This is a genomic window from Shewanella xiamenensis (genome assembly GCF_014647135.1).
Classification (GTDB): Bacteria; Pseudomonadota; Gammaproteobacteria; order Enterobacterales; family Shewanellaceae; genus Shewanella; species Shewanella xiamenensis.
The window spans coordinates 1-47292 of the sequence record NZ_BMOP01000029.1 but is presented as its reverse complement, the minus strand read 5'-3'; the positions used below and the strand labels follow the sequence as shown (position 1 = coordinate 47292).

Here is a 47292-nt window from a genome sequence, read left to right as displayed (position 1 = left end):
CTTACGCGATGATTAGGGCTTTGAACAAACTTACTGGGCTAGGCATGCCTGTAACTTACCGTGTAGTTTGATATTTAGACGATTATGAGGGGCTTTGTTCGCTGAATCGATTTAGGAAACAAAGCCGTGTTCAGGATGCTTTTACTTGGCTCGATGTTCACAATAGTGCTGATATTGTTATTTGTGATTTGATGATGGCAGGAATAGATGGCTTATCGTTTTTGCGCAAGGCGAAGGCTAAATACAGCATCCACGCAGTAGCTTTGTTTAGCTGTATCGATATGGAATTAAGGCGAGCTGTATCGCAGATGATAAAAATGCTTAATTTTGAGTATCTTGGCGATTTGAGTAAAAGTCCTTCTATTGGAAACTTGCAAAGTATGTTGGATAAGTTTGTCTATTCTCGTACTCAAAAACGTAAAGTGATGTCCTCTTCTCGAATTGAAATTAGACCGAAAGATTTTTCATTAGCTGATTTTCAGTTGGCACTTGAGCAACATCAATTTGTGGGTTTTTATCAGCCTAAATTCGATGTCACAGACTTTAGTCTGGCGGGTGTCGAAGTGTTAGCTAGATGGATTCATCCTGAAGTTGGCACGCTTAGCCCAGCCGTGTTTATTGAGCCACTGATTGGCTATGAGCTACTCGACGAATTGTTTTTACAATTATTTGAGCAAGGCTGTCGGTTACAACAAGAGCTGCATCAAAAAAATCATCATATTTCAATGGCCTATAATCTCGATATCTCCCAGCTCAATTCGACAAAGTTGGTTTATCGTATTGTGGATATCGCCAAGAGATTTAACCTCCATTCAAGGTTCATCACGCTTGAAATTACTGAGACAGGATTGCTTTCTGCTCCAGCGGTGAATATGGAAAACCTGATTAGGTTACGCATGCAGGGCTTCGAGCTAGCAATAGATGATTTTGGCGCGGCTCATTCTTCTCTCGCGAGATTATGTGAATTGCCATTCTCGCAAATTAAGTTAGATAGCTGTTTTGTTAGGGAGTTAGGTGTTGAACCTCGATGTCAGGCTGCGATATCAAGTGTGATTGCGTTATCTCAGGCACTTAATATGGAGTTAGTCATCGAGGGAATCGAAACAAACTCTCAGTTGGCCATATTGCAACAACTGGGTTGTACTGTTGGACAGGGCTTTTGTTTCTCCCGGCCCATTGATGAGCATACGTTTGTTCAGCGATTTTTTCCTATTGATATTGAAAGTGACGATTTTAACAGGTTGTATACCGAGGGCTAATACAAGCAAGATATGCAGTGTTAATGAGATGACTTTTGCTCACTTTAATGTTGCGCAGTGCTCCCGACAAAATAGCTGAGTTTAGTTATGCAGTCAGCTTGATGATAAGTTGTCGATTCACTTTTAGGCCTATTTGCTCGGCATTTTCTGGCCAAGGGTAATAGCGGCGCGGTCGTTTAAAGCGGGCGATTTTGTCAGCGAGAAAGACTTCGAGCTCGGCCTCTATCGCACTCATCTCTTGGCTGGTGTGGCTGCGGCTTATATCGCTGCTGATAGTCTTAGCGTGGAAAATGTCACCGCGGATGATAGCCGCAGGGAGCTGACCGAAGAGGGGATCGGGCAGAGGGAAGACGATTGCCTCATCTATTAGCGGATGAAGTTTGAGTGCAGCTTCAATCTCTTCTGGTTGAATGTTTTCGCCGCCGCTAATAAACATATTATCGACGCGGCCAAGAATGCGGAGATTGCCGTTTTCGTCCCATTCGCCTCTGTCCTTGGTATAAAACCAACCGTCGGCATCAAGTGGCTTTTCTATTCCCTTATCAGTGAGATAGCCCATAAATAAGCAATCTCCCCTTACCCAAATCACCCCATCGACAATGTTAAGCTCACGCCTTGGCAGTAATTTGCCACTCGTACCATCGCTCAGCGCGGGGCCAGTGGTGATTTGCGAGCCCATTTCCGTCATGCCGTAGCTGGTAAAGCTGGCAATATGCCGCTGTTCGAGCTGTTTAAGTAAATCGATAGAAATTGCGCCGCCGCCGAGCAGCAGGGCTTTAATACTCTTGAGTGAAGCCTGTTTGTCGGCGAGCAAATTGACTAACTGTGTTGGCACAAGGGAAACATGGGTTAACGCATCGCGCTCGATTTGTGCCTGTAGCGGGAGCGCGAGATCTGGCAGAACCACAGTCGCCGCGACTAGGGCGCAGCGGTTGAGTATTGCAAGGCCGCCAATATGAAACAGCGGTAATGATAATAACCAAGCATCACCAGCTACCAGCGGGATCAGGCTGCGGGCGCCCTCGGCATTGGCAATGTGATTCGCAAGATTGTGCACGGCCGCCTTGGGAAAACCGCTGGAGCCAGAGGTTAAAATCACATTGCTCGGGCGATAAATATCAAAGGCTGTCGCGGCTAGGTCGGCGCTAGGAGCCGCATCGAGGCTAAAATCCAGCGTGAGTTGATGACTGCCTGACAAGTCCAGCGCCGCTTCGCTCCAATAGAAAGGGATTTGGTGGCTATCGATAAGCCCTTGAACTTGCGCCAGCGGAAAACGCGGCGAGATAGGAAAGAAGATGGCGCCAATATCCACGCAGGCCCAATACAGGCAAATCATCTCTAGATTATTACGGCTGATACATGCCAGTGGTTGCCCTTGGCCAACGCCGATGCGCGTGAGCTGCTCACCTAATCCCAGCACCATTTGGCTTAAGTTCGCGTAGCTGATGTCTTGTCCATTGCACTTAACCGCCGTTTGTGTGGGTGATATGAGTGCGGCGCTATGTAATGGCGAAATACCTTGCTGTGAAACTGATTGGGATGAAGCCAATGTTTGAGATTCGGACATTGTCAATTAATCCTGCTGCGAACTGGCGACAAGTTTAAGGCATTTAAGCGTAAGAGTTTGGGGCTTGCCGCTTGGTACGATTAAGTCTTGGCTAAAGGCGGCTAACGTATCGAGTCCAGGAATTTCATCGGGCGTCAGTATGGCGGCTAAATGGGCCAAATCATTGATACCTAAGCTGGCCTCAAGGCTGGAACTTAAGATACAGCGCACGCCATGGCTGTTCGCCTCGTCGATAAGGCGCTGAAGTTTTTCAATACTGCCCAGTAGCATGGGTTTGATGACTAATGCCGTTAATCCCTCATGCATCACAAATTGATAATCTGGGTCATTGAGGGATTCATCTAGGGCATAGGGCAGGGGAATGGCGCGATACAGAGTGTGATTATCCTGCGGCTGTTGGCAAGGTTCTTCAATATATTCAATGCTATCCAGTGGCAAGCAAGCGGCAAAGTCGAGGGCTTGTTCTAAGCTAAATCCACGGTTGGCATCTAAGCGCAGCTTGAGTTCCGGTCTTTGGCTTAAGATGCCATAAATCAGGCTCAACTCATCTTCCATGGAGGTTTGTGCAACCTTCACTTTAACTGAGCGCACGCTAGTATCGAGATTGGCGATTTTGGCCGCCAACTCGGTTTTGGGCGCATCTGTTGGCTGGTAAATCAACGGTACTGTGGTGGTAACTGGGCGCACCGTATCGAGTTTTCCGCTGAGTTTGGCATGTAGCAGGCTTAAGCCAAAGGCCATGGACGGATAGGAACTCGCTTCGGCCTGCTCGAGCAAGCAATCAATTGATTGGTTTTGCAGCTTGGGTAATAGCGCCACTAAGGCCTGTTGAACCTCATCGAGGCTTTCACGGCTAAAGCCTAATAATGGCTGTTGGTCGATATCGAACCCTGAGAGTGGCGCGATTTCAACATACTGCTCACGCACTTCACCTTCGGCTTGCGCTTTTGCCTGTAGTACCAAGCCTGCTCTGTGGTCAATGCGTTGTTTACCCACGGGCAAAAAGCGGTCTAAGGGCAGGCGATATAAATACAAGCTAAGTGAAGTTAAGATCATATTTTCCTTAACGCTTTATCGATTTAAAGGCGGTCTGTTTGCGTGCATCTCTACGTCAAGTGTTCGACGAACAAACTTCTTATACAGGCCAGTAATCCCGTAGGATTGGCTTGATGTATGTTATGTCCGGCATCGTCAATTTGATGCAAGACGATAGGTTGTTGTGCTTGCCAGTCCTTTGCGATCGCCGTGAATTTAGCATCTTGGCTGCCGGCAAAAAAATGGCACTTGCAGGCAAGGCTTGCAGGTAGATCCCAAAGTGAAGTTTGGCGGGCAAGTGAGGTCGCCAAAAACATTTGCTTGAGTGTGTGTTTGGAATGTTGGTCGAGCTGCATAGCTCGTTTTGCTATCAAGGCATTGCGCACCTTGTCGGGCATATCGGCAAACACGGCTTGTTGATACCAAAGCTGTAAAAAATCCACGCTACTCAAGCTTTGCAGCCGTTTGGCCCACAGGTTGTCGCTCTTGCTGCGCGCGGCTTGTTCTTCGGTATTTGTCAGCCCGGGATGACAGGATTCTAGCCACAAACTCAACACTCGCTGCGGATAAGCTTGGGCAAGGTGTAAGGCAATCCGGCCACCGAGGGAATACCCATAGAGGTAAAACGCTTCAATGCCGAGGCGATCGAGGCGGCTGATAATGTCTTGGACACAAAAGTCGAAGCCATCAGTGAGCGTCGATGCGATTTCTGGTTGATTGTTGCCGTGGCCGGGTAAATCGAGGCAGATACAGTGAAAATGTTGGCTGAGTTTAGGGATCAGCGGTAGCCAATCGGCCTTCGATCCTAAAAAACCATGGATCAGGACCAAGTTTGGCTGTGCTGTCTCTCCATAACGGGCCACGGTCGGCATTAGCTTTGTTTCACCCATAAATTCAGCGTGGCGATCTGCTCGCTGGCTTGGTGTTGGCTAACGGTGACTTCGATGACAGAAGCACCCTGATAATCCAGCGCTTCATTATAGCTATTTTGGAAGTCGGCTAAGTTATCCACTTGGTTATAAGGAAGATTAAACATAGCGGCGGCATAACCAAATTCCAGACCATGGCTTAACCGATAGTAATCACTGCGCAGTTCCTCATTGGGGACAGGCAAAAGATTAAAGATATTACCGCCATCGTTGTTGAGGATAATGATCACCAGAGGACTGGTTAAATTGCGGGCGATGGCAAAGGAGTTGAGATCATGCAACTGGGATAAATCCCCAATAATCAAGCTGGTCGGTTTACCTTGGTGCGCTGCAATACCGCAGGCGGTGGCCAGTAAGCCATCGATCCCCGAGGCGCCGCGATTAGTGTAAGTGGTGGCAGTACAGCAGCTCACTGGCGCGTACATATCGTACAAACGTACCGGCAGGCTATTGCCGATAAACAATTGCTGCTCCAGCGGTCGCGTATTGGCAATCGCGCGGATAACCTGAGCTTCACCAAACTCACCTTGATCAATATTGCGCACGAATAAACTATGCAATTCATCGTTGTAGCTAACTAAGGTATTAGCCCAATTCGCCGATGAAGAGCGATACCAGTTAAGCGATGCAAATTGGGCGGCGTTGGCGTGCCATATGTGTTTAGCGTTATGGCTTGGGTCGAGCCTATCTTGCTGCGGCAGCACTTGCCAGTAACTGTGCCAGTTTTGTTCGGCAAGGTAAGCAATCAAACGCTTAGACAATAAACGTCCACCAAACACCAGCACGCGGTCTGCCTCTTGTAACAGATTGCACGCCTTGGGATGTTGCAGTAGTTGGTCAATATTACCAATCGCCGCCGGATGTTGTCGCAGTTGGGACTGAGCATCGGTTAGTAACGGCCAGCCAATTTTTTGAGATAGCGCAATGAGTTGCTGTGGATCTTGCTCTGGCGTGAGCGTACCCGCGATGATGACGCCCTTACCATGGACGAAACGCATAATGGCATCTTCGCTCGGGCTGCTTAATTGTTCACGCTTACCATAAAGAGTGTAAGGACGTGCTTGTTGCAGCCATGTTTGCAGCGGCTTGAGGTATGGCGATTCGCTATCGAGAATTGTGGCAGTTAATTCACTCGGATATAGCGGCTCACGGTACATACAGTTGATATGCACAGGGCGTGTTTGATTGGCCACGGCCTCATCAAGCGTGGTGAGCAACATCTGCGGTGCAATGTGCACATCCGGCGTGGGGAGATTCACCTGTTGGGCATAATGGGCAAAAATGGCTGGTTGCACTATGGCTTGGTTGGCGCCACAACCGAGTAATTCAGGCGGTCTGTCACCACTGAGGACAATTAAAGGCACATGGGTGAGCCAAGCTTCGACTATTGCAGGGTAAAGATTAGCGACGGCCGTGCCAGAGGTAGTAATAATGGCTACGGGCGCAGAGCTGGCTTTGGCTAATCCAAGCGCCATAAACCCTAAGCCGCGCTCATCGAAATGCAAATGACGTTTCAGCTTGGTTTGCTGGGCTGCTGCAAGAGTTAACGGGGTTGAGCGTGAGCCTGGTGCCATGCAGACATGCTGCACACCAAGACGTGCTAATTCTTCCAGAATCAGTGCGCCCCACATGAGATTAAGTGTGGCTGTGTTTTCGGTTCGCATAGCAAGATCGATCAGGATAAAGATAGGCCTAGTGTAACGTGTTTGACGATTAAGATGTATGCCCGTCTTAACAAAACTTGGGACGACACGGAGGAGCAGTGAGGTGGAGCCTAAGCTAAGGCACGATATGCCTATCACCTCGAATAATAAGATGAAAACGTGTTAAGTATTTATCGCTAAATAATGCTATCAACAATTTTCTTTATTTGTTCACTGAGCCACACCAGCTCTTCGCTAGCGCGATTGGGCTGATTCTTTTGCACCAAGAAGATCGTCGGTGCTTCGGTGTCAGCGTATAAACGTTCTGCCTCAAGTTGTGATAATTGACAGGTATGCAGTTCGGGTATTTCTGCCACCATTTCATAAACCACTCGGTAGGGTAATAAAGAAATAGTTTGGCTCTCTCCTAAATATTCAAACAAACTAGAAATACTGGTAATGGTAATTTCAGTATTGAGTTTTATACCATTTTTTATACAGAATTCTTGATATGGACTAAGGCGAGTACTGGGATTACCGAGATCAGTATTGACATAGGGATACTCTGCAATCGTCTCTAAGGTAATTTCTCGCTTAAAAATGGGATGATTTCGGCTAGCAATAAGATACACCTTACCCATACGTTGTAGTGTTGTGGTTTGTAACTTGTCTCCATAGGCTGCGACATCTGCGGTACTCTTATTGCAACAAATACCGAGGGTGGTATCACCATTGATGATGTCCTGCGTGGTATGCAGTGACCAAGGGGTAATATTGATATGGATAGATTTTTGCTCTTCTTTGATAGCTTGCATTAAGGCTTTAGGGAAGGCATAGGCAATAAGGCCTGGGGCGGCAATCTCAACATGTGTTTTAACATGATTGACATTGGCTGCTCGTACCTTTTGAAACTTCTCAGTACATTCAATGGTTTGTTTCGCTATCGGGTATAAGTGCGTGACAAATTCATTGGGGAATAAGCCATATTTCTTACGGATAAAAAGCTCATCACCAAATACTTCTCGCAGGTTTTTAAGGCTACGACTTATTTTGGGGGCTGGGATATCTAATGCCTTTGATACATAGGTTGCAGACTTGTTCTCATATAATGAAACAAGTATTTTTAAACTCAGAATATCGAGGCCATCCATGTTACTAATATGCATTTTTTATATTCCTTAATATTGAGTAAATACTTTAAAGAACACCTAATTATGGTGTTATTAATTTAATTTAATGTGAAATCCATCCCAAGTTTTGCACCTTAAATTTATCTATATGTAACAATAGGTTTAGAATTTGATTTTTTATATTTCAAAAAATATTATTAAACTAATTTGAAATTTTAATTTTTGATATTCAGTTACGCCAATTTCATTTTTTTAATTAACTATTATCAATATGTGCATTTTAGATTTACGCTATACAGTAATGTGTCCTGTATCCTAACTTGTTGTTTATGTTTAATTTTGAATTTAAACATGTGATTCAGATCAAAAAAATAAATCCCGTCTGCAATAATACTGAAGGTGCTTTAAAGGAGAAAACAAAAATATAATTGTGTTATTGGAGGCGTATATGAATACTTCAGTCATTCTCAGCTATGCGTTTATGTACTTCGTACTATTCGTAGCGGTGCCATTTGTGTTTGTAATGTTTGTCATGACTTGCATTAAGTTTTTTAGGGCGGATCCCGAGGAGGCTGCACATCATGAAATGAAACTCAAACCAGTGTTATTTGATGAAGATAGTTTCAACTTTTTTAAATCACTAAAAACTGTCGTTGAAGGCAAATACGATGTCTGCTGCAATGTTCCACTCGACACTGTATTTGACATGGACCAGCACGATGCTGATTTAAACCATGAATGCCGTCTCGACTATGTGTTGATTGACCATGATTCTTCAGAAGTCAAAATGGTGATCAGCGACGCCGGTAAGCAAATCAATTCACCCATGAAAAAGCTATTCAGCAAATTCAATATTGGTTTTATTGAAATGAATCAGCATAAACAGTGGGATGCAACAAGTCTCAAGCAAGCGCTAGCCGTTTGACCACGCTCGTCGGGTTCGGAGTTCTCCGAACCCTGACTTCCTCTTTATTTCCCAATGAATTGATATGAGGACTCGCTATGTCTACACGACAATGGCTGTGGTCATTACGCTTGGGTGCAATGGCATTGCTGCTCAGTTTTTCCGCAACAAGTGCTGAACCCGCGAAGCAAATTAATAGTGATGCTTGCATGAAGTGTCATAAGCGTAATGGTCAAATGTTAGGGCATCACGGCCAGGATGCCATGAAAATGACCTGTTCAAGCTGTCATGGTGAAAAAGGTGATCATCCCAAAAAACCAAATGATTTAGTGGTTTTTGGATTAAATGAGGCATCCGAAGCTGCTGTGCAATTAAAGGTGTGCCAAAAATGCCATATGCCAGCCAAACTCAGCTCCCAAGAGTGGACGCATAATGTGCATGCCCAAAAAGTGGCCTGTGCCGCTTGCCATAAATTACATAGCCCAACCGATCCTATGGCAGAGATGACGCCTAAGGTTCGCAGTGAGCTGTGCCGTACTTGCCATACAGGCCAGCAGGAGTAAGGTTATGGAAAATTCAAAAAGAAGATTTCTCAAAGGAGCATGCGTCTTATTGGCAGGGGCATCGGGTAGCACATTACTGGCTACTGTGAATGCCTCTAATGAGGCTAAAGCCGAACCTAGTGTGAAATACGCACTGATCCACGATGAAACTAAGTGTATTGGCTGTCGAGCTTGCGAAGTTGCCTGCCGTGAAACCAACCAAGTGCCCGAGGGTGTTGCCCGATTAAAAATAGAGCAAACTGGACCCTATGGGGAATATCCGAACCAGTTTTATCACTTCAGTCGTAAGTCTTGCCAGCATTGTGAAGACGCGCCCTGCGTCAATGTTTGCCCAACGGGTGCCGCCTTTATCGATAAAGAGACTGGCATTGTGGCGGTAGATGCTTGGAAGTGTGTGGGTTGCCAATATTGCATTGCAGCCTGCCCATACAAAATTCGTTTTATTAATCCTGTTACCCACGCTGCGGACAAATGCGATTTTTGCCGTGAAACAAACCTCGCCCAAGGTAAACAACCTGCCTGCGTCGCGGCCTGCCCGACTAAGGCATTGGTCTTTGGCAACTTAAAAGATCCCACTTCTCAGGTGGTACAAGTGCTAAAGGCTAACCCAACCCAAAGGGCTAAGGTCGACCTCGGCACTCGGCCGAAACTGTTCCGCATTGTGGCTAAATCAGGGGAGGTGGCAATATGAGCGCCCTACATTTTGATACGCTAGTGTGGCATTGGCCAATTGCAATTTACCTGTTTTTAGCGGGGGCATCTGCTGGCGCCATGTTCTTTGCGGTGTTACTCAAGCATTTTGTGTTGAAACATAATGCCTACCAGTCTGGCTTTGTGCAGGCAGCCTGTATTGTGGCGCCCGTGGCGGTGATGGCGGGTTTGGGCATCTTGGTATTGGACTTAACTAAGCCCTTCGATTTTTGGAAGATATTAGTCTTCTACAATCCTAAGTCTGTGATGTCGATGGGTGTGTTGATCCTGCTCATCTACCAAGTCTTTATGTTTATGTGGATTGGTTTGTTATTCCGTAAACCCATTGATGCATGGTGTGAGAATCGCTTTCCCATAGTGCTGAAGTTGACAGCTTGGCTTAGCCGCTTCGAGGCGACGATTACCGGTTTATTGGTGATCTTTTCCCTCGCGCTGGGGGCTTATACTGGCTTTTTACTCTCGGCTTTACCCGGCTATCCGATGTTGAAAAACCCCGTATTGCCACTGCTGTTTTTGGCTTCGGGACTCTCATCCGGCGCGGCATTTTCTCTGCTGGGTGGGGTGTTGCTTAATGCTAATCCTAACGCCAAGGAAGTTCACTTTATCCATAAGGTTGAAATCCCATTGATTTTGGTGGAGATAGTGCTGATTTTTACCTTCTTTATGGGCTTAGTGTTGTCAGGCGGTCAAAGCAAATTTGCGGCTTTCAATGCGATAGGTTATGGCTTCTGGGGATGGGTTTTCTGGATTGGCATTGTTGGGATCGGATTATCGGGCCCCTTGGCAATGAACCTGTTTATGACCGCCACGTCAAAGCGTAAGTGGGCCTATGTAGCAGGCACCGCATGCTTAAGTCTGATTGGTGTGCTACTGCTGCGTAACTTTATTCTCTACACGGGGCAAATGACGGTCGTTTGATTGAGCATGGTTGGCTCAATGTTATAGATAAGAAGGAATTACGGTGAATGGCGAAGCGGTGTCTAAGGAAGCACTGTGAGCTAACTCCCTTTAATAACGCTGGCTGAAGTGATTAAAGGTGCGTTGTCTTGTCGCGATTTGCTGTCACAGGGAGGTTATTGGGAAGGGAAGCCATATTTGATATTTAGGTATTGTTTGCCCTGCCTCCACAAGGGCCTCGCCACCTTTATTCCTTAGGGGTGGCGTTTCTTGTTTGGGGCAAGCAAGATTACTCGCCAGTATTATTAATCCACTCGCTCATCACCACATGGGTTTTAATCTTGATGATATCGGTGTGAGTATCGATATATTCGCGGATTTCATGAAGACGGCGCATTGATGGGGCATGGACATACACCAGCAAATCCATATCACCGGAAATACCACGGCAGGTAATTACTTCGGGGATCGCATGGAACACGTGTACCACATCGGCGCAGCGGGGACATTTATGTTGGATTTCGAAGTAGGCCGACACTCCCTCTTTTTGCGATTCGCTCAGCAATACCTGATAGCCACGGATCACGCCACCTAGCTCTAGTTTTTTTATCCGCTCGGCAACCGCGCTACGGGAAAGATTGACCTGCTCTGCAATACTGGAAACACTTTGGCGAGCATCTTGGCGCAAACAATCGATGATGGCGGTATCAAACTTATCCAACGTGGACTCCGAAAAAAAATAGGTATAACAAGTGAGGCGGCCTAAAAGTACAACTCAGTATAAGGCCTTGAGTTACACCGTCATTTTGCCTGAAATAGTGCTTTTTACCGTCATTGTGCTGGCGTTTACCACTAAGAACACCGAAATTGACGGCAGATTGCGGCGTAAAATCTCACTATACTGACGGCTTCAAAACCATTGAATGTTAACAGATGAACTCACATAGCGGAACTATAGGACGTTGGCAAGGTGCAGGCTTGATGGCCACCACTTTGCTGGGCACTGGGGTGTTTATTCTCCCGCAAATGACAATCGACAAGGCCCATGCTGGTGCGCTTATCGCTTGGTCACTCCTCACCTTAGCCATTATTCCGGTGGCGCTGATTTTTGGGCGGCTGGCGAGTGTCTTTCCCCATGCTGCGGGTCCCGCTTATTTTGTGGAAAAGGCTTTTGGGCGTACCGCAGGCCGTACTATCGGACTCATTTTTTTGTTGGTCGTGCCGATGGGCGCGCCCGCCGCGATTTTGATGACTTTCCAGTTTGTTAATGCACTCATTCCCCTCGATGGCTGGCCCAAGGTGGGCGCTGAGGTGTTCGTTATTTTTGGCTTGTTCCTGCTCAATCTTCGTGGCATTCAAGTGTCGGCCAAACTGCAATTCGGCTTAACCCTTTGTATTGTCGCCATTGTGGTGGTGCTCTTTGGTGCAAGCAGTCTTCAGCCTGGGCATTTAACCTCACTTGCCAGCTATGGCTCACCAGAAATCTCTACCATGATGATTGCCGCAGGTATCGCTTTTTGGAGCTTTTTAGGGATAGAAGCCATGACTCATCTTGCCGATGATTTTCGTCGCCCACAGCAGGATATGATCCCGGCAATGATGATGGGTACTGTGCTGGTGGGGATTATTTATGTGGCCTGCACACTGATTTTACTGTTAGTGCCAACTGACAAAAGCGTGGCGATGATTGGTGTATTCGATGCGCTTTTAGGGGGATACGGTGCGCAAGTGATTGGTGTGTTGGGAATTGCCAGTGGCCTTGCCACAGTAAACGTCTATGCCGCCAGCGCCGCGCGTCTTGTATGGAGTTTTAGTTGTGAAGGTATTTTACCGCGCTGCTTTGCGGTTAAGAATCGTCATGGTGTGCCGATCCGTGCCTTGGCGGCCTTACTCGGCGTGATGGCGAGTGTGATAGTGCTGACTCACATCACGGGTCAGGAACTCGAACATCTTATTGCCTGGAGTAACGGGGTGTTCGTGGTGATCTACTTAATGGCGATGTTAGCTGCGGCTAAATTATTGCCCCGTAGCAACTTACCTTTAGTGGTATTAGGTTGTGGCTTCTGCTTAGCGTTAGGTATCGCGCTTGGGGCTAGCATGGCCTATGTATTTGCGTTAATCCTATTTGTCGCCCCATTCTTGTGGTGGCAAAAGAGCCATATTAGTCGTAAGCGGGCCTTGGCGGTTAACAAGGTTGCTTAATCCCTATGTCATTCAAATAATGACAGATCAGCACACAAGGTTTTAAGCGTGCTGATCTGCGAGTCTTAAATCTGTTGATCCAGTTTAAAATCGAGTTGTACTTGTTGATTTAATTGGGGTACGGCCTTGCCCGCATCAAACTTAGGTTTGTATTTCCAGTTTTGCACTGCTGAAAGCGCCGCCTTATCAAACACTCGCTTCGGGTTAGCATCGAGCACGCGCACATTGCTGACCGTACCATCCGCAGTAATATCAAAGCCTACGACCACATAACCTTCCTTACCATTTTGTGCTGCTTCAATCGGATAACGAGGAGACACTTGCACCACGGGTAAGGCCTCAGCGGTGATAGTCGATTGGTTAAAGAATGTCGTTTGGATTGGCATTTCGGGGGTAAAAGTCTGGGGGCTAAATTCGACCACTTCAGCACTTTCGCCCGGCGTTGTGACCCGCTCCCTGGTTGGGATGGGCTTTGGCGGTTCGGGTTGGCGACTTTCCTTCGGAGGAATAGGTGTTCGCTCGCTCATCAAAATATTGATTTGCGGCGCATCTGACGTTTGTCCACTCAATGGCTGTGGATTATGGATAAGTTGTGCCATAAACACGAACAAACCTAAGGTGATCAGTGCGCTAACGATAATAATCCCGGTGCGATTAACCAGTGCATTTTGGCCCATAGTGCTTCCTTACAATTGATGAACAATATTTAATCTATAACATTCATTGCTTATTATTTGAAATATTTATTTACAAATAAGGTTAACTATTGAGCAAGTCTAATCTCTTTACCTATAACGCAAAGCGCGAATTGCTGTGATTTTTGCTGTGTTGCAGAGGCATTCTTATGATTGGCGGGCTGAATTTTCACTAAGATTGCGATTGCTAAATACTGACTGAAAAGCTGCACATTCAACTCATAAGTGTTCATAAGCATAAGAGCGAGGCGAGATTTTGTGTTCTATATTTTGATCATTCATCTAGAAGGAGAATAAATATGGATTCTGCTGCGCTACTGAGTCGAGTTGATGAGTTGCCCCGTTTACCTAAAGCAATCAGTGAACTGCTTGATGTCGTTAACGACGACAACGCTACAGTAAAAAATATTGCGACTAAGGTGTCTCATGATCCCCTGATCAGTGCCAAGGTACTCAGATTAGCTAACTGCGCCTATTACGGCCACAGTCGCGAGGTGGGCAGTATTGATGAAGCCGTAGTACGCCTTGGAATGCAAACCTTGCGAACCTTAGTATTAGCATCTGCCGTGATGGGGGCGGTGCCTAAATGCAATGGTGTTGATTTAGCCCAGTTTTGGGGACAAACCTTCGAAATTGCACTCTACAATCAAGAGATGGCCAAACGGTGCGGCGTTCAGCCCGACGAGGCTTTTACCTGCGGCATCCTTCACCGTATTGGTGATTTACTGATTGCGGCAATTTCCCCTGAAGATGCTGAAAAAATTAACGAAGCTGTCGCACAGGGTAAAGATAAGCATGCTTTTGAGCGAGAACTCCTCGGTTATGATTCCCCCGATATTGGTGCTTTGTTGGCTCAAAATTGGAAATTTACCCCAGCATTGGTGCAAGGCATTCTCTACCAAGATCATCCTAAGGATTCGAATCCATTTTCTAAATTGGCAGCTTTGTTGTGTTTATCCCACAAAGTATTAGCAGACTGGGACACTATTGAGGATGACGATAAAACCAGTTGGCTATCGCAGCTTGCGACTAAGAAAGGCTTAAAAATGGAAATGGGTGGGCTTCGTTCTAAGTTAACGGAGCTAAGAGGCGTCGGTTTTGAGATTGGTAAGGCGCTTGCCTAAGCCAGCTGGAACAGGAAACGGCAATCTACAACCTTGATTCAAAAGCATGAATGGCAGTACTGCGATTCATGCTTTTTTATGGCTTGCTTTTAGCGTGCCACTTGGGCTTCGATGGCCTGATTACGCATCTGAATAAGCTCGCTGTGTTTGAGATACAGCAAATCAGCAGTACGGCGAATGATTTGATCTTCGTACTGGGAGAGTTGTCCATCGGCATAGGCTAATTGCCACATGGCTAGTAATAATTGCTGTTTTTGCTCCAAGCTAAATTCGGCATTAATGGTATTGGTAAACTCAAATAATGAGGTGGCATTACCTTGGGCTTTTTTGGCTTCTTCAATTAAATCATTAGCATCCTGCGCCGACATCGATAGGGTCTCTGTCAGCAGCTTAGGCAATAGTGCTCTTTCTTCTGCGGCGAGGGTTTCATCGGCATATACCACTTCGAGCAACATGCTCGCCGCCGCTAATTTTAGCTGGTGGGCTTTCTCCTCTGGAGAGATGGCGTGGGTGTGGGATTGAAGGAATCGTTTCAGCTTCGCAATCATAAAGTGGCACTGCTCTGGCAAGAAGGAATAACTAGATAGAGTGATTTTTCACGTTAAAGTTCACCCTAAGCATAGGCTTAGGGTGGGACGACATTTATAGCAGAGTATTTAAACCCTTCATCAGCAGATCAGAGCTGCCTTCGGCGCCATTTGTCTCAAGATAAGACTTGGCAATATTGATCATTGGCATGGCTAATTCTTTAGAAATACCTAGTTTTTCAAAGGCATCTAACACCATTGCGCTACCTTGCAGAGAAGAGCCAATATTGCCAGCCTTAGACAACAGGCCAGAAACGCCTGAGTTCGCATCAAGTTTAGGTGCTGCGGCTAATAGGCTGTCGGCATTAGGGATACTGGCAGCTAGTTTGGTGTAATCATTCGAACCTAGACTCGATTGTGCTAGGCCTAACAGACTGCCTAAACCGCCTTCGGCTTGGGTTTGGTTCAGTCCGAGTTGCGACATCACGCTGCCAACTAATGCGTTGGATTGGGTGACGCTACCTGTGGCCACTTTCTCTGTTTTTGCTGGTGTTCCTGCAAGGTTATCTAACCAGCTTGCACTGGCGGGAGTGGCTAAAAGTGTGGCGCTAATCAGAATAGAGAGTGTGAAAGTGTGTTTCATAGAGTGGCATCCTTTGACGGTTTGCGCGCAATAAAGTGGACAGTGTAACGGCTTTGAGACTTTTGTTGCAGCCCTTTTCTGTGATTTACGGTTCACTCAGGTGATTTGTGTTGTGCATTGGGGCGGGATTTTGGGTATCCTTAGCGACAATTCACGGTGTTAATTTACTTCAATTATTTTGGAAAGGCGCATGTCACTATCCGCAATTTTGACCGAAGCTTATAACTTTTTCCGTAATCATCTCACCCAGCTTGCCATGCTGACGGTGCCACTGTTATTAGTGCAGGTTGGTATTCAGCTATGGCTTGGCACAGAGATGAGCAAAGTTGATCTGGAAAACCCGCAGTTTGGCGCATCACACATGATTGCTATGATGCTCCTTCTGCTGCTCTTCTCGGTATTGATTGCGGCGTTAACGCTGTTTTTAGAACTGAGATCCCAAGGGCATAATCCATCAGCTGGTATGGTACTGAAAGCCAGCTTACCCTTTGTGCCACCTTTACTCTTAGCTGGCGTATTCTCTGGACTGGCCATTTTAGCGCCAGTGATGCTATTTGCAGCGTTTGGCCCGATGTGGTTAGTGGGACTCGTTATTAGCTTTTATCTGTTTGCTCGCCTAGCCTATGTGAACTTTATGGTGGTGGTTGAGCGTTTAACACCGCTGGAAGCGATTAAGGCAAGCTTTAGCTTTAGTGGCCCGATTGTGTTAAAAACCATTGCGTTATTGATGCTTTACTTACCGCTTTCTGTGGTTGGTAGCCAGCTTTCAGCAGCGGCATCTTTTGGTGGCTTGCCTGTGCAATTGCTCGCGGATACCTTTATGGCGTTTATTGGGTTATTCGTAAACTTGGCATTGTTCCGTTTGTATATGGTGTCTAAAAAGCCAACTGCGGAATAATATCAACTGAGCAAATTCAATTTGAGGTAAGGATTTATGGGGACTGAGGCTGAGTTACTGGATAGTGAATTTATCCAAGGGTTTTCGGCCTCGCTTCTTGATGATTACCTCAATGCTAAAAATTATGTGCAGGATGTGCCTACTCAGTCATTACTGCATATTCGCAGTTTTACCCATAGGCTGACTGACTTGCTAGGGCAGAGTAAAGCGGTGTCCTTTGCTAGCCCCAATCTCTATGATCGTATTGAGCTGTTAAATCAAAAACGGCTGATCGATGTGAAGACCACCAGAGCGTTGCATCGCCTGCGCGCTGATGGTAACCGTGGCGCTCACCCTGAAAAATATCATCTTACCCAAGAGCAGTTACTCGCCTTGGCCCAAAAAGCCATTAAAGATGTACTCGCTTTAGTTGAGCATCTGTATCCGAAGGTGGTTGGCTGCGAGGCGCCTGCATACCGCTTTCAAGCCAGCGATGCGATTACGGTTAAAGATCTCTGTTACCGCGCGGTGATGGAGGATGATCCCAATGCGCAGTATCTTGTGGGGATCTCTTTTAAAACCAAAGCATTAATGCTTAAGGAGCAGGAGCTTGCCCTCGTCGATCAGTACTATGGTACTGAAGACGATAGCCCAGTAGTAAAAGCTGTCGCACAAAAAGCCAGTGATACTTTTGCTAAGGCCGCCTACTGGTTTGCCCTTGCAGCCCCAACCCATATGCAAGCCCTCTATGAGCATGGAGTGAGTTTAATCCATGGCTATCAGGGAGAGGCCGATGCCATTAAAGGCGAGGCTGCGATAGCTACTGCGGCTGAGGCTGGCGTGGTCAATGCGATGGCGCTGCTTGGCTATTTTTACCTGGTGGGCAGTGAGTCATTTAAGCCGGATTTGGCCCAAGCGAAACACTTTTTACAGCTGGCGGCCGAAGGTGAGCAAACCGAAGCCATGGCGAATTTAGGTGTGCTTTACTATCAAACCAAGGATTTACCGCAAGCCTATCATTTTATAAGTAAAGCGGCGCAGGCGGGTTATCCCCATGCCCAATATCATTTGGCCTTAATGCTCGCCAATGGTGATGGTTGTCAGCGAGATCCTATCGCGAGTGAGTATTGGATGGCCGAAGCGGCAGAGCAAGGTCAGCTCGATGCCATGCTTACCCGTGCGCAACATATGCTAAATGATGAAAGTGGCTTGGGTGGCGATGTGAGCCAAGCTGAGCGCTATCTGCGTGAGGTCATTAAATATGGTCACAGTGTGCCTGCCATGATTGAGCTGAGTATGGCATTGGCCGACGGCATTTTGGGGCGCATTGATGTGGTGGGTTCTGCGGCGCTGCTAAATCTAGCGCGCCGTCATGCCAATAGCAAAGAGGCTGAGATCATCGAGCCTCTTTGGCAATCGCTTGTTTTACAAATCGATACTGTACTGAAGATCACTCAAGATCCCGGTGAAATTCATACCCTTAATCGCGCCAAGGATCTGCTAAGCGCTTAGGGCTACTCTTCCTCTTTTTGATGTTCAAAGATACGACCTCGGTACTGAGTTGCATGGGGTTCACGCACAACATTCGCGGTTTGATTAAACGTTGACGTTTGGCTAGTCGCCTCGCTCGCTTGTGCCTGCGCTCGGCGCGCTTGCTCACGATTAAACTTACTCAATTGGCGCGCTACATAAATACGACTAAATAGCACTAAGCAGCCTAGAGCAATTGCGCCAAATAAAAGCACAAAAGGTAATAAAAACAGAGATAAACAGATTAGACTGACACTGATTGCCATCGCTAACCAAGCCCGTGCTCCTGAAATGCGTGGCTGAAATAGGCTCTGTTGAAATTGTTGATAAATCATAAGAACTCCTAATCAAAATGGGTGAGGCTTAAGGTGAGTCGCCCAGTATTTGATAACGGGCTTGGCCAAATTGCTATGTTAGAGAAGCCTCTTTCCCCAATGTTATGGACGTTCAGTGTGCAATAAATAAACGGATTGGGTCACGTTAATTTGGGTTAATTTACGTTCTTTTACGTCCATGACTTTGGTTTGTTGGTGACTTGTGGTTGATGTGAACTTTGGGTTGTTATTTGGTGTTGCTCAGGTTTTGATTGGTTATCTTTATGTTTTTGCTTAATTATTTATTAATTTGGTGACGAGTGATTCTTTGTTTGCGCTGTAACATGTGCGAAAATTTAGCTGAATTTTTGATTGGTTTTGGCTAACACTGTAAATTTATTACAGTAAGTGCCAGCCAGTCTTACCACTTCTTCCTTCAAAGCTGTAAAACCGTAGATACCAACATGAACTCATACTCGCTTAAACAAAAGATCCTGATTTCGGTCGTGATTGCGCTTTCCCTCGTGATTGGCTTGCTGTCGTGGCAAAGTTATTCCAGTCAAAAGTCATTGTTGTTGCAAAATAGTTTGGAGCAGGTGCAGCGACTGGGTGATCAACAGGCTGAGCGCATTCAAGAGTGGTTAGCTGGGCGTCAGGATATCGTAGGGGCGTTAGCCGTTAAAGTTGAAGGTGACAGTTTAAACGCATTACAGCAAGCGCAAGCTTCGGGGCGATTCCAACTCACTTACTACGGTACACAAACGGGGCAGATGCTGGACTCCGATCCAAGCATAGACCGTACGGGTTACGATCCGAGAGCGCGCCCTTGGTATAAACAAGCGATAAATGAGCGCGGTCTTATTCTCACCAAACCTTATGTTGACGTAGCTTACAATGTGTTAGTGGTCACTATGGCGCAGGCGGTTTCACAAGGTGTGGTTGGGGGCGACCTGTCGATTGCGAGTTTGGTTGAAAGTGTTAATCGCATGACCTTACCAGCCAATGGTCATGCAATCATGCTGCACAAAGACGGTACTGTCATCGCTTACAAAGATGCCTCTAAGGCGATGAAACCCGTTAGCGATATCGACAACGACCTTAATCATAATTTACCCCAGCAGAGCCGTCAGGCCAGCACATGGCTGCCAATGTATTTCGAAAACGAAGGCCGCGATAAGTTAGTTTGGGGTGTCGATATTCCCAATACCGATTGGGAATTAGTGATAGTACTGGACAAAGAGACGCTTGAGGCGCCATTAACTAATTTATTACTGACCCAATTGGGGCTGTCGGCCGTCATGCTATTACTCAGCGTATTGGCCATTTCTTGGTTGGTGAATCTATTGCTAGGTCCGCTTGGACGTGTATCGCAGGCGCTAGCGCGTATTGCCGATGGTAATGGCGATTTAACCCAACGTATTGAGGTTGATACGCAAGATGAAGTGGGCGTACTGGCCGACAGCTTTAATCGATTTGTCGGCAGTCAGCATCAGCTCATCAGCCATATTCGTCAGTTGGCCAGTGAACTGGATGCGGACGCAGAGCGTAGCCTCAAAACTAACCATATTGCCGTGGCCGAATTACAGCGCCAGCAACAAGAAGTTGCCATGGTCGCGACCGCAGTAACCGAAATGGCAAGTGCTACTAATGAAATTGCCGCGAATGCGGAAAATACCGCTACAGCTGCGCAGCAATCAGCAGCGAGCAGCTTCCAAGGGAAAGAGTTAGTTAATAAGACCCGTAGTTCGATTAATTCTTTAGCGGATGAAGTCACTCAAGCAACTGAGGTCATTGAAGATTTAAGTCGTCACGCTCAGTCGATTTCTAGCATTTTAGCGACGATCCAAGGGATTGCTGAGCAGACTAACCTGTTAGCCCTTAATGCGGCGATTGAGGCTGCCCGTGCGGGTGAGCAGGGCCGTGGCTTTGCGGTGGTGGCCGATGAAGTGCGAGTGCTATCGCGCCGTACTCAAGATTCGACCCAAGAAGTACATGCGACCATTGAAACTCTGCAACGTACAACGGCGAAGGCGGTGAGTTTGATGGAAAGCAGCCAAGTGTTAGCGGGTCATAGTGTTGAAGACGCTAATGCCGCAGCGAAGGCACTGGAGGAGATTACTCAAGCCGTACATGTGATTTCGGACATGGCAGGCCAAATTGCGACCGCGGCTGAAGAGCAAACCCAAGTAACGGGTGAAATCACTCAAAATACGGTGGCCATTAAGGATGTGACCGACGAAATTACCGAAGCAGCGAAGTCGGATCTGACCCAAGCTCAGGCATTAAAGGCGCGTGCTAATGATCTCAATGCGCAGGTCGCGACGTTTATTCTGTAAGTTTGCTTGAATAAAACAGCCCAGAATACGTCAGTGTTCTGGGCTGTTTATTACTCACTCAATTAACCCTGCGGCAGCATCAGCTTTTCGACACTTTGGCAGATAGTGTCGCGCATCCATTTATGGCCTTGATCTTCATCATTACGTTGATGCCACAGTAACACATAGGCCATTGGCATAAACTCAAAGGGTAAAGGCAACAGCTTTAATGGATAGAGTTTACAGGCATGTAGGGCAAAGCTAGAAGGTAAGGTAAAAATCAAATCACTGTGGGCGCAAACACTCGCCGCGCCATAAAAATCTGGTACTGTGGTGCTAATTTTGCGCCTGTGCCCTAAGTCTGCCAGAAAATAATCCAGCGCCCACCAATCACTCCCTTCACAGCGCACTTGCACATGCGCCATCTCTAAGTACAAGGATAAATCCCATTGGGGCGAGGTGAGAGCGGCCATCAAGGGATGAGCTTGGCGCACCAAACATACCTGTCTATCGGTAAACAGGGTTTGGCAGGCAATGCCTTCTGGCAGTCGGTCAGTGTGTGAATCTGAGAGTGGGTGTAGATCCCGTCCTGAAATCCCAAAGTCAATTTGCCCTTGCTGCAAGTCATGCATAGATTTTTCGGTCCAGACATAGGAATCGAGCTTGATATTGGGCGCACTATTTAATAGTGGACCTATAAAATAGGGGATCAAGGTTTCGTAGGCACTTTCGACCATGGCAAAGGAAAACTGCCTATTACTGCTGGCTGGAGTAAACGTCGGTGGCTGAGTCAGTTGATATAAGTCCTGCAGAATATTCGGCAGCTTTTGTCCAATATTGAGCGCATGTGCTGTGGGTTTTAGGCCATGGGCAGTACGTTGGAATAGGGGATCATCTAACGTTTCTCGCAGGCGATTCAAGCTCTTGCTCAATGCCGACTGGCTAATGTGTAATCGGCTCGCTGCGCGGGTGACACTTTGCTCTTCGAGCAAAACCTTCAATATCACCAGTAGGTTGAGGTCGATTCTGGCTAAGTTGTCGAGATTCATAGATATTCCTCAAAGGAAATTCACTTTGGAAATTATACCATTTCTGTTCATACCTTGAGTTATTTAAACTACCGCCCACTGAAATACCTTTTACTGTTAAACCGAGATACATGTTATGCGGCGCAATCTGTTACCTATTTTGATGTCTTTGGTGCTACTCAGCCCATTGGCAATTGATATTTACTTACCTTCTATGCCCACCATGGCGGCAGAGTTCGCCGTATCTGCCAGCGAAGTGCAGTCGACACTGGTATTATTTTTATTTGCTATGGGCGTTGGGCAGATATTGATTGGCCCATTAGCAGACCGGTATGGTCGTCGCCCTGTGGCACTCTTTGGCGTGTTGTTATATGGCGCCAGCAGTTTGCTTGCGGCCGCCGCGATTGAATTCCATTGGTTACAAATTGCCCGGGTATTACAAGGTTTGGCTGCCTGTTCGACCTCCATTGTGGTCTTTAGTGCAGTGCGCGATTGTTACTCACCAAAAGAAGGCGCCAAGATTTACAGTTACTTAAATGGGGCTATTTGCGTGATCCCTGCACTGGCGCCAACCTTAGGGGGTCTATTGGCCATGCAGTTTGGCTGGCGATCAACCTTTGTATTTATGACCTTGTACGCGATTTTAATGATGCTCTTGGTCGGCTATCGTCTACCCGAAACTCGTCCAGCCAATACCGTTAGTACTGGCCCTCTTTATCGTTGGAGTCGCTATAAACCTGTGTTAAGTAATACGCATTTCTTGTTTTATGCTTTTGCTTGTATGTCAGCTATGGCGGCGATTTTAAGTTATGTGTCCTACTCACCCGTGTGGCTTATTGGCCATTTAGGGGTATCCGAGCTGGCCTTTAGTGGGTTATTTGGATTGAATGCATTGGTCAATATTGCCGCGTGTTTTGTTGCGCCAGTAGTGATCCGTAAATTAGGTAATCGTCCCACCGCGATCTTCGCATTAGCACTGCTGGTGCTCTCGGCGATATTAATTGTCACAGCGCAAGCCTTTGGCCCGAGTGTAGGAATGGCTGCTGCTTTTGCCTTTATGTTGCCTATGATGTTGTTGTGTATTGGTTTTGCATTCTTGTTAGGCCCCGCAACCAGTATGGCGCTTTCTGCCTTTGGCGAGCGTGCAGGCACCGCAACGGCGATGTTAGGTTTTATTCAGATGAGTGGCGCATCCGTCATCGCAGGCTTAGTGCAGCAAACAAACCTGACTGCACCCTATGCGGTGGCGTTAGTGATGGGATTTTTCTCTATCGGATTACTCTCGATGATGGCGCTCAGCCGCTTTGACCACTGGCACCAAGAGCAATTAGCCGCCGAGCATTAATACGCCCTAAACGGCTAATTAAAGAAACACCCTTTGCCCGTAGCTTATTTGACCATAGCTACGGGCATTTTTTATGGATAATTCAAGTTGCTATACTACTGGAAATTATTTATCGAGAACTCGCTTTGAGCCGTCAATATTGTCCTATTTGCTGTTATCCGATGAATGCTTGCTTATGCTCCCATGTGCAGCAGATAAAACCGCAGACGCAACTAGTGATATTACAGCACCCCTCTGAAGTCGAACATAAAAAGAATAGTGTTAGGGTGTTAAGCCTAGTGATACCTAATACTCAAGTGTATGTGGGTGAGTCTGAAGCGGATTTTGCCTCGCTGCGGGAGCAATTAAGCCGATGTCAGCGCCCTGTTTATCTTGTATATCCCTCAGAGCAGAGCGCGAGTGTTGAAAGTCAGTCTATATGCGCTGATTGTGTGTTGCTATTAATCGATGGTACCTGGCGAAAAGCCTTTAAAATCTTACAATTAAATCCATGGTTAACACAATTTCCGGCAGTGCATTTGGCCGAAGGCTATACGTCAAGATACAAGATCCGCAAATCAAGCCGCAGCGATAGTCTTTCAACATTAGAGGCGTGTGCTTATATGTTAAAAGCGCTTGATGAGGGTTTAGATGTGAACCCGTTATTGGTCGCCTTTGATGCTATGGTTGCGATGCGATTGCAGGCGATGCCCGCAGAGGTGAGGTTGCGCTATGATTAATTTCACTTTTTAGAATTGCGGGAAGTGATTTTCATTTTTTGCATTTTTGAGACTCTGTACGAATTAAAATAGTTAAAATCTTATTCAGATCACGCTAACGTAACGTAAAACAAGGTTTAATAGTGACGATTCATTTGCACGGCAAATGATGAGATAGCTTTGCCAGCCAATTGCTTTGCAGGGGAGTGATTCCATATTTTATGGTGTGCTGGCAGGGCTATCGAGCCTATCGATAGCCAATCCATATTATCTTAATAAACAATCAGTCACTGTGTTTAAGCGCCTTTAATCGTCTCTATTTAAGCAATGTATTTCTCGGCTAAATAGGACTGAGTAAACTGCTCAACATAACTTGGATAACCAAATAAAAAGCCTTGGGCAAAGCCTTGTCCCATATGGGTAATAATGTCTTTTTGTTGTTGTGTCTCAATGCCTTCCGCCACAAAGTGAATGTTGAGCGCCTGTGCTAATTGCACAATGGCATGGCAGAGTTTTTGGCCTGATACATCATTCAAACGTAGAACAAACTCAGCATCAATCTTGACACTATCAATGGGCAAGGTACCTAAGCGGCTTAAAGAAGAAAGGCCAGTACCAAAGTCATCAATGGCAATGCCTACACCTAAGGCTTTAATACGTTCTAGCGTATAGCGAGCCTGTTCTGGTTGGCGTAGCAGTGCAGATTCAGTGATTTCTAAAATTAAGGCTTCAGCGGGTAGGGCGACCATTTCCAGCGCACTGACGACTTGGCCGACAAAGTCTACATGCTCTAATTGCAACGGAGAGACGTTAACCGAAATCTTAAAATCGGGCTGATATTGTGCGCGCCATAGTGATGCTTGCTTGCAGGCTTGTTCGAGTACCCATTGTCCTATGCTGACAATGAGCCCCGTTTCCTCCAATAAAGGCACAAACTCAGCTGCCTCATAATGTTCGCTGGGAGACTTTTGCCAGCGCAGTAGTGCCTCAGCACCAATGGGGGTGTTGGTGTGCAAATCCACAATGGCCTGATAGGCGAGTTTAAACTGCTTTAAACTGTGGGCATGCCTGAGATTATTGATGAGTTTTAATTTAAGCTCAGCGGCTTGGCTCATCGCTTTATCATAAAACACTAAATGAGGCTGGTTCTTCTTTGCGCAATACATGGCGGTGTCGGCCAAACTAATCAGTTGGCCAGCCTGATCACCGTGTGTAGGAAACAGCGCGATACCAATACTGGTACCGAGGAAAAACTTTTGCCCTTCGATTTCGAACGGACTGTCGAATAAACTTAAAATTTGCTCTGCGAACTCTTGGATTTCTTCCTTACAACTACAATCTTGTAGCACTAAGGTAAATTCATCCCCACCCATACGGGCAATATCCGCTTTTTCGATACAACCCGCTTCTAAACGGGCGGCAACGAGTTGTAATACTCTATCGCCCATTGAATGGCCAAAGCTGTCATTGATATTTTTAAAGCCGTTGAGGTCTAAAAACATCAGTGCGCCGAGGACGAGAGGATCGTCTTTTAATTTATCAAGTGCGCCATTAAGTATCTGTTTAAGATGAAAACGATTTGGTAACCCCGTTAACGTATCATACATGGCGCGGGTGGTAAGTTGCGTCTCGAGCAGCTTTTTGGTGCTGATATCACTAAAGATATTCACATGATATTGAATGCCATCCGCAGCGATGCGCCGACTACTCTGCCATGCGGGAAACGTGCTGCCATCTGAGCGTTGTTTTAAGGCTTCACCCTGCCAAAACCCGCGCTGTTTTAAGGCCTGTAAACACTCGCTTTGTTCACTGAGATTAAGCGGGTTGGCTTCTAAAAAATCGGGCGTTTTATTGATTAATTGTTCCGCGCTATAGCCACAAATACGACACATCGCCTTATTGACCGCCAATACCTTATTGTCGGTGTCGGTGATATAAACGGCCTCGGCACTTTCTTCCAAGGTCGTCGAGAGAATTTCTTTCGGGATATGGGCAAAACCATCGGCAATGGCTGGCCTGACTTGAGTTCTACGGTTTAATGCTTGTAACTCGACCAGTACAACAGGTTGTTGCTGTAAATAACAACGATAGAGGTTTACTCGGGTGGGCAGTTCATTCCCTTGATGATTAAGGTGGAGCCAACTGAATTCGACATTAACCCCCGAGACGGCTTCTAGGATCATCTCCCGCGCAAATTCAACACTGTTACGCCCAGATGATTGAATTCTAGGGGAAAAATCATAAGGTGTGGCATTGACAAAGGTGTCATATTCAGTACCAAAGTAGTCTAAGGTGGCACTGTTTGCGCTAATAAAACTAAAGCCTTGGATCAGCGCGAGGGGTGTTTTATGGGGATGGGCTCGCCAAATAGAGAGTTTCTCTTGCAACAGCGGATCATCTGTTGTGAGTTTATTTAGCAAGTGCTGCCATCGAATCATTAGGATACTCCCTCGGTGACACAGATTAAGGTCACATCCTTTCCCTTAGTTTTTGTTTATATCAAATCGTACATCATTCATATGGGGTTAAAAATAAACCGAATCGATGTTTTGCTCAAATATAAATTAAAAAATAACAGTTTAAGATAGGTTCATTTGATTTACTTCAGCGAAAATCATGCTAACTCATCACGGCAAAATAATGTTTTATGCTATGTTTTGCCATGCAGGCTCAGTTTGGCCTGGCCATTTGTGAATTAAGGACTCTAGAGAAGGTGTAGGATGCAAAGACTAGTCAAAACTATCGTTTTAGGTATGTGTCTCGCCGCAGTGTTGCCCGCGGCGCATGCTGCTGAACAACCCAAACCTCGGTTAACCTTGGAGCAAAGGGCTGATAAGGCGCGTATCGACTCTGAGCGGATTGAACAACTGCAACTTGAAAAGGCGCGCCAAGCAGCCAAAACAACCTCAGCACGGGAAGAAACAATAAAACAGCAAACCAATCCGCAGGATTGGGAAGTGCAACAAAAGCTCAAGGCGCAAAAGCAATTTGATGAAAGGGAAAGCCGTGAGCAAAAATATCTGCAAGAAGCCAAGGAAGCTGCGGCCAAAGAGCGTAAAATCCCTAAACCTTAGCTGTTAATCGCGATCTATTTAAAGGCAATCTCTGCCGTTTGCCTTACGACTTTTTAGGAGCTGCTGTTGAATACCTGTCCGCTGTGCCATAGCACCGATTTAGTGGCTTATCATCAAGATAAACGTCGTTGTTACCAACAATGCCAGCGCTGTGCTTTGGTGAGTGTCCCCGCCGAGTTTTATCTAAGCTCTGAAGCTGAAAAAGCCGAATATGACAAGCACGAAAATCACCCTCAGGACCTCGGTTATCAGCAGTTTTTAGATAGAACCCTCGCTCCTTTGTTGACCCGCTTTACTCCATCGGCGTTAGGGTTCGATTTTGGTTGTGGTGAAGGCAAAGTCTTAAGTCTGATGGCCAAAGCGCGGGGTTATCGGGTCGAGAACTACGATCTTTATTACGCTAACCACCCCGAGTTACTGACTCGCCAATACGATTTTATTACCCTTACCGAAGTGATTGAGCACGTAAGTGATGCCGATGCTTTGCTGACTCAGTTAAAGGGGATGCTCAAACCCAAGGGCATTTTAGCCGTGATGACCAAGCGAGTGCTTAATCCCACGGCATTTAGCACTTGGCATTATAAAAATGATCCCACTCATATTAACTTTTACTCCGAAGTCACTTTTCAGTGGCTTGCCGAGCATTATGGTTGGCGGCTCGAAGTGATAGATAAAGACGTGGTGTTTTTGCATCAAGCCCACTAATGCGTCGGAGGCTTTTGCTGCCGCAGATAAGTTGGGATTTGCAACTTATCTAAATCAAACTTCGATTGTGCTGGTTCGGGTATGGGTAGGGCTGGACGTTTAATAAAATCATGCACATTGATGTAGCTATCATCAACAATCTGTGCCGGGTCTGGTTTTGCTGTCTGCTCTAATCCAATTCCCGTTGCAATCACCATGATTTCGAGCTCTGACTCGAGTTCAGGATTGATGGTTAACCCAATAATCACTAAGGCATCTTTGGGTAATTGCTCATGCACTGTCGCACCGATTTGGTTGTATTGACTGAGTTCGATGGTGTCTTTGGCTACCACACTGACAATCGCAGCTTGCGCTTGATTTAGCTGGATATTATCGAGCAGGGGATGTTGCATGGCGCGTTTAACGGCTGAGACTAGATCGTCATCCGCCTTAAGGTTACTCACGCCCATGGCCGCACGGCCTTGGCGACTGATGACGGAAATAAAATCATTTAAATCAATATTGATAAGCCCAGCTTGGCTGATGGTAGTGGCAAGCCCAAGCAGTACATCTTGCAAAATTTTATTGCTCTCCTTAAAGGCGTTAAGCAAGGTGACTTTGGCCCCGAGCACCTCGGCAAGCTTGTCATTGGGGAGTACGATAACAGCATTGGCACTTTCCAATAATGCTTGTAATCCCGCCTCGGCATTGGCCGCTCTATGTTGCCCCTCAAAACTAAAGGGCGTAGTGACGACGGCGATAACGGGTTTCAATAGTTCTCGGGCGAGTCTTGCGACCTGTGGAAGTGCACCAGTGCCCGTTCCGCCACCTAAACCCGCAGTCAAAAATACAATATCCGCGTGCTGCATTTGCTGACTTAATTCCTGGGCCGATTCAATCGCAGCTGCACAACCGACATCGGGTTTAGCGCCAGCGCCTAAGCCTCTGGTGGTTTGCGGGCCAATTTGAATGCGGGCGTGGCTGCTGGTGGCCGCCATGGCTTGCGCGTCGGTATTTACTGAGACGAGTTCGACGCTTGGCGGCAGATTGGCGTGGCTGAGTTGATTAATGGTATTGCAGCCGCAGCCTCCTACACCCAACACGGTTAATTTGGGCATAGTGCTAGCGGATCCTTCACTGATAAGTTCAAACATGGTGATTCTCTCGATTAGCTGTTATCTCTTAAAGCTAACCTTGAGTAGCGACTAGACTTGTCGCATCAAACACTTAAACTGAAGAAAGATATTTGGCATACATTTTTTGGCTTAGGGCTGCAAAATGCTCCCGTAGTTTTTCTGGGGCTAATACCTCAACGGTGTCGGCCATTTCCCATAGCGCCGCGCGAAGTTTTGGGGTGTCATTGACCTCAGCCGTTACATAAAAGCGGCCATCCTCACGTAATTGCATGGTTTGGTTTTCACTAAATTTAGCTTCACGCATGATAAAACTTGCCCGATCGGCGAACAGTAATTCGAGGTGAATTTTTTCACCACTTAGACCTTGGGCGGTTTTATTAATATCGAAATCTGTACTCGCCACCGCAGGAGTTGAGAGTAACTGTGCATCACGCAGTAAACCTATTGGTTTATGATGGCGGCGTTTATCAAAACTGCCAATCGTAAAGGCGAGCAGTGCTACACCGTCACGGATTAAAATTCCCTGTGGATTGATTGGGTTGTAATGCAGCCAATGCATTTTGCCATTGATCCGTTTTTTTATATCGCAGCTAATTTGCTTTTTATCCAAAATCGCCTGTTGTATTACCTCTAGGGATTTAGGTTCGTGCTGCGGCAGGATAAAGGGATAAGGCTCTGGGAGCTGTGCAACTCGGCAAGCCCAATAAAGCCAAGGATTCTCAGGATCGCTAGCCAGCACTTGGTCGGCCCGTTCGAAATAGGGTTGCAGTTGTTGCAAGCTTTGTGGCGGCATCAACTGGCTGGCACTTCGCTTTAAGGTGGTTAATGCCAGCGCCATATGTTGATCCATTAACTCCAGATTAAGGCCACGCCAGCAAGATTCAATTGACCAACCATAGGGCTTGTTTCTGTCATCGAGGCGCAAGCCAAAGGTGCCCATTTCATACATCGCCTTGAGGTCTCGCTGCACTGAACGCTTACTGATATCTTGCGTGCGGTTTGCTAGTCTCTCGACTAATTCATTCACCGAAATTTTGCGCGGAGCACGCGGGATTAAGCTGAGTAAGGTCACTTGACGCTGAAAATTAGGCTGCATGTAAATTGATAAGTTATAGGCTTAGGCTCGAATATCCGTATATTAATCAATAGCAGCGACAAAAGCTGTCGTAGCTATTGAGCTTTCGCCTATAAATGATGTTTAAAAGGTGATGGAGAGTTAAAAGCAGTGAAGCTGAATCGTCTAATCGAGGCAATCGGACACCCAACCTTAATCGAGCGGTAGTTAATCTCCGACTATGCTTTGGTTAAGCATTAAACAAGGAGGTTTGTATGCCGCGCCCTCGTAGAACTCAGATAAGTCTTGAACTCTCACCTTAACATCAGTCCCTATTACCATTGCTGTAGCCGCGTTGTTCGGCGGGCTTTTTTATGTGGCGATGATAGTTACTCGGGTAAAAACTATGACCATCGCCGCGCTTGGGTGGAGTCATTATTATTTGAACTTGAAGCGGTTTTTGCCATCGATATCGCAGCATTTGCGGTGATGTCGAATCATCTGCATCTGGTGTTGCGGGTGGATATCGAGACTGTCAATTGCTGGACTGACCGCGAAGTCCTTGAGCAGTGGCATAAGTTGTTTAAGGGCGATGAATTAACGCAAAAATTCGTAAAAGGTGAGTTAGTTGAAGCCTATGAGGTCAACAGATTAAAGCATTCAATTGCCCTTTATCGCAGTCGTTTGTGTGATATTTCATGGTTTATGCGCTGTTTGAATGAACCGATTGCAAGGCAAGCAAATCAAGAAGATAACTGCACTGGCAGGTTCTGGGAAGGTCGGTTTATCTATTTATTTTATGGAGACTCAAGCCCTACTCGATGAAGCTGCGGTATTAGCCTGTATGACTTACGTTGATTACTCTTTGTTAAAAGAAAGTCCCATTAGAGCGCAACTCGCTGATACACCTGAACAATCCGACCATACCAGTATTCAACTACGTATTCGGGCTGCATTAAAAGGTGAGCAGCCGAGCAATCTCCTGCCTTTTATTGGTAATGAGTGCGACAACCAACCCAATGGCATTGCGTTTTCCTTAACCGATTACCTTCAATTGGTGGATGATACAGGCCGAATTATTCGCAATGATAAACGTGGATACATCAGTGAAAGTAGTACCAAGATACTGAACAGATTAAATATCCCCCATGACAATTGGCTCAAGCTGACCACCGAGTTTGGTAAACTATTTCATGGTCCAGTAGGCACATTGCAAGAACTGAGCGATTACTGCGAACATCTCGAAAAGCGACGACGGCACTTTGCTGCAAGTTGTCAGCATTTTCACAGTAACTGATAACTGCTTATATTACTTCGAAAGCAATGCTTACCTTGCATCCCAAAAACACGATGGGATAACTTACCTCGTCTAAAACACTCTATTTTTGAAAGAATTAACTCAATTTATTGCCTCAGATACTGCCCCTGTGACTTTTGCTCTCTCATTTAGGCAATTTTTAGATCTTACAAGTTGTAGACAAACGTAAAGTACATTATGTTGTTGATTTATATTGGGTGGCTAGATTTATTCCGAGATTTATTCCATTATGTTTTTGATTTAAAATGAGTGGCCGACTTATTTTGATATATCAACTAATTAAGTAAGATAGATGTTTGGTATAGAGATAGGTGCAGTATGCGTAAAAATAGGTCATTGAGTAGTATTGCTGATTGCCCAGCATGTGGCTCAACGCTGAAAGGTAGCTTGGCGACTTTGAAATTACACTATTCGGAAGCTCATAAGCGTAAACCTTCAGAAGCAGAGATTTTCCGTTTCAGATCATTTAAGAAAAAGAACAAAAAGAATCGTTATGTGGTTGGTTATGATAGCCATCCTAATGAGGTTTCTGGTGGCTTGCCATCCCTTGGTAAACGGCGTTAGCTAAACACATAACAAACGCCTCAAGAGGGACTGTCAACGCGCGGCGTTTCCAGTCCCATTGAGTCGCGGTGGTTGCAGTTGTTGCGTTTGAGTTTAGTGGTAGTGCGTTGCCAGTCCCTTAGGCGGGCTTTACTTGGAGATTTTGTGGAAAACTTAAAGGCAAAGCTCATCGAATTAGAAGAGCATTTATTTAAGGCTGAGACCAGAGCTTCATACTGCGAATTGGATGAACTAATTGCGGATGAGTTCACTGAAATTGGTGGTTCTGGAGTTCGTTTTGGAAAAAAAGAAGCTCTGGAGCGCTTGCCATCAGAATCGCCTCCTAAGATCAGTGCATCTGAATATGAATTGAGACATTTAGCGCCAAATTGTGCCCAGTTACTTTATAAAGCTGTCATGGTCAAAGGTGGTGAGACAACCGCTATTTACTCATTACGATGTTCAATATGGTCTCTGATAAATGGGAGGTGGCAAATGATCTTCCATCAGGGCACCTTATGTAAAGCATTTGAGTAGTAACCCTAACAAGGCCATTAATTACGCTCCCTACGGTCGCGCGGCTTATGGCCAGCGTTACCCCATGGAAATAACCAACTTATTAGTGTAAAAAACTAACGCGCTTCTGTCCCAATCTTGTCCGGTAAGGATATCTATTCTTCGTTGTCTGATCATTTAACTGAGCGTAACTAATTCTGCATTCGTAATAAATGCCAAGGTTAATAAACCATATTTGACGGAATGTATGGCTAAAAATTATCTATAGCTTAATCGAGTGTTATCTTGTTTTTAATGCTCATTTTTATACTCATTTTAATGTCAGTGGCGCTGTATCTTCCGTAGTAAATCCAAACATCACTTAAAGTAGCAAACTTAAAAGGCGTTTTGCGGGAGCACTGATTTGGTTTTTAAGCATTACCACACTAAAAAATACGTTTAGTTTAGGCATATCGATGGGGGTTATTACTCGTACCGCATGTTTAATATCATCATCAAATAAGGTGATTTGTGGTGTTAATGCGACAATTTGAGAGTGTAATAGGGCGCCTTTTATCGGTGGGAAAGAATCGTAATGTAATAATCCCGAAAAGTCATTGCGATATTTATTAAACAGATCGCCAAATTGTTCACTGACGCCATAAGGTAAGTTTTTGGGTATGGCGAGTGGATATTTACGAATATCTTCTAGGGTTAAACGATCTAAATACGTCAACGGATGTCCAGCTCTGGTACAAAAAACCGCTTCAAAAGAAGGTAAATTAAAGGATTGTATCGAGCTTTCGTGGCCAATAATCTCACCTTCAACATCAGTAATTAATAGTGTGAGCTCTCCGCGTAGCAATTTTTCCAGTTGTTGTTGCCAGGTACCAACTTCGAGATCGATATGAATGTCTGGGTATTGCTCAAAAAAACGTCCGAGAATCGGCCCTAGAATGGTATTTGCCGGTACAGGGCTTGCACCTATAGATAAATAACCACTGCTCTTACCCTGCATATAGTGTAATTCTTTTCGAAGGGCTTCGACGTTTTGCAAAATATGCTGACTATGGCTGAGAACGAGCTCCCCAGCAGGGGTTAAAGAAGTTGATTGATTCCCCCTCAGCAACAGTTCTGTACCCAGTATATGTTCGAGTCGTTGAATGCTTCGGCTTAATGAAGGTTGAGCAAGATTTAATTTTTGGGCAGCTTTTTGAAAATTACGTTCTTTGGCTAAAATCTGGAAATTTTTAAGATGCTTAAACTCAATCACAAGTCATTTGTCAAGTAATTACAACATATGTGCAACATACCCTTGTAACTCAGTATCGACAAGCAGACGTTGGTGACAATTTGTATCTTTATCTTCATATGAATAATTAACAATTATGAGTAAGTGTTTGTTTTGATTTTTTAATTATTTGGCTCTGTTCTCGTATAGTTTTTTGTCATCAACTGATACGTAAAATGCATTGGCTTTAAAGTATTGCTGACGGTAACTATTCATTCTGCAAATAACAAATTTGCAACATAAATCTAACAAGGAATGAGTAATGAAATTGAAGAAGATCAGCATAATGACCTTTGCGGCGCTATATGCGACCGGAATAGGGACGTTAGTTGCCAATCCTTTAGATAGGAACCAAGCCGAGCAAAAACTTATTGGTATCAAGCTGGCACCCGAACAAATATTAGCCAATAAAAATAAACCAACCCATCCGGCTTTGAATCGCGCTAATAGACCGGGTCAAATTGGTATGAACGTCCATCGCGCTGTAAATGGGAGTAGCCATAAGGCGCCATTTGCATGGGAAAAGGGCATTGATGGAACGCATACCTATATTATTCAATTAATGGATGCTCCTGTTTCACTTTATCAGGGTGATAGACCTGAGTTTGCCGCCACGTCGCCTCGTAGCAATCAGCCCGCAATACGTTCTAATGAGCGTTTTGGGACAATCGATTTAAAGAGCAAAACCGTTAAAAACTACCAAGCTTTTTTAACGCGCTCTCAGAATGAAACCGCTAGCCAAATCAAGCGTGTTGCGCCAGATGCTGAAATAAAGCGTCGCTTTAATGTGGCACTAAACGGTATGACCATGGTGTTAACTCAGGAGCAAGCCGCTGAAGTGGCTAAGCTGCCCAATGTTAAAGCGGTGACTCGGGCGAAGGAATATCAATTATTCACCGATGTCGGCCCTAAGCATATTGGCGCTGATATGATTTGGCAGGGCACGAGCACTCCCGACGGCGTAGCGATGCGTGGTGAGGGCATTATTGCCGGTATTATCGACACTGGGATTAACTCAGATCACCCGTCTTTTGCCGCAGTTTCGGCAGACGGTTATAAGCACGTCAACCCATTAGGCGAAGGCAATTATCTGGGTGACTGCCAAGAATATCCTTTGATGTGTAACAGTAAGCTTATCGGTGTTCGTTCCTACGATATGATTACCGATACCTATAAAGATCCGATTTTCCAACCCGATCTGCCACCGTGGGAAGTGGATTATAAACGCCCACCCAATGGTGAAGATTACAACGGCCATGGTTCACATACTGCCAGTACCGTTGCGGGTAACGTGCTCTACAATGTGCCCTTTAAACTGAGTGGAACTGATGAAAAATCAGATGGTTTTGATACCTCTTTAGTCTTCCCCGAAATTTCAGGCGTTGCCCCAAGAGCCAACATTATTGCCTACCAAGTGTGTTATCCCGGTGGTGGTTCGTATGGCGAAAACTACGGTGGTTGTCCTGGCGATGCATTAGTCGCTGCTATTGAAGATGCCATTATCGACGGCGTCGATGTAATTAACTTCTCTATCGGTGGACTTGAAAGTCTGCCTTGGTACGATGCCGTTGAAATGGCGTTTTTAGCTGCGCGTGAATCGGGGATCTCTGTTGCCGCTTCGGCGGGTAACTGGGGACGCTATGGCCCTGGCTATATCGACCATGTCTCACCTTGGTTAACATCCGTTGCCGCCAGTACCCATGGTCGCCAAATTGAACCTGTTGAAGGCTCGCTCACTTTTGCAGGTGAAAACGCACCTAATAAAATGGCAGGTTATGCCGTAACGGGAGATATCACTGGCCGTTTAGTTGATGCCGCAACCTATAGTGATCCACTGTGCTTGGCTCCTTTCCCAGCTGGCACATTCAATAGCGATGATATCGTGTTGTGTAAGCGCGGTGAAAATGCTCGCGTACAGAAAGGCGTCAACGTTGCTGCGGGCGGTGCAGGTGGGATTATTTTATATAACGCCGTATCTTGGGACGATGGTACTGGCGCGAATAGCCTAAATTTAAACCCTTTCCCTATCCCTGGAATGCACATCGACGCGGCATCAGGCAATCAGCTTGTTGAATGGATTGCCAACACCACAGAGCCTAAAGTCACCATCACTGCGGGTAAGATTATCACCACTGAGCGTGAAGCCGATGTGTTAGCTGACTTCTCCTCCCGTGGTCCAAGTAGCACTAACCCCAATGTAATGGTGCCTAACGTGTCTGCCCCAGGGGTGGACGTGTTTGCTGCTTATTCTGACGAAATGCCTTTTAGCTTGTATCCCTCACCGAGTGATTATGAAGCGATTAGTGGTACTTCCATGGCAGGTCCACATGTGGCAGGCGCTTTAGCGTTATTAACCCAAGCGCACCCACAATGGACGCCTGCGATGATCCAGTCGGCACTGATGACCACCGCCGTGTTAGGTAAAGCTCCAACCTACGATAATCCGCCAAAATTAGTGGATGCAGCTTTCTACGATATGGGTAGCGGAGTGATTAACGTAGCCAGAGCGGTAAAAGCGGGTCTGGTGATGGATGAAAACGGTGACAATTATCGCGCAGCCAACCCCATGGAAGGTGGCGATGTGACCGCGTTAAACGTACCTTATTTAGTCAATGCGGAATGTAAAAGTAGCTGCACTTGGATGCGTACCTTTACTGCCACGGCAGACGGTGAGTGGAACGTGAGTGCGACCGAAATTACCACAGAAGGCGCGCCTTTCCTTGAGCTAAGTGTTTATCCGCAAACGATTAAGTTAAAAGCGGGTGAGCAGCAAAGTATTATGGTAACGGCGAAAATCCTCGATGTAACCTCTGTCAACGCTAACTCTTCCTCAAACGAAGTGTTTGGTAAAATTGACCTGAAACCGACGGACGCCAGTTTGCCAGATCAATACTTGCCCGTAATGGCACGTTTTACTGGCTCTAGCTTGCCTGAAATTGTCGCAGGAAAAATCCACCGCGATACTGGCACTATGTTGACACCAGAGTTGATGACCAAAGAAATCAGCGCGCTGAATGTCAAAGTGAGTGGCTTAACCGCAGGTACAGTCACAGAGCACAAACTTAATGCCGCCTATGTTGACTTTACAAAGCCTGAAACATTGGAAAATAATCCGGGTGTTTCGGTGCATTTCTTTGACGTACCAGAAGGCACTCGCCGCATCGTATGGGAAGAAGTCTCTGCAGATAATGCCGCATCAACGTCTTTAGATATTGGTATGGACTTGAATAGCAACGGCAAAGTGGAATGGTATGACGAGGCGATTTGTTACTCCTATACCGATGTTACCGACTATTGCGCGATCAATGACCCAACGCCAGGCCGTTACTGGGTGATGTTAGGTAACTTTAAGCGCCCATGGGGAGACGAGATTGATACCAAAGACAGCATTAAAGCGAGTCTGGCGATTATCTCCGACACTGATACTAAGCAACTGAATGTAACAGGGCCAGCAAGTACCAATGGTATCGATCCTTACCAATTACAAATGAACTGGTCTGTCACAGGCAGTAAAGCGGGTGATCGCTTATACGGCTTGGTTGAAGTCGGTAATGGTGCGCAAAACGTTGGCAACATTGGCAAAATGGCCGTGCATTTAGTGCATGAGGGCAATGATGTCAGTATCACGACCAGCCAACAACAAGCCAAAGAAGGCGATGTTGTTGAGGTTAAGATGCTGATGGCACCAAACCTACTCGGATTAGAGCGCGATGTGAATATTGCCTTAACACTGCCCGAAGGTTTGCAATTATTGCCTAACACGCTAAAAGCGAACAGCAATAACCAAGATCTTAAAGCCGGCCTGACTGTTGCTGCACAGCAAATCACCCTGAAAGCGATGCAACAGGCGAGCAATGCGCAAAAACGTCAATATCTCTTCACCACGAGCGATACCGATGAGAGCTGCCGAATTCCAATCGGTTCAAATCCTTATTATTTGGATTTATTTACCGAGGCTGGAATCGCGTCTGAAGCGGCAATTGCTGGTCGGGTGAATGATACGGTAACTGTGCCATTAAGCGCATTTGGTATTGATCGTATCCCGCTGTATAACAATCCAGAAGAGTATTCACACAAAGATACCTTAAGCATTTCTCCTGGTGGATTTATTCAGCTCGATCAACTACCACTGTTTTGGGCTGCTCACTATCCAATGGAAGAGCAATATTTCCCCGATACTGTGATTGCTCCGTTATGGCGTGGAGATGGTGTTACCATCCCTGAATATAATTTGGATACCGAAAGCATGGACGGCGTATCGCTTGCTGTTACCAATGACCGACGTTATCTGATTGTTGAATGGGACAATATGCGTCAGGATTTTGCCTTTGGTATTAATCATGATCCTGATTACGATGCCCGTTACAGTTTTGAGCTATTAGCCTCAACTCAGCTTAATTTTGCCCCTGGTGAACATGAGTTTATTTTTGCCTATGACAAATTAACCGGTAACAAAGCGCATTTAGGCTCAATTGGTTTACATGGTTACTATGGACCACGTGGCACCTTTGGCCCTGCGTATGGTTATATCGGTGATGGCTTTGCCTTTAACGATCTGGATAAGAAAATTGCAGAAGGCTTAGTGGTCTGTGCTAACTACACAGGGCCTGAAGCGACAGCAATCGAACTATCATTCTCGGCTCGTGTTGGCGCCAAAGCGGTAGGTCAAGATCTGCAGATTATTGCTAAAAGTGATTACACTGGCAGCAGTAGTGTGACCTCTAGCGGAAGCCTCAAAGTACCTTCAAACCTTGCGATAGGTGCACTCGGCAATATGTCTGTTGCTGAAAACACCAGCATCAGTTTTGAGGTGCTAGTGCAAGACAAAGAAAATACCGCTAATGGTATCCAAGTCACAGGCGCGCATATCACCTCAGTTGTTAATGGTAACCAAGTCACCATCACTCCCGAAAAAGATTGGCACGGTACAACCACTGTCACAGTGAAAGCCTTTGATAAGGTTTATCAAAATGACATGGTGCAAACGAGCTTTAACTTAGTCGTGAACTCTGATGGTGTAGAACCTACGCCACCAACTACGCCTCCAACACCACCTGTTGAAGAGACTAAAGAGAGCGATGGCGGTAGCTTGGGTTGGCTTGCCATCCTGATGCTTGGCTTGATGGCCGCATCACGTCAAAAATGGATTGTTAATAAGTAAACTTCACCTTTAAGTAGTACCTTGTCTTTGGGCCTTCTAACGGAGGCCCTTTTTTATGCGTCCAAGTATGGATGAGCATCGGCCATAAATGATGTGTTTATCCTACATTAATTCTTCGTTACAAGCCTTGCTATTAAATCTATTAACAATTCTGTGATGTGCGTGTAGTTTAGATAGCTTATAAAAACAACAATAGGTTATCGCTATGACTGTATCCTCGGTATCGCGCACTTTATCAACATCTTCTGTCGCCACATCCTTTGCACCTTATGTGAGTTCATTCGGTGTGAGTACATCAAAATTGGCCAAGAGCTTACTGGCTTCCATCGTCACTTTGAGTTTAATGGGTATAGGCTTAAGTTCTGCCTATGCGGCGCAGCCCGATGCGGCTAAGTTGGCGGCGAGTGTGGAGCAAAAGGTGATCGACTGGCGCCGTGATTTACACCAGCATCCAGAGCTATCTAATCGCGAGTTTCGCACCAGCAAAATTATCGAAAAGCATCTGAAATCCCTCGGATTAGAAGTACAAACGGGCATCGCCCATACCGGGGTTGTTGCTATCTTGAAAGGTGGAAAGTTAAAGGGCGGTAAGCCCGGCCCTTTGATTGCGATCCGCGCTGATATGGATGCTTTGCCCGTGACCGAAGTCGTCGATGTGCCCTTTGCCTCTAAAGCGACAGATACCTATCGTGGTCAAACCGTAGGGGTGATGCATGCCTGCGGCCACGATACCCATGTGGCCATGCTGATGGGCGTGGCCGAGAATTTAGTGAAAGTGAAAGATAGCCTTGCCGGCGATGTGATGTTTATCTTCCAGCCTGCTGAAGAAGGTGCGCCCGATGGCGAAGAGGGCGGCGCGGAATTAATGCTCAAACAAGGGCTGTTTGCCAAGCGTAAACCCGACCAAGTGTTTGGGATGCATGTGACCTCGAGTATGCCAAGCGGCATGATTGGGGTGCGCAGCGGCCCAGCAATGGCGAGTGAAGATTCCTTTACGATCAAAGTGAAAGGTCGCCAAACCCATGGCTCGCGTCCGTGGAATGGTGTCGACCCTATTGTGGCCGCGGCGCAAATTATTACCAATGTGCAAACTATTGTCAGTCGTCAGGTGGATATTACCAAAGCGCCTGCCGTGGTGAGTTTTGGCGCGGTCAATGGCGGCATTCGCTCGAATATTATTCCTGATGAAGTCGAGTTGATTGGCACCATCCGCACCTTTGACCAGCCTATGCGTGCCGATATTAAGGTGCGCTTGGCCGAAATCGCCGAATTATCGGCAAAAACCTTAGGTGCCACCGCGACAACCGAAATCCATCAAGGTTATCCCGTGGTGGTGAACAATCCCGAATTGGTCGCCAGTATGCGCCCCGTGCTTGCCAGCGTGGTTGGCGATAAGATGCTGATTGAGCCTGGATTAATCACAGGTGCCGAGGACTTTTCTTTCTATGCTTTGGAGTCTCCTGGGATGTTTTTCTTCCTCGGGGTGACGCCAAAGGGCACAGATCCTGAAGCGGCGGCCAGTAACCATTCGCCAGCATTTTATGTGGATGAAAGCGCGTTAAAAGTTGGTGTTGAGGCCATGACTAAGGTTGCCCTTACGGCACTGAAGGCACAATAAACCGCTTAAGCCTTATTCCGTCAGCTTTTCGGTATAACTTGAGCTTACAAAAAATTGGGCGGGAAGATCTTTTCGCCCTTGATTTGTTAATCAATATGCCCTCTTATGTGAATTTTTACAGCAAGGAGCGAACAAGATGAAGCGCACGCTATCGGCGCTGGTATTGGCGATGGGACTCTTTAATCCCCTAAGCCAAGCACAGGCCACCACGGCAGAAGATATTAAGAGTTTCACGCTAGATAACGGCATGAAAATCATGGTGCTAGAGGACTCTTCTATTCCCAATGCCAACATGTATCTATTTTGGAAAGTCGGTTCCCGTAACGAAGTCCCGGGGATTACCGGTATTTCACACTTTTTCGAACATATGATGTTTAATGGCTCGAAAAAATACGGCCCTAAGATGTTCGACCGTACCATGGAAGCCGCAGGCGGGGCTAACAATGCCTACACCACAGAGGATATGACGGTTTACACCGACTGGTTCCCAGCCAATGCGCTGGAAACCATGTTCGACCTCGAGGCTGACCGTATCGCCAACTTAGATATCAATCCCGCTATGGTGGAAAGCGAACGTGGCGTAGTGCAGTCGGAGCGTTCAACTGGGCTTGAAAACTCCAACTGGAATACCCTTGAAGGCGAAGTTAAAGGCGTAGCCTTTTTAGCGCACCCCTATTCTTGGTCAGTGATTGGTCATGAATCGGATATCGCCGCTTGGACCTTGGAAGATTTAGTGCAATACCATAAGACCTATTACGCGCCAAACAATGCGGTCGTGGTGATTGCGGGTGATGTGAAGCTTGCCCAAGTTAAAGCCTTGGCCGACAAGTACTTTGCGCCTATTCCTGCGCAAACACCGCCAAAGGCCGTGCGTACCGTGGAGCCTGAGCAAAAGGGTGAGCGCCGTACCTTTGTTCAAAAAGCCTCGGTCAGTACGCCTAATGTGATGCTGGCTTACCATATTCCGGCAGCGACTCACGCAGATTTTTATGCGCTGGATTTATTAAGTTCGATTTTAAGCCAAGGCAATAGCTCGCGTTTATATCAAGCGCTGGTGGATAAACAAGTGGCCTTAGAAGCGCAAACCTATATGCCGATGTCGGTCGATCCCAATCTCTTTTACGTCATGGGTGTAGCTACGCCAGAGGTGAAAGCATCGACGCTAGAGCGAGCGCTGATTGAACAAATCGATGCCATTGCGACCAATGGCGTTAGCCAACAAGAGCTAGATAAAGTTAAAAATATCAAGTTGATGGATTTTTACCGCGCGATGGAAACCATTAATGGTAAGGCCAACACTATCGGCACCTATGAAATGTATTTTGGCAGTTACGACAAGTTATTTAATGCGCCAGAGGCCTATAACAAGGTAACGCCTGCGGATATCCAACGTGTTGCCCAAACCTATTTACGCAAATCGAATCGCACGGTCGCGGTATTGGCGGCAAACGAGGAGAACTCTCAATGAAATCGATGGCAATGAAACTCTCCTTTGTAAAATCATCCTTTGTCAAATCATCCTTTGTCAAATCATCTTGGCAACCGACGAAGTTAGTGGTCGCATTGGCCCTAGGCACTAGCTTAGCCTTATCCGGCTGCGCCTCCACCACGGCATCCAAACGCGTCGATACCGGCAGCTTTGCCATGCCAAGTTACGACAAGTTAGTGCTAGATAACGGCCTTACAGTGTATTTAATGCCACAGCGCGAAGTGCCGTTAATTACCTTAAATGCCGTAGTACGCGCAGGTGCCGTTAATGACACCACAGCAGGTATCGCTCAAATGACCGCCCAAGGTTTACTCCTTGGTGCGGCGGGTAAATCCAAGGCCGAGATTGAGCAGCAAGTGGATTTTCTCGGCGCTAGCTTAGGGGCCGAAGCCGATAAAGAAGGTAGCTATCTGGCCGCCGATTTTATGGCGAAAGATACCGATGTCATGCTCGGCCTATTCAGCGCCGCGCTATTAAGCCCAGACTTTGATTCAGCAGAATTCGACAAGCTTAAGCAGCGCGCCATTGCGGGTTTACAGCAGGATAAAGAAAGCCCACGCGCTGTTATTGGTCGCTACTTCGATAAACTGGTGTTCGGTGCTCATCCTTACGGTAATGCCTCATCGGGTAATCGCGAGTCTCTTGAGCAAGTCACAGTGTCGCAGCTGCGCGCCTTCCATAAGAGCTACTATCAGCCCGCCAATACTGCATTAACTGTGGTGGGGGATTTTGATGTGGCGGCGATGAAGACCAAGTTAACCCAGACTTTTGGTCAGTGGAAAGGTAGCGAAAAACTCGTTCAGCCCGACTTAAATCAAGGTTTGCCTAAGTTAACTGAGGCCAAAGTGCTGCTGGTGGATAAGCCAGATGCGATGGAAACTACCTTTGTTATCGGTGGTTTAGGCATTAGCCGTGATAACCCTGACTATGTGGGGCTAACGGTAGTGAATACTATTTTAGGTGGTCGCTTTACCTCTTGGCTGAACGATGAGCTGCGGGTGAATGCGGGGCTAACCTATGGCGCGCGCTCCGGCTTTAGTCCTTATACCTACTCGGGCGTGTTTACCATTAGCACCTTCACTAAGACGGAAACCACTCAACAGGCGATTGATTTAGCCCTGAAAACCTATGCTCGTTTATGGGAAAAAGGCGTCGACCAAGCGACTCTTGATTCGGCTAAGGCCTATGTTAAAGGTCAGTTCCCGCCTAAGTTCGAAACCTCGGGCCAATTGGCAGGACTCTTATCTGGCATGTATCTCTACGGCTTCGATGATAAGTTTATCAACGAGTTTCAAGCGAAAGTGGACGGCTTAACCTTAGAAGAGACTCAAAGGTTAGTGAAAACTTACTTCCCGCAAAAGGACTTACAGTTTGTGCTGATCGGCAACGCCAGCAAGATTGCGCCGATAGCTGCCAAGTATGGCCAAGTGCAAACCGTTGATATTAATGCGGTGGGTTTTGGTCAATAACCACTGGCGTTAGTTATTTCACCCAATAAAAAGGTCTGCAGAGTGCAGACCTTTTGCTTTTCTGTTCTAGGTTCTAGGTTCTAGGTTCTAGGTTCTAGGTTCTAGGTTCTAGGCGTTATTGCGCACCTGGCTTGGCGTAGTGAGCCATCCAATCTTTCACTTGGTTATACCAATAGATGGAGTTGTTAGGCTTCATAATCCAATGGTTTTCATCGGGGAAATAAATCATCCGCGATTCGACATTACGGGTTTGCAGGGTGCGGAACAGCTCAAAACCTTGGCCGACGGGCACACGATAATCGAGTTGCCCATGGCTGACTAAGGTTGGAGTGTTAAAGTTGGCGGCAAAGTAATGGGGCGAAATGGCTTTATACAGCTCAGGATTATCCCAGTAGTTACCAAAGCGGGTGCTGTGGACGGCAAAGTCCGCCGACATTTGTGAGTACATGTCGTACACCGCAGCGTGGATCAGCAGCGCCTTGAAGGGATGCGGCTGACCTAAAATAATCGAGGTTAAGTAGCCACCATAGCTGGCACCGCCGGCAACCATACGATCGCTATCGATCCAACTTTGTTGCTTAAACCAGTCTGCGGCTTTGAGCACGTCTTCGAGGGATTTGTTTTTCCAATCTGGGTTAATGGCATCGGCAAACTCTTGTCCAAAGCCGCTAGAGCCGTGGAAGTTTGGCCACGCGGTAACATAACCCCAAGAGGCGAAGGTTTGCGCATTCCAGCGGTAATGGAAACCATCGCTAATGGCGTTGTGTGGGCCGCCGTGGATTAACATAAACAGCGGATACTTTTTGCTGCGGTCGAACCCGGGAGGATAGTGCACCCACATTTGAATGTCTTGGCCTTGGTAACCTTTGTAGGTGACCGACTCATAGGTGCCTAAATCGACATCCTTTAAAATATCGTCGTTAAATTGCTCTAAACGCTCGGTTTTACCATTGCGTGGGTTGATGCTGACTAAACGCGCTGGGTACAAAAAGCTTTGATTAGTCGCAATCAACTGACCATCTTTGGCGATAGCTGGCTGGCTAAAGTCGGTGGCTTGAGTGATGGCCTTGGCCTTACCGCTCTTAGCATCGATATGGTAAATACGGTTTGTCGCAGCATCATCAATGCTGGCATAGAAACCCTTGCTATCAGGTGTCCATTCGAATTGAGAAATTGAGCGATCCCAATCGGCAGTGAGTGTGGTGAGTTTGCGACTGCTTACATCCAGCAGCATTAGCCTTGCGGTATCGGCATAAAATCCGGGGATTTTTTGGCGCGTAAAGGCCAGGGTTTTGCCGTTAGGACTAAAGGATGGATTGAGATCCGGCGCGGGGTTATCGGGAGTGATGTTGTCGGCTTTGCTGCCGCCGATGGTGGCGAGGAACAAGTCTAATTTGGGATCGACGCGATTATCCGAACCATAGGCGCTAAAGGCGATTAAGCGTTCATCGGGGGAAATATCATAGCTTGAACTGCTTTGGCTTGAGCGTGGCAATTCATGACCTAAAGGCTGAGTCACGGCTTCGACCGTGCCGCCCGTTGCAGGGATCCTAAACACATGGGCCTGACGGCGCTCATCTAACCAATGATCGAACTGCGAATAGGGCAGCGCATTCCACTGGCGGGCGGAGACTTTATTATCTTTATCTGTCTTGATCTGGGCCTTCATTTGCTCCCAATTCTGTTCAGGAAAGATATTGCTAATAAAATACAAATGCTTGCCAACCCACTTGACACCATTGACACCAGTGGGAATATCCGTGAGTTTGCTGGCTTCACCTGGGCCATCCATAGGTAGTAGGTAAATTTGGCCCGCGTCATCATCGTTACGTTCGCTGATAAAAGCTAAGGTTTTACCATCTGGCGAAAACACCGGCTCGCTGACTTTTAAGCCTTTGGCGGTAATCGCACGGTTATTTTTACCTTCACCGTCGAAGCGCCATAGTTGGGTTGAACCTTTGTCTTCCTTAAGGTCGTACTCAGTCACAGGCGCAATAATATGCTCGCCCGTGGATGACACCACTGGGCTACCTATGCGTTTGAGTTGCCAAAGTAATTCGACTGAGAGTGGTTTGCTTGCTTCTGCAAATGCCGTGCTGAAAGGCATGAGTAAGCTAAGCAGTAAAATGCCTGCCTTCTTCACTAGATGTCTCCTTATCATTCAGAGTGTTATCGTTATTTTGTCCCGTTAAACATCACAGTATAGAAACTGAGCATGAAATCAAACTGAGTCTATCGGTGGCAAGAGTGACTTTTATGTAAGTAACTGTAACCACTGAGGACATTTTGATGGCAAGGTATGTTGGGTATGGTGCAAAGTGTTATGGCGTATTTGTGGCTAAGGTGTTTTAACGCTAATGTATTGGGAGATTGGAATAGGACTCGAATATGGCGTTAATCATCCCGCAAAAACTGGGCAAGCTATTGATCAAAAATGTATTGATACTCGCCTTGGGCAGCTTGGCTATCTTTCCTGCGCTAGCCGCTAAGGTCAGTTTTAAAGCCTTTTGCCCGCAAATGGTGGGGCAGTGGCAGGGCAATGCCGCTAAGGCAAGTGACACCCCTAGACAAGTGACGGTCAATGGATTTTGTTCCCACGATCAGCGGCAGTTGATCCTCTCCGTAAGTGTAGGAACGCACGCTCCCTACAGCGAGACATGGTGGTTTAGGGAGCAAGGCGAGCAAGTGCTGTTAACCTACTATGACGGTGTCTCGCAGGAGAAGCAGCAACTCTTTAGTTTATATCAACAAAATGGTGATTATTCCCTGCTGGGCGAGGGAGTCGTTAATGCGCGCGCCGCCTTAATCCAACTGTTATTCGAAGCTAAATCGCCCCAAGGCGCATGGCAGTGGACGCAAAATATCCAATATTTAGACGATGATATCGACCGCTATCAGCTCTTTCGTGGGATAGAAATGACGCCTGTCGCACCATTGAATTAAGCCGACTTATTCATACTCGACAATACGCAACTCACTTTGGGAAAAAATCGAGTTTATTTTTTACGGAATTATCTTCATTTCGAATAAATAAAAATAATCCCAATAACTGAAAGTTGAGCAGTAATGAGATTAAGAAAACTACCTTTTTTATTAATTTTATTTACGTTCTGTTATTTAAACTGATTATTAATATTTCGTGCTAGTTCATTTATAATGGTGAGCAGTGTTGAAATAGTGTTGTCGGAAACTAAGTCGTTAGCCCTTACATCTTCTGCAATCATTGATTGAACATCGGATATTTTAGTTAATATCTCAGGATCAAATTTTTTTAACTTTAACTCAAGGCTTAGTCTGGTTATTCTAAATCCTGTTTCACCGAATTTTTGGTTACCAATGATAGGTGTATCTTTGTTGAAAGCGATGGTTAATGTAGTCAACAAAGCGTCTTGAAGTTCTGAGGATAGGTTATAAATGTGGCTTCCTCTTAACTGTGACTTCCATGCATCAAGAGCGAGATACGCCAACGCAACCCCAAGAACCGTCGCAATCGAAGCCAATACCGACGTTATTACCTGTGCTCTATTGAACCAGATATCAATAGTCGAAGAAGAGTAAAATAAACCGATCAGGAAGCCGACAAATCCTGAAAATAAGATAAACGCTGCAAGAAACATCTTTTTTAAAAGCATGGAAATTTGCTCTGATTCAATAACAATACTGGGCACTTTCTATCATTACTAAAGTTTGGTCAATGCTCAGTAGCTGAAAGTTATTGATCATGTGCTCAAAACAATCTTTGGGGCAATATCTTTTAGCCAGATGAACAGTTCTGTGGTCGTAAAGATTGTTATTGTTGCAACTGTGACCGTTGGCGGCAGGGATGCCGCCGTCGAGCCTATAGGGATATATTCACGGCGTGTCACTGGGGAAACAATGACAATTCACACTGCACACCTAAATAGCTGATCCGAATACTGCTACATTTTCGCCGTGCCATGCCCACTGCCAGGAAATGGGGAAACGGTTCCCATAAAATGCCATACCATGCCAAGCAGTTCCCGTATGTTCCTGCAAGCGTGAT

General features: G+C 46.3%; 38 protein-coding genes and 1 pseudogene. 22 read left to right on the top strand and 17 right to left on the bottom strand.

Annotation, left to right across the window (positions count from 1 at the left end):
• The first annotated feature begins 380 nt into the window (after window positions 1–380).
• Complete coding sequence (locus IEY09_RS17860; RefSeq protein ID WP_229778021.1) at window positions 381–1259, top strand: EAL domain-containing protein; 879 nt, start codon at window positions 381–383, stop codon at window positions 1257–1259.
• A gap of 85 nt (window positions 1260–1344) precedes the next feature.
• Here IEY09_RS17860 and menE read toward each other — a convergent pair whose 3' ends face one another.
• The 5 genes from menE to IEY09_RS17835 form a co-directional block, all read right to left on the bottom strand.
• Complete coding sequence (menE, locus tag IEY09_RS17855; protein ID WP_188872108.1) at window positions 1345–2826, bottom strand: o-succinylbenzoate--CoA ligase; 1482 nt, start codon at window positions 2824–2826, stop codon at window positions 1345–1347.
• Between the two features lie 6 nt (window positions 2827–2832).
• Window positions 2833–3882 (bottom strand): o-succinylbenzoate synthase, encoded by a 1050-nt coding sequence (gene menC / locus IEY09_RS17850; RefSeq protein ID WP_172588823.1) that lies wholly within the window; start codon window positions 3880–3882, stop codon window positions 2833–2835.
• A gap of 50 nt (window positions 3883–3932) precedes the next feature.
• Window positions 3933–4733, bottom strand: coding sequence for a 2-succinyl-6-hydroxy-2,4-cyclohexadiene-1-carboxylate synthase (gene menH, locus IEY09_RS17845; RefSeq protein ID WP_172588828.1), 801 nt, complete (start codon window positions 4731–4733; stop codon window positions 3933–3935).
• Window positions 4733–6454, bottom strand: a complete 1722-nt coding sequence (menD, locus tag IEY09_RS17840; RefSeq protein ID WP_172588824.1) for a 2-succinyl-5-enolpyruvyl-6-hydroxy-3-cyclohexene-1-carboxylic-acid synthase — start codon at window positions 6452–6454, stop codon at window positions 4733–4735. Before menD ends, menH begins: the two co-directional genes overlap by 1 nt.
• A gap of 176 nt (window positions 6455–6630) precedes the next feature.
• Complete coding sequence (locus tag IEY09_RS17835) at window positions 6631–7599, bottom strand: LysR substrate-binding domain-containing protein (protein ID WP_088586322.1); 969 nt, start codon at window positions 7597–7599, stop codon at window positions 6631–6633.
• Between the two features lie 412 nt (window positions 7600–8011).
• Between IEY09_RS17835 and IEY09_RS17830 the strand changes: the two genes are divergently transcribed.
• The 4 genes from IEY09_RS17830 (at window position 8012) to nrfD (ending at window position 10659) form a co-directional block, all read left to right on the top strand.
• On the top strand, window positions 8012–8488 hold the full coding sequence (locus IEY09_RS17830; RefSeq protein WP_037423607.1) for a DUF2726 domain-containing protein: 477 nt from the start codon (window positions 8012–8014) through the stop codon (window positions 8486–8488).
• A gap of 77 nt (window positions 8489–8565) precedes the next feature.
• A complete protein-coding gene (locus IEY09_RS17825; protein ID WP_037423605.1) occupies window positions 8566–9030 on the top strand; it encodes a nitrite reductase in 465 nt (154 codons plus the stop codon).
• A gap of 4 nt (window positions 9031–9034) precedes the next feature.
• Window positions 9035–9721, top strand: coding sequence for a 4Fe-4S dicluster domain-containing protein (locus IEY09_RS17820; protein ID WP_172591308.1), 687 nt, complete (start codon window positions 9035–9037; stop codon window positions 9719–9721).
• A complete protein-coding gene (gene nrfD / locus IEY09_RS17815; RefSeq protein WP_037423597.1) occupies window positions 9718–10659 on the top strand; it encodes a cytochrome c nitrite reductase subunit NrfD in 942 nt (313 codons plus the stop codon). The genes IEY09_RS17820 and nrfD overlap by 4 nt, the downstream gene beginning before the upstream one ends.
• 268 nt (window positions 10660–10927) lie before the next feature.
• Here the strand turns inward: nrfD and IEY09_RS17810 are convergent, their stop codons facing one another.
• A complete protein-coding gene (locus IEY09_RS17810; RefSeq protein WP_144345291.1) occupies window positions 10928–11359 on the bottom strand; it encodes an Lrp/AsnC family transcriptional regulator in 432 nt (143 codons plus the stop codon).
• Window positions 11360–11571: 212 nt separating this feature from the next.
• Between IEY09_RS17810 and yjeH the strand changes: the two genes are divergently transcribed.
• Window positions 11572–12840: an L-methionine/branched-chain amino acid transporter gene (gene yjeH / locus IEY09_RS17805; RefSeq protein ID WP_099457253.1), complete on the top strand. Its 1269-nt coding sequence runs from the start codon at window positions 11572–11574 to the stop codon at window positions 12838–12840.
• A 65-nt stretch (window positions 12841–12905) separates the two neighbouring features.
• On the opposite strand, the gene IEY09_RS17800 is transcribed toward yjeH, so the two are convergent.
• Window positions 12906–13517 (bottom strand): energy transducer TonB, encoded by a 612-nt coding sequence (locus IEY09_RS17800; RefSeq protein WP_055647299.1) that lies wholly within the window; start codon window positions 13515–13517, stop codon window positions 12906–12908.
• Between the two features lie 317 nt (window positions 13518–13834).
• Here IEY09_RS17800 and IEY09_RS17795 point away from each other — a divergent pair, with 317 nt between their 5' ends.
• Complete coding sequence (locus IEY09_RS17795) at window positions 13835–14659, top strand: HDOD domain-containing protein (RefSeq protein WP_037423586.1); 825 nt, start codon at window positions 13835–13837, stop codon at window positions 14657–14659.
• Window positions 14660–14748: 89 nt separating this feature from the next.
• Here the strand turns inward: IEY09_RS17795 and IEY09_RS17790 are convergent, their stop codons facing one another.
• Together IEY09_RS17790 and IEY09_RS17785 are read right to left on the bottom strand one after the other, a co-directional pair.
• Complete coding sequence (locus IEY09_RS17790) at window positions 14749–15207, bottom strand: tellurite resistance TerB family protein (RefSeq protein WP_037423583.1); 459 nt, start codon at window positions 15205–15207, stop codon at window positions 14749–14751.
• A 94-nt stretch (window positions 15208–15301) separates the two neighbouring features.
• Window positions 15302–15829 (bottom strand): DUF2780 domain-containing protein, encoded by a 528-nt coding sequence (locus IEY09_RS17785; protein WP_144345288.1) that lies wholly within the window; start codon window positions 15827–15829, stop codon window positions 15302–15304.
• 190 nt (window positions 15830–16019) lie between these two features.
• Between IEY09_RS17785 and IEY09_RS17780 the strand changes: the two genes are divergently transcribed.
• Both IEY09_RS17780 and IEY09_RS17775 read left to right on the top strand, forming a co-directional pair.
• The gene (locus IEY09_RS17780) at window positions 16020–16727 is read left to right on the top strand and encodes a hypothetical protein (protein ID WP_037423577.1); all 708 of its coding nucleotides are present in this window, start codon (window positions 16020–16022) and stop codon (window positions 16725–16727) included.
• Window positions 16728–16763: 36 nt separating this feature from the next.
• Window positions 16764–18218 (top strand): DUF4145 domain-containing protein, encoded by a 1455-nt coding sequence (locus tag IEY09_RS17775; protein ID WP_188872107.1) that lies wholly within the window; start codon window positions 16764–16766, stop codon window positions 18216–18218.
• Window positions 18219–18220: 2 nt separating this feature from the next.
• Here IEY09_RS17775 and IEY09_RS17770 read toward each other — a convergent pair whose 3' ends face one another.
• A complete protein-coding gene (locus IEY09_RS17770) occupies window positions 18221–18571 on the bottom strand; it encodes a hypothetical protein (RefSeq protein ID WP_188872105.1) in 351 nt (116 codons plus the stop codon).
• Window positions 18572–19014: 443 nt separating this feature from the next.
• Here IEY09_RS17770 and IEY09_RS17765 point away from each other — a divergent pair, with 443 nt between their 5' ends.
• The gene (locus tag IEY09_RS17765) at window positions 19015–20886 is read left to right on the top strand and encodes a methyl-accepting chemotaxis protein (protein WP_188872103.1); all 1872 of its coding nucleotides are present in this window, start codon (window positions 19015–19017) and stop codon (window positions 20884–20886) included.
• Window positions 20887–20948: 62 nt separating this feature from the next.
• On the opposite strand, the gene IEY09_RS17760 is transcribed toward IEY09_RS17765, so the two are convergent.
• On the bottom strand, window positions 20949–21914 hold the full coding sequence (locus tag IEY09_RS17760) for a LysR family transcriptional regulator (protein ID WP_037426682.1): 966 nt from the start codon (window positions 21912–21914) through the stop codon (window positions 20949–20951).
• A gap of 115 nt (window positions 21915–22029) precedes the next feature.
• Between IEY09_RS17760 and IEY09_RS17755 the strand changes: the two genes are divergently transcribed.
• Together IEY09_RS17755 and IEY09_RS17750 are read left to right on the top strand one after the other, a co-directional pair.
• Complete coding sequence (locus IEY09_RS17755; protein WP_144345284.1) at window positions 22030–23238, top strand: multidrug effflux MFS transporter; 1209 nt, start codon at window positions 22030–22032, stop codon at window positions 23236–23238.
• Between the two features lie 125 nt (window positions 23239–23363).
• Window positions 23364–23957 (top strand): tRNA-uridine aminocarboxypropyltransferase, encoded by a 594-nt coding sequence (locus tag IEY09_RS17750; RefSeq protein ID WP_188872101.1) that lies wholly within the window; start codon window positions 23364–23366, stop codon window positions 23955–23957.
• 299 nt (window positions 23958–24256) lie between these two features.
• Here IEY09_RS17750 and pdgA read toward each other — a convergent pair whose 3' ends face one another.
• The gene (gene pdgA, locus IEY09_RS17745) at window positions 24257–26374 is read right to left on the bottom strand and encodes a diguanylate cyclase PdgA (RefSeq protein WP_188872099.1); all 2118 of its coding nucleotides are present in this window, start codon (window positions 26372–26374) and stop codon (window positions 24257–24259) included.
• 282 nt (window positions 26375–26656) lie between these two features.
• Between pdgA and IEY09_RS17740 the strand changes: the two genes are divergently transcribed.
• Both IEY09_RS17740 and IEY09_RS17735 read left to right on the top strand, forming a co-directional pair.
• On the top strand, window positions 26657–27010 hold the full coding sequence (locus IEY09_RS17740; RefSeq protein ID WP_037426688.1) for a hypothetical protein: 354 nt from the start codon (window positions 26657–26659) through the stop codon (window positions 27008–27010).
• A 66-nt stretch (window positions 27011–27076) separates the two neighbouring features.
• The gene (locus tag IEY09_RS17735; RefSeq protein ID WP_188872097.1) at window positions 27077–27715 is read left to right on the top strand and encodes a class I SAM-dependent methyltransferase; all 639 of its coding nucleotides are present in this window, start codon (window positions 27077–27079) and stop codon (window positions 27713–27715) included.
• Here the strand turns inward: IEY09_RS17735 and ftsZ are convergent.
• The gene (ftsZ, locus tag IEY09_RS17730; protein WP_229778020.1) at window positions 27712–28812 is read right to left on the bottom strand and encodes a cell division protein FtsZ; all 1101 of its coding nucleotides are present in this window, start codon (window positions 28810–28812) and stop codon (window positions 27712–27714) included. The genes IEY09_RS17735 and ftsZ overlap by 4 nt on opposite strands.
• A gap of 109 nt (window positions 28813–28921) precedes the next feature.
• Window positions 28922–29926, bottom strand: a complete 1005-nt coding sequence (locus tag IEY09_RS17725; protein ID WP_069453993.1) for a helix-turn-helix transcriptional regulator — start codon at window positions 29924–29926, stop codon at window positions 28922–28924.
• A gap of 233 nt (window positions 29927–30159) precedes the next feature.
• Here IEY09_RS17725 and IEY09_RS17720 point away from each other — a divergent pair.
• From IEY09_RS17720 to IEY09_RS17710, 3 genes and pseudogenes are all read left to right on the top strand, one after another.
• Window positions 30160–31181, top strand: a pseudogene (locus IEY09_RS17720) (transposase).
• A 339-nt stretch (window positions 31182–31520) separates the two neighbouring features.
• Window positions 31521–31766: a hypothetical protein gene (locus IEY09_RS17715; RefSeq protein WP_188872093.1), complete on the top strand. Its 246-nt coding sequence runs from the start codon at window positions 31521–31523 to the stop codon at window positions 31764–31766.
• A gap of 144 nt (window positions 31767–31910) precedes the next feature.
• A complete protein-coding gene (locus IEY09_RS17710; RefSeq protein WP_172587297.1) occupies window positions 31911–32282 on the top strand; it encodes a nuclear transport factor 2 family protein in 372 nt (123 codons plus the stop codon).
• A gap of 340 nt (window positions 32283–32622) precedes the next feature.
• Here IEY09_RS17710 and IEY09_RS17705 read toward each other — a convergent pair whose 3' ends face one another.
• A complete protein-coding gene (locus IEY09_RS17705; RefSeq protein ID WP_050991407.1) occupies window positions 32623–33513 on the bottom strand; it encodes a LysR family transcriptional regulator in 891 nt (296 codons plus the stop codon).
• A gap of 280 nt (window positions 33514–33793) precedes the next feature.
• On the opposite strand from IEY09_RS17705, the gene IEY09_RS20380 reads away from it, so the two are divergent.
• The 4 genes from IEY09_RS20380 to IEY09_RS17685 all read left to right on the top strand — a co-directional run bounded on the left by IEY09_RS20380 (window position 33794) and on the right by IEY09_RS17685 (window position 43268).
• Window positions 33794–38692, top strand: a complete 4899-nt coding sequence (locus tag IEY09_RS20380) for a S8 family serine peptidase (RefSeq protein ID WP_188872091.1) — start codon at window positions 33794–33796, stop codon at window positions 38690–38692.
• Window positions 38693–38897: 205 nt separating this feature from the next.
• On the top strand, window positions 38898–40310 hold the full coding sequence (locus IEY09_RS17695) for an amidohydrolase (RefSeq protein WP_188872089.1): 1413 nt from the start codon (window positions 38898–38900) through the stop codon (window positions 40308–40310).
• A 136-nt stretch (window positions 40311–40446) separates the two neighbouring features.
• Window positions 40447–41778: a M16 family metallopeptidase gene (locus tag IEY09_RS17690; RefSeq protein WP_144345277.1), complete on the top strand. Its 1332-nt coding sequence runs from the start codon at window positions 40447–40449 to the stop codon at window positions 41776–41778.
• An 11-nt stretch (window positions 41779–41789) separates the two neighbouring features.
• Window positions 41790–43268 (top strand): M16 family metallopeptidase, encoded by a 1479-nt coding sequence (locus IEY09_RS17685; RefSeq protein ID WP_373290370.1) that lies wholly within the window; start codon window positions 41790–41792, stop codon window positions 43266–43268.
• 115 nt (window positions 43269–43383) lie between these two features.
• Here IEY09_RS17685 and IEY09_RS17680 read toward each other — a convergent pair whose 3' ends face one another.
• Window positions 43384–45411, bottom strand: coding sequence for a S9 family peptidase (locus tag IEY09_RS17680; RefSeq protein ID WP_188872085.1), 2028 nt, complete (start codon window positions 45409–45411; stop codon window positions 43384–43386).
• 245 nt (window positions 45412–45656) lie between these two features.
• On the opposite strand from IEY09_RS17680, the gene IEY09_RS17675 reads away from it, so the two are divergent.
• On the top strand, window positions 45657–46211 hold the full coding sequence (locus IEY09_RS17675; protein ID WP_047533294.1) for a hypothetical protein: 555 nt from the start codon (window positions 45657–45659) through the stop codon (window positions 46209–46211).
• A gap of 170 nt (window positions 46212–46381) precedes the next feature.
• On the opposite strand, the gene IEY09_RS17670 is transcribed toward IEY09_RS17675, so the two are convergent.
• On the bottom strand, window positions 46382–46936 hold the full coding sequence (locus tag IEY09_RS17670; protein WP_144345273.1) for a hypothetical protein: 555 nt from the start codon (window positions 46934–46936) through the stop codon (window positions 46382–46384).
• Window positions 46937–47292: the final 356 nt, after the last annotated feature.

Excerpts from the sequence above, each read along its gene's own strand:
- IEY09_RS17860 (WP_229778021.1), top strand. The coding sequence starts at position 381 with ATGTTGGATAAGTTTGTCTATTCTCGTACTCAAAAACGTAAAGTGATG.
- menE (WP_188872108.1), bottom strand. The coding sequence starts at position 2,826 with ATGTCCGAATCTCAAACATTGGCTTCATCCCAATCAGTTTCACAGCAA.
- menC (WP_172588823.1), bottom strand. The coding sequence starts at position 3,882 with ATGATCTTAACTTCACTTAGCTTGTATTTATATCGCCTGCCCTTAGAC.
- menH (WP_172588828.1), bottom strand. The coding sequence starts at position 4,733 with ATGCCGACCGTGGCCCGTTATGGAGAGACAGCACAGCCAAACTTGGTC.
- menD (WP_172588824.1), bottom strand. The coding sequence starts at position 6,454 with ATGCGAACCGAAAACACAGCCACACTTAATCTCATGTGGGGCGCACTG.
- IEY09_RS17835 (WP_088586322.1), bottom strand. The coding sequence starts at position 7,599 with ATGCATATTAGTAACATGGATGGCCTCGATATTCTGAGTTTAAAAATA.
- IEY09_RS17830 (WP_037423607.1), top strand. The coding sequence starts at position 8,012 with ATGAATACTTCAGTCATTCTCAGCTATGCGTTTATGTACTTCGTACTA.
- IEY09_RS17825 (WP_037423605.1), top strand. The coding sequence starts at position 8,566 with ATGTCTACACGACAATGGCTGTGGTCATTACGCTTGGGTGCAATGGCA.
- IEY09_RS17820 (WP_172591308.1), top strand. The coding sequence starts at position 9,035 with ATGGAAAATTCAAAAAGAAGATTTCTCAAAGGAGCATGCGTCTTATTG.
- nrfD (WP_037423597.1), top strand. The coding sequence starts at position 9,718 with ATGAGCGCCCTACATTTTGATACGCTAGTGTGGCATTGGCCAATTGCA.
- yjeH (WP_099457253.1), top strand. The coding sequence starts at position 11,572 with ATGAACTCACATAGCGGAACTATAGGACGTTGGCAAGGTGCAGGCTTG.
- IEY09_RS17800 (WP_055647299.1), bottom strand. The coding sequence starts at position 13,517 with ATGGGCCAAAATGCACTGGTTAATCGCACCGGGATTATTATCGTTAGC.
- IEY09_RS17795 (WP_037423586.1), top strand. The coding sequence starts at position 13,835 with ATGGATTCTGCTGCGCTACTGAGTCGAGTTGATGAGTTGCCCCGTTTA.
- IEY09_RS17790 (WP_037423583.1), bottom strand. The coding sequence starts at position 15,207 with ATGATTGCGAAGCTGAAACGATTCCTTCAATCCCACACCCACGCCATC.
- IEY09_RS17785 (WP_144345288.1), bottom strand. The coding sequence starts at position 15,829 with ATGAAACACACTTTCACACTCTCTATTCTGATTAGCGCCACACTTTTA.
- IEY09_RS17780 (WP_037423577.1), top strand. The coding sequence starts at position 16,020 with ATGTCACTATCCGCAATTTTGACCGAAGCTTATAACTTTTTCCGTAAT.
- IEY09_RS17775 (WP_188872107.1), top strand. The coding sequence starts at position 16,764 with ATGGGGACTGAGGCTGAGTTACTGGATAGTGAATTTATCCAAGGGTTT.
- IEY09_RS17770 (WP_188872105.1), bottom strand. The coding sequence starts at position 18,571 with ATGATTTATCAACAATTTCAACAGAGCCTATTTCAGCCACGCATTTCA.
- IEY09_RS17765 (WP_188872103.1), top strand. The coding sequence starts at position 19,015 with ATGAACTCATACTCGCTTAAACAAAAGATCCTGATTTCGGTCGTGATT.
- IEY09_RS17760 (WP_037426682.1), bottom strand. The coding sequence starts at position 21,914 with ATGAATCTCGACAACTTAGCCAGAATCGACCTCAACCTACTGGTGATA.
- IEY09_RS17755 (WP_144345284.1), top strand. The coding sequence starts at position 22,030 with ATGCGGCGCAATCTGTTACCTATTTTGATGTCTTTGGTGCTACTCAGC.
- pdgA (WP_188872099.1), bottom strand. The coding sequence starts at position 26,374 with ATGATTCGATGGCAGCACTTGCTAAATAAACTCACAACAGATGATCCG.
- IEY09_RS17740 (WP_037426688.1), top strand. The coding sequence starts at position 26,657 with ATGCAAAGACTAGTCAAAACTATCGTTTTAGGTATGTGTCTCGCCGCA.
- ftsZ (WP_229778020.1), bottom strand. The coding sequence starts at position 28,812 with ATGCCCAAATTAACCGTGTTGGGTGTAGGAGGCTGCGGCTGCAATACC.
- IEY09_RS17725 (WP_069453993.1), bottom strand. The coding sequence starts at position 29,926 with ATGCAGCCTAATTTTCAGCGTCAAGTGACCTTACTCAGCTTAATCCCG.
- IEY09_RS17715 (WP_188872093.1), top strand. The coding sequence starts at position 31,521 with ATGCGTAAAAATAGGTCATTGAGTAGTATTGCTGATTGCCCAGCATGT.
- IEY09_RS20380 (WP_188872091.1), top strand. The coding sequence starts at position 33,794 with ATGAAATTGAAGAAGATCAGCATAATGACCTTTGCGGCGCTATATGCG.
- IEY09_RS17695 (WP_188872089.1), top strand. The coding sequence starts at position 38,898 with ATGACTGTATCCTCGGTATCGCGCACTTTATCAACATCTTCTGTCGCC.
- IEY09_RS17690 (WP_144345277.1), top strand. The coding sequence starts at position 40,447 with ATGAAGCGCACGCTATCGGCGCTGGTATTGGCGATGGGACTCTTTAAT.
- IEY09_RS17685 (WP_373290370.1), top strand. The coding sequence starts at position 41,790 with ATGAAACTCTCCTTTGTAAAATCATCCTTTGTCAAATCATCCTTTGTC.
- IEY09_RS17675 (WP_047533294.1), top strand. The coding sequence starts at position 45,657 with ATGGCGTTAATCATCCCGCAAAAACTGGGCAAGCTATTGATCAAAAAT.